The sequence below is a fragment of the Streptomyces sp. NPDC048277 genome (assembly GCF_040652235.1).
In the GTDB taxonomy this organism is placed as follows: Bacteria; Actinomycetota; Actinomycetes; order Streptomycetales; family Streptomycetaceae; genus Streptomyces.
The window spans coordinates 317,576-374,307 of the sequence record NZ_JBEZLQ010000007.1; the positions used below are offsets into that span (position 1 = coordinate 317,576).

Annotated in this window: 53 protein-coding genes (2 of these 53 running past the window's edge); 29 read left to right on the forward strand and 24 right to left on the reverse strand. The window is 69.6% G+C overall.

Going from position 1 to position 56,732, the window contains the following annotated elements; genetic code table 11:
- Positions 1-626: the 3' end of a hypothetical protein gene (locus AB0D85_RS18585; protein WP_362321182.1), read on the forward strand. Its footprint begins 667 nt before the window's first position; 626 of the gene's 1,293 nt are visible here — the last part of the coding sequence; its start codon lies beyond the left edge, outside the window; it ends in the stop codon at positions 624-626.
- 142 nt (positions 627-768) lie between these two features.
- Here the strand turns inward: AB0D85_RS18585 and AB0D85_RS18590 are convergent, their stop codons facing one another.
- Positions 769-2,265: an oligopeptide:H+ symporter gene (locus AB0D85_RS18590; RefSeq protein WP_362321185.1), complete on the reverse strand. Its 1,497-nt coding sequence runs from the start codon at positions 2,263-2,265 to the stop codon at positions 769-771.
- Between the two features lie 492 nt (positions 2,266-2,757).
- Between AB0D85_RS18590 and AB0D85_RS18595 the strand changes: the two genes are divergently transcribed.
- Positions 2,758-3,435 carry a response regulator transcription factor gene (locus AB0D85_RS18595; protein ID WP_058928367.1) on the forward strand — a complete coding sequence of 226 codons (678 nt, stop codon included), beginning with the start codon at positions 2,758-2,760 and terminating at the stop codon, positions 3,433-3,435.
- An 85-nt stretch (positions 3,436-3,520) separates the two neighbouring features.
- Entirely contained in the window at positions 3,521-4,792 is a 1,272-nt protein-coding gene (locus AB0D85_RS18600; RefSeq protein ID WP_362321189.1) for an ATP-binding protein, read from the forward strand.
- 6 nt (positions 4,793-4,798) lie between these two features.
- Here the strand turns inward: AB0D85_RS18600 and AB0D85_RS18605 are convergent, their stop codons facing one another.
- A complete protein-coding gene (locus AB0D85_RS18605) occupies positions 4,799-5,302 on the reverse strand; it encodes a GtrA family protein (RefSeq protein WP_362321192.1) in 504 nt (167 codons plus the stop codon).
- A gap of 219 nt (positions 5,303-5,521) precedes the next feature.
- Between AB0D85_RS18605 and AB0D85_RS18610 the strand changes: the two genes are divergently transcribed.
- The 4 genes from AB0D85_RS18610 to AB0D85_RS18625 all read left to right on the forward strand — a co-directional run bounded on the left by AB0D85_RS18610 (position 5,522) and on the right by AB0D85_RS18625 (position 9,645).
- Entirely contained in the window at positions 5,522-6,661 is a 1,140-nt protein-coding gene (locus AB0D85_RS18610) for a 5-(carboxyamino)imidazole ribonucleotide synthase (protein ID WP_362321194.1), read from the forward strand.
- Positions 6,658-7,191: a 5-(carboxyamino)imidazole ribonucleotide mutase gene (purE, locus tag AB0D85_RS18615; protein ID WP_362321197.1), complete on the forward strand. Its 534-nt coding sequence runs from the start codon at positions 6,658-6,660 to the stop codon at positions 7,189-7,191. The genes AB0D85_RS18610 and purE overlap by 4 nt, the downstream gene beginning before the upstream one ends.
- A gap of 21 nt (positions 7,192-7,212) precedes the next feature.
- A complete protein-coding gene (locus AB0D85_RS18620) occupies positions 7,213-8,400 on the forward strand; it encodes a dipeptidase (protein WP_362321200.1) in 1,188 nt (395 codons plus the stop codon).
- A gap of 147 nt (positions 8,401-8,547) precedes the next feature.
- On the forward strand, positions 8,548-9,645 hold the full coding sequence (locus AB0D85_RS18625; RefSeq protein ID WP_362321203.1) for a dipeptidase: 1,098 nt from the start codon (positions 8,548-8,550) through the stop codon (positions 9,643-9,645).
- Positions 9,646-9,675: 30 nt separating this feature from the next.
- Here AB0D85_RS18625 and AB0D85_RS18630 read toward each other — a convergent pair whose 3' ends face one another.
- A complete protein-coding gene (locus tag AB0D85_RS18630; protein ID WP_362321205.1) occupies positions 9,676-10,065 on the reverse strand; it encodes a VOC family protein in 390 nt (129 codons plus the stop codon).
- Positions 10,066-10,079: 14 nt separating this feature from the next.
- Entirely contained in the window at positions 10,080-10,439 is a 360-nt protein-coding gene (locus tag AB0D85_RS18635; RefSeq protein ID WP_362321208.1) for a VOC family protein, read from the reverse strand.
- A 114-nt stretch (positions 10,440-10,553) separates the two neighbouring features.
- On the opposite strand from AB0D85_RS18635, the gene AB0D85_RS18640 reads away from it, so the two are divergent.
- Positions 10,554-11,060, forward strand: a complete 507-nt coding sequence (locus tag AB0D85_RS18640) for a CGNR zinc finger domain-containing protein (protein WP_362321211.1) — start codon at positions 10,554-10,556, stop codon at positions 11,058-11,060.
- A gap of 206 nt (positions 11,061-11,266) precedes the next feature.
- Here AB0D85_RS18640 and AB0D85_RS18645 read toward each other — a convergent pair whose 3' ends face one another.
- Positions 11,267-12,610 (reverse strand): UDP-glucose/GDP-mannose dehydrogenase family protein, encoded by a 1,344-nt coding sequence (locus AB0D85_RS18645; RefSeq protein ID WP_362321214.1) that lies wholly within the window; start codon positions 12,608-12,610, stop codon positions 11,267-11,269.
- 177 nt (positions 12,611-12,787) lie between these two features.
- Between AB0D85_RS18645 and AB0D85_RS18650 the strand changes: the two genes are divergently transcribed.
- Complete coding sequence (locus tag AB0D85_RS18650) at positions 12,788-13,945, forward strand: acyl-CoA dehydrogenase (protein ID WP_362321217.1); 1,158 nt, start codon at positions 12,788-12,790, stop codon at positions 13,943-13,945.
- A gap of 199 nt (positions 13,946-14,144) precedes the next feature.
- Here the strand turns inward: AB0D85_RS18650 and AB0D85_RS18655 are convergent, their stop codons facing one another.
- Complete coding sequence (locus AB0D85_RS18655) at positions 14,145-15,320, reverse strand: site-specific integrase (protein ID WP_362321219.1); 1,176 nt, start codon at positions 15,318-15,320, stop codon at positions 14,145-14,147.
- A gap of 145 nt (positions 15,321-15,465) precedes the next feature.
- Here AB0D85_RS18655 and AB0D85_RS18660 point away from each other — a divergent pair, with 145 nt between their 5' ends.
- From AB0D85_RS18660 to AB0D85_RS18695, 8 genes are all read left to right on the forward strand, one after another.
- Positions 15,466-16,017 (forward strand): hypothetical protein, encoded by a 552-nt coding sequence (locus tag AB0D85_RS18660; RefSeq protein ID WP_362321222.1) that lies wholly within the window; start codon positions 15,466-15,468, stop codon positions 16,015-16,017.
- An 83-nt stretch (positions 16,018-16,100) separates the two neighbouring features.
- Complete coding sequence (locus tag AB0D85_RS18665; protein WP_362321364.1) at positions 16,101-16,253, forward strand: helix-turn-helix domain-containing protein; 153 nt, start codon at positions 16,101-16,103, stop codon at positions 16,251-16,253.
- 65 nt (positions 16,254-16,318) lie between these two features.
- Positions 16,319-16,948 (forward strand): hypothetical protein, encoded by a 630-nt coding sequence (locus AB0D85_RS18670; protein WP_362321225.1) that lies wholly within the window; start codon positions 16,319-16,321, stop codon positions 16,946-16,948.
- Positions 16,949-17,294: 346 nt separating this feature from the next.
- Positions 17,295-17,639: a hypothetical protein gene (locus AB0D85_RS18675; RefSeq protein WP_362321227.1), complete on the forward strand. Its 345-nt coding sequence runs from the start codon at positions 17,295-17,297 to the stop codon at positions 17,637-17,639.
- Between the two features lie 14 nt (positions 17,640-17,653).
- The gene (locus AB0D85_RS18680) at positions 17,654-18,562 is read left to right on the forward strand and encodes a hypothetical protein (RefSeq protein WP_362321230.1); all 909 of its coding nucleotides are present in this window, start codon (positions 17,654-17,656) and stop codon (positions 18,560-18,562) included.
- Between the two features lie 313 nt (positions 18,563-18,875).
- Complete coding sequence (locus tag AB0D85_RS18685) at positions 18,876-19,016, forward strand: hypothetical protein (RefSeq protein WP_189985806.1); 141 nt, start codon at positions 18,876-18,878, stop codon at positions 19,014-19,016.
- 430 nt (positions 19,017-19,446) lie between these two features.
- Complete coding sequence (locus AB0D85_RS18690; protein ID WP_362321233.1) at positions 19,447-20,175, forward strand: histone-like nucleoid-structuring protein Lsr2; 729 nt, start codon at positions 19,447-19,449, stop codon at positions 20,173-20,175.
- A gap of 500 nt (positions 20,176-20,675) precedes the next feature.
- The gene (locus AB0D85_RS18695) at positions 20,676-21,674 is read left to right on the forward strand and encodes a DUF3987 domain-containing protein (protein WP_362321367.1); all 999 of its coding nucleotides are present in this window, start codon (positions 20,676-20,678) and stop codon (positions 21,672-21,674) included.
- Between the two features lie 51 nt (positions 21,675-21,725).
- On the opposite strand, the gene AB0D85_RS18700 is transcribed toward AB0D85_RS18695, so the two are convergent.
- The 6 genes from AB0D85_RS18700 to AB0D85_RS18725 form a co-directional block, all read right to left on the reverse strand.
- Positions 21,726-22,193 carry a hypothetical protein gene (locus AB0D85_RS18700; RefSeq protein WP_362321236.1) on the reverse strand — a complete coding sequence of 156 codons (468 nt, stop codon included), beginning with the start codon at positions 22,191-22,193 and terminating at the stop codon, positions 21,726-21,728.
- An 85-nt stretch (positions 22,194-22,278) separates the two neighbouring features.
- Positions 22,279-22,503, reverse strand: coding sequence for a DUF397 domain-containing protein (locus AB0D85_RS18705; RefSeq protein WP_362321239.1), 225 nt, complete (start codon positions 22,501-22,503; stop codon positions 22,279-22,281).
- A 96-nt stretch (positions 22,504-22,599) separates the two neighbouring features.
- Positions 22,600-22,824: a hypothetical protein gene (locus AB0D85_RS18710; RefSeq protein WP_362321242.1), complete on the reverse strand. Its 225-nt coding sequence runs from the start codon at positions 22,822-22,824 to the stop codon at positions 22,600-22,602.
- 332 nt (positions 22,825-23,156) lie between these two features.
- Positions 23,157-23,987, reverse strand: coding sequence for a helix-turn-helix transcriptional regulator (locus AB0D85_RS18715; protein WP_362321245.1), 831 nt, complete (start codon positions 23,985-23,987; stop codon positions 23,157-23,159).
- On the reverse strand, positions 23,984-24,508 hold the full coding sequence (locus AB0D85_RS18720; RefSeq protein WP_362321248.1) for a DUF6879 family protein: 525 nt from the start codon (positions 24,506-24,508) through the stop codon (positions 23,984-23,986). Before AB0D85_RS18720 ends, AB0D85_RS18715 begins: the two co-directional genes overlap by 4 nt.
- The gene (locus AB0D85_RS18725; protein ID WP_030298065.1) at positions 24,492-24,683 is read right to left on the reverse strand and encodes a hypothetical protein; all 192 of its coding nucleotides are present in this window, start codon (positions 24,681-24,683) and stop codon (positions 24,492-24,494) included. The genes AB0D85_RS18720 and AB0D85_RS18725 overlap by 17 nt, the downstream gene beginning before the upstream one ends.
- 472 nt (positions 24,684-25,155) lie before the next feature.
- Between AB0D85_RS18725 and AB0D85_RS18730 the strand changes: the two genes are divergently transcribed.
- Positions 25,156-25,521, forward strand: a complete 366-nt coding sequence (locus AB0D85_RS18730) for a four-helix bundle copper-binding protein (protein WP_362321252.1) — start codon at positions 25,156-25,158, stop codon at positions 25,519-25,521.
- A 63-nt stretch (positions 25,522-25,584) separates the two neighbouring features.
- On the opposite strand, the gene AB0D85_RS18735 is transcribed toward AB0D85_RS18730, so the two are convergent.
- Complete coding sequence (locus AB0D85_RS18735; RefSeq protein WP_362321255.1) at positions 25,585-26,892, reverse strand: LCP family protein; 1,308 nt, start codon at positions 26,890-26,892, stop codon at positions 25,585-25,587.
- A gap of 119 nt (positions 26,893-27,011) precedes the next feature.
- Between AB0D85_RS18735 and AB0D85_RS18740 the strand changes: the two genes are divergently transcribed.
- Positions 27,012-27,560: an acyl-CoA thioesterase gene (locus tag AB0D85_RS18740; RefSeq protein WP_362321258.1), complete on the forward strand. Its 549-nt coding sequence runs from the start codon at positions 27,012-27,014 to the stop codon at positions 27,558-27,560.
- 70 nt (positions 27,561-27,630) lie between these two features.
- Here AB0D85_RS18740 and AB0D85_RS18745 read toward each other — a convergent pair whose 3' ends face one another.
- On the reverse strand, positions 27,631-29,061 hold the full coding sequence (locus AB0D85_RS18745) for an LCP family protein (protein ID WP_362321370.1): 1,431 nt from the start codon (positions 29,059-29,061) through the stop codon (positions 27,631-27,633).
- A 250-nt stretch (positions 29,062-29,311) separates the two neighbouring features.
- Here AB0D85_RS18745 and AB0D85_RS18750 point away from each other — a divergent pair, with 250 nt between their 5' ends.
- The gene (locus AB0D85_RS18750) at positions 29,312-30,346 is read left to right on the forward strand and encodes a glycosyltransferase family 2 protein (RefSeq protein WP_362321261.1); all 1,035 of its coding nucleotides are present in this window, start codon (positions 29,312-29,314) and stop codon (positions 30,344-30,346) included.
- 18 nt (positions 30,347-30,364) lie between these two features.
- Here the strand turns inward: AB0D85_RS18750 and AB0D85_RS18755 are convergent, their stop codons facing one another.
- The 5 genes from AB0D85_RS18755 to AB0D85_RS18775 all read right to left on the reverse strand — a co-directional run bounded on the left by AB0D85_RS18755 (position 30,365) and on the right by AB0D85_RS18775 (position 37,970).
- A complete protein-coding gene (locus tag AB0D85_RS18755; RefSeq protein ID WP_362321373.1) occupies positions 30,365-31,915 on the reverse strand; it encodes an LCP family protein in 1,551 nt (516 codons plus the stop codon).
- Positions 31,916-32,086: 171 nt separating this feature from the next.
- Positions 32,087-33,724, reverse strand: coding sequence for an LCP family protein (locus AB0D85_RS18760; protein WP_362321264.1), 1,638 nt, complete (start codon positions 33,722-33,724; stop codon positions 32,087-32,089).
- Positions 33,725-33,974: 250 nt separating this feature from the next.
- Positions 33,975-35,702: an LCP family protein gene (locus tag AB0D85_RS18765; protein WP_362321268.1), complete on the reverse strand. Its 1,728-nt coding sequence runs from the start codon at positions 35,700-35,702 to the stop codon at positions 33,975-33,977.
- Between the two features lie 242 nt (positions 35,703-35,944).
- On the reverse strand, positions 35,945-37,057 hold the full coding sequence (locus AB0D85_RS18770) for an LCP family protein (protein ID WP_362321271.1): 1,113 nt from the start codon (positions 37,055-37,057) through the stop codon (positions 35,945-35,947).
- A gap of 157 nt (positions 37,058-37,214) precedes the next feature.
- On the reverse strand, positions 37,215-37,970 hold the full coding sequence (locus AB0D85_RS18775; protein WP_362321274.1) for a TIGR03089 family protein: 756 nt from the start codon (positions 37,968-37,970) through the stop codon (positions 37,215-37,217).
- A gap of 110 nt (positions 37,971-38,080) precedes the next feature.
- On the opposite strand from AB0D85_RS18775, the gene AB0D85_RS18780 reads away from it, so the two are divergent.
- Together AB0D85_RS18780 and AB0D85_RS18785 are read left to right on the forward strand one after the other, a co-directional pair.
- Complete coding sequence (locus AB0D85_RS18780) at positions 38,081-39,553, forward strand: peptidoglycan recognition protein (protein ID WP_362321277.1); 1,473 nt, start codon at positions 38,081-38,083, stop codon at positions 39,551-39,553.
- Between the two features lie 163 nt (positions 39,554-39,716).
- Positions 39,717-40,799: an NDP-sugar synthase gene (locus AB0D85_RS18785; protein ID WP_362321280.1), complete on the forward strand. Its 1,083-nt coding sequence runs from the start codon at positions 39,717-39,719 to the stop codon at positions 40,797-40,799.
- Positions 40,800-40,933: 134 nt separating this feature from the next.
- Here the strand turns inward: AB0D85_RS18785 and AB0D85_RS18790 are convergent, their stop codons facing one another.
- From AB0D85_RS18790 to AB0D85_RS18805, 4 genes are all read right to left on the reverse strand, one after another.
- Positions 40,934-41,944 (reverse strand): DNA-3-methyladenine glycosylase 2 family protein, encoded by a 1,011-nt coding sequence (locus AB0D85_RS18790; RefSeq protein WP_362321284.1) that lies wholly within the window; start codon positions 41,942-41,944, stop codon positions 40,934-40,936.
- A 114-nt stretch (positions 41,945-42,058) separates the two neighbouring features.
- Positions 42,059-43,393, reverse strand: coding sequence for a coenzyme F420-0:L-glutamate ligase (locus AB0D85_RS18795; RefSeq protein ID WP_362321287.1), 1,335 nt, complete (start codon positions 43,391-43,393; stop codon positions 42,059-42,061).
- Positions 43,390-44,349, reverse strand: coding sequence for a 2-phospho-L-lactate transferase (gene cofD / locus AB0D85_RS18800; RefSeq protein ID WP_362321290.1), 960 nt, complete (start codon positions 44,347-44,349; stop codon positions 43,390-43,392). The genes AB0D85_RS18795 and cofD overlap by 4 nt, the downstream gene beginning before the upstream one ends.
- A gap of 54 nt (positions 44,350-44,403) precedes the next feature.
- On the reverse strand, positions 44,404-44,904 hold the full coding sequence (locus tag AB0D85_RS18805) for a cysteine dioxygenase family protein (RefSeq protein WP_362321293.1): 501 nt from the start codon (positions 44,902-44,904) through the stop codon (positions 44,404-44,406).
- Positions 44,905-45,525: 621 nt separating this feature from the next.
- Between AB0D85_RS18805 and AB0D85_RS18810 the strand changes: the two genes are divergently transcribed.
- The 3 genes from AB0D85_RS18810 (at position 45,526) to AB0D85_RS18820 (ending at position 51,140) form a co-directional block, all read left to right on the forward strand.
- Positions 45,526-45,789, forward strand: a complete 264-nt coding sequence (locus AB0D85_RS18810) for a WhiB family transcriptional regulator (protein ID WP_003975777.1) — start codon at positions 45,526-45,528, stop codon at positions 45,787-45,789.
- Between the two features lie 267 nt (positions 45,790-46,056).
- Positions 46,057-49,653, forward strand: a complete 3,597-nt coding sequence (locus tag AB0D85_RS18815) for a glycosyltransferase (protein ID WP_362321297.1) — start codon at positions 46,057-46,059, stop codon at positions 49,651-49,653.
- Positions 49,650-51,140, forward strand: a complete 1,491-nt coding sequence (locus AB0D85_RS18820; protein WP_362321300.1) for a DUF5719 family protein — start codon at positions 49,650-49,652, stop codon at positions 51,138-51,140. Before AB0D85_RS18815 ends, AB0D85_RS18820 begins: the two co-directional genes overlap by 4 nt.
- A gap of 99 nt (positions 51,141-51,239) precedes the next feature.
- On the opposite strand, the gene AB0D85_RS18825 is transcribed toward AB0D85_RS18820, so the two are convergent.
- Positions 51,240-51,692 (reverse strand): metallopeptidase family protein, encoded by a 453-nt coding sequence (locus AB0D85_RS18825; protein WP_362321376.1) that lies wholly within the window; start codon positions 51,690-51,692, stop codon positions 51,240-51,242.
- Positions 51,693-51,919: 227 nt separating this feature from the next.
- On the opposite strand from AB0D85_RS18825, the gene AB0D85_RS18830 reads away from it, so the two are divergent.
- The 4 genes from AB0D85_RS18830 to AB0D85_RS18845 all read left to right on the forward strand — a co-directional run.
- Positions 51,920-52,396, forward strand: a complete 477-nt coding sequence (locus AB0D85_RS18830) for a DUF3499 domain-containing protein (RefSeq protein ID WP_362321303.1) — start codon at positions 51,920-51,922, stop codon at positions 52,394-52,396.
- Positions 52,397-52,604: 208 nt separating this feature from the next.
- A complete protein-coding gene (locus tag AB0D85_RS18835; protein WP_362321378.1) occupies positions 52,605-54,221 on the forward strand; it encodes an L-lactate permease in 1,617 nt (538 codons plus the stop codon).
- 199 nt (positions 54,222-54,420) lie between these two features.
- Positions 54,421-55,785 carry a phosphomannomutase/phosphoglucomutase gene (locus AB0D85_RS18840; protein ID WP_362321306.1) on the forward strand — a complete coding sequence of 455 codons (1,365 nt, stop codon included), beginning with the start codon at positions 54,421-54,423 and terminating at the stop codon, positions 55,783-55,785.
- Between the two features lie 825 nt (positions 55,786-56,610).
- Positions 56,611-56,732 carry the 5' portion of a Trm112 family protein gene (locus AB0D85_RS18845; RefSeq protein ID WP_007382472.1) on the forward strand. It continues 49 nt past the right edge of the window, so 122 of the gene's 171 nt are visible here — the first part of the coding sequence; its start codon is at positions 56,611-56,613; the stop codon falls past the right edge of the window.

Consider the following 56,732-nt stretch of genomic DNA (forward strand, 5'->3'; position numbering starts at 1 on the left):
CCTCCGACGGCACCGGCCAGACCGACTTCACCGGCAAGGAGGTCGACGTGCCGTACGCGTGCGTGACCCCCATCGGCAACAAGAGCGCGACCTCGCCGGTGCAGATCAACGCGAAGAAGGACGGCGAGAGCTTCGACCTCACCGTGCAGTTCAAGAAGTCGGTGATGGACAGTCCGGTGGACATCCCGGCGGACTCGGTGAAGCCGTCGATGGACGTGGTCCTGGGCGGCGCCGACAAAGGCACGGTCCATGTGGAGGGCCCGACGAACTCCTCCGCGATCAAGTCCGGCGACCCGATCGAGATCCCGGACCTGACGGGCACGTACAAGCCGGGGGCGAGCGGTACGTCGACGCTGTCGCCGGGTGTCCTGACGGTCAAGGCGCTGGGTACGACGACGACTTGCACGCCGACGAAGACAGCGGTCTCCCTGACGCTGGACACGACGGAGCAGGCGAGCGGGGCATCGGGCAGCACCACATCGGGAAGCAGCAGTAGCAGCGGAGGCCTCGCCGAGACGGGCGACAGCAGCAACGGCGCACTGAAGGCGCTGGGCCTGGTGGCGGGAACGGCCATCTTGCTGGGCGGCGCGGTCTTCACCTTCATGCCCAAGCGAAGGACGAGGTGATCAACCGTCTTTAGGGGCGCGGGGCTGCATCTGATGTGCGGCTCCGCCGCGTGGGCGCGACCAGCCCCCACAAACCGTCGGTCGAAACACGACGAGGGCCACCCCATTCAAAAGAATGCGGTGGCCCTCTGTCAGAAGACGATCAGTGAACGTCGCCCATGAGCTCCCGGACCTTCTTCCGGTACAGCCACACAGCCACACCGGCGAGCACGGCGAGCACCGCCTGGAACGCCACGATCCCCGTCTTGTTGAGGTCGACGCCCGCGATGGACAGCAGACCCGTCGTCGCGTCACCCGCGGTGACCGCGAGGAACCACACACCCATCATCTGGGACGCGTACTTGGCCGGAGCCATCTTGGTCGTGACCGACAGACCCACCGGAGACAGCAGCAGCTCACCCACGGTCTGCACGAAGTAGATCCCGACCAGCCACATCGCCGCGGCCTTGTGACCACCGTCGGCGATCGACAGCGGCGCGAGGAACAGGAAGAACGACGCACCGATCAGCACCAGACCACCGGCGAACTTCACGGCAGTGCTCGGCTCCTTGCCCCGCCGGGCCATCGCCAGCCACGCCCAGGCGAAGACCGGCGCGAGCGCCATGATCATGACCGGGTTGACGGACTGGTACCAGGAGACCGGGAAGTTCCAGCCGAAGATCGTGTTCTTCGCGGAGGCGTCGGCGAACAGGGAGACGGTCGAGCCGCCCTGGTCGTAGATCATCCAGAAGACCGCGGCGGCGACGAAGAACCAGATGTACGCGCTCATCTTGGACTGCTCGGCGCGGTCCAGGTCCTTGTCCCGCTTGATGCGGGCGATGACCACGACCGGGATCAGCAGACCGGCGATGGTGATCGGGACCAGCAGCCAGTTCAGCGTGTAGTGGCCGGAGACCACGACGACGACGTAGAAGACCGCGGCGACGGCGGCCCACAGCCCGGCCTTCGTCAGCGTCGCCTTCTTCTCCGCGGCGGACAGCGGCGTGGGGACGATGTCCGAACGGGAGCTCAGGTGGCGCGTGCCGAGCAGGAACTGGGCGAGGCCCAGCGCCATGCCGACCGCGGCCAGCGCGAAGCCGAGGTGCCAGTTGTAGTTCTCACCGACGGTGCCGATGACCAGCGGCGCGGCGAACGCACCGAGGTTGATGCCGATGTAGAAGAGCGTGAAGCCACCGTCACGGCGCGGGTCGTCCGGACCGTCGTACAGGTGGCCGACCATCGTGGAGATGTTGGCCTTCAACAGGCCGGATCCTATGGCGACCAGGCCGAGGCCGGCGAAGAACGTACCGGAGCTGGGCAGCGCCAGCGTCAGGTGGCCGAGCATGATGACCGTGCCCGCGACGGCGACCGTCTTGCGGGGACCGAGGACGCGGTCGGCGAACCAGCCGCCCGGCAGGGCGAGCAGGTACACGAGCGACAGGTACACGGAGTAGATCGCCGTCGCCGTGGCCGCGCTCATGTGCAGGCCGCCGGGAGCGACCAGGTACAGCGGGAGCAGGGCCTTCATGCCGTAGTAGGAGAATCGCTCCCACATCTCGGTCATGAAGAGAGTGGCCAGTCCGCGGGGGTGGCCGAAGAAGGTCTTCTCGGAACCGGGGGTGCCCGGTCGGACCGAGTCCTTCGTCAGGCTGGACGCCATGGTCGTTCCTTGCTGGTCGGGACGCGCGGTGGGGCTCTGCGCGCCCGTGGGGGGAGCGGCCGGCACCGGCGGGTCGGACCGTCCACCCCACGCCCAGGGGGAGTCCGCCCCGGGTCGCGGGGCGGCGGACGGCGACCACCGGGATCCACGCACCGTGACGCTGTGTCGCGTCCGGAGCCCGGCCAGAGGTCATTCCTTTCAAGGCCGACCAGGGTCAGCCCGCACACAAAAGAGACCTTCAGCGTCAAGATGCCCACCAAAGGTCCCCGGGTGTACTACAGGCGTTCACGTCACTGTACGTCAGGACACTGCCGGATATGGAAGGACTTGAGACAGGGATCACAGGTGTCGGCGGAACCTCGCACCCGGTTTCGAAGGTCCCTCCTACGATCGCACCTTCCGCCCATAGGTTCGTACCACTGTGCCCCAAGGTAAGAATCCCTGGTGCCGATCACACTCCTGTACTGCGCGTGATCGGACTACCATCACCTCATGACCCGTGTACTGCTCGCCGAGGACGACGCGTCCATCTCGGAGCCGCTGGCCCGCGCACTGCGCCGGGAAGGTTACGAGGTCGAGGTGCGCGAGGACGGACCCACCGCGCTCGACGCCGGAATGCAGGGCGGCGTCGACCTGGTGGTGCTGGACCTCGGGCTGCCCGGCATGGACGGCCTCGAGGTCGCGCGCCGGCTGCGTGCCGAGGGCCACACCGTGCCGATCCTCATCCTGACCGCGCGGGCCGACGAGGTGGACACCGTCGTCGGTCTCGACGCGGGCGCCGACGACTACGTCACCAAGCCCTTCCGTCTCGCCGAACTGCTCGCCCGGGTACGGGCCCTGCTCCGGCGCGGTGCCGCGGAGCCCGCGCAGCCGCCGGCCACGCACGGTGTGCGGATCGACGTCGAGTCGCACCGGGCGTGGATGGGCGACGAGGAACTCCAGCTCACCGCGAAGGAGTTCGACCTGCTGCGGGTGCTGGTGCGGGACGCGGGGCGGGTCGTCACGCGGGACCAGTTGATGCGCGAGGTCTGGGACACGACGTGGTGGTCGTCGACCAAGACGCTGGACATGCACATCTCGTGGCTGCGCAAGAAGCTCGGTGACGACGCGGCCAATCCTCGGTACATCGCCACTGTGCGTGGTGTCGGGTTCCGGTTCGAGAAGAGCTGAGTGGTGGGTGGTACCGCTGAGTGCGCGACCGACCGTCGTAGGTGGCTGGTCGCGCAGTTCCCCGCGCCCCTGACGGGGCGCTGACGTGCGGCGTCGGCTGATTCAGTCCACGTTGGCTGTCGTGCTCGTCGTCATCGCCGTGTTCGGCGTGTCCCTCGTCATCGTCGAGTCACGGACCATCAGCAACAGCGCCCAGGAGCGCGTCGACTCCGAAGCCCTCCGGCTCGCCAGCATCGTCGACAGCCGCATCCTCGGGGACGAGGACGTCACCGCCGAGATACTGCGCAGCCAGGTCGGCAAGGACCAGTACGCCGTCATCCGGATTCCGGGCAAGCCGCCGATGGAGCTCGGGGCGAAGCCCGAGGGTGACGTCATCCACTACACCGCCGACGGCGAGGAAGGCGAGACGGTCACCGTCCAGGAGCCGCGCTCGACCGTGACCCGGGAGGTCGGCCGTACGCTGCTGATCATCGGTGCCGTCGCGCTGCTCGCCGTGATCGCCGCCGTGCTGCTCGCCATCCGGCAGGCCAACCGGCTCGCCTCCCCGCTCACCGACCTCGCGGAGACCGCCGAGCGGCTGGGCTCCGGCGATCCGCGCCCCCGGCACAAGCGCTACGGCGTCCCCGAGCTGGACCGGGTCGCCGATGTCCTGGACTCCTCCGCCGAGCGCATCGCGCGGATGCTCACGGCCGAGCGGCGGCTGGCCGCCGACGCCTCCCACCAGCTGCGCACGCCCCTCACCGCCCTGTCCATGCGCCTTGAGGAGATCACCCTCACCGACGACCCGGACATCGTGAAGGAGGAGGCGAACGTGGCGTTGACGCAGGTGGAGCGGCTGACGGACGTGGTGGAGCGGCTGCTGACCAACTCCCGCGACCCGCGTACCGGCTCCGCCGTCTCCTTCGACCTGGACGAGGTCATCCAGCAGCAGCTCGCCGAGTGGCGGCCCGCCTATCGCAGCGCGGGCCGGGCGATTGTCAGTTCCGGCAAGCGGCATCTGCGGGCGGTGGGCACGCCGGGCGCGGTGGCGCAGGTGCTGGCCGCGCTGATCGAGAACTCGCTGATGCACGGGGGCGGCACGGTCGCCCTGCGGACCAGGGTGACCGGCAACCAGGCCGTGGTCGAGGTGACCGACGAGGGCGCCGGGGTGCCGGCGGATCTCGGCAACCGGATCTTCGAGCGGACCATCAGCGGCCGCAACTCCACCGGGATCGGGCTCGCCGTCGCCCGCGACCTCGCGGAGGCCGACGGCGGCCGTCTGGAGCTGCTCCAGGCCCAGCCGCCGGTGTTCGGTCTGTTCCTGTCCCGGACCCCGCCGGCGCACAAGCGGAACGACGACCGGCCCATGGTCCGCTGAGGCGTCCTAGCGAACCTGCTGCCGGGGCTTCTCGGTGTCGGCGGCCCGCTCCAGGAGGGCCTCCGCGTCGGCGACCGTCTCGCGCGCCGGCAGTGCCTTGAACACCCAGGTGCGGTACGACCAGAAGCGGAACAGCGTCGCCACGCCGATGCCGACGAACTTGAAGACGTTGCTCTGCAGCGGGCTGTCCCAGCCGAAGCCGTAGGTCGCCAGGTACAGCAGACCGTTCTCGATCACCAGGCCGACCGCGCTGAACAGCAGGAACAGCGTGAGTTCCTTGGTGCGGCCGTGCTTGTCACGGTCCCGGTACGTCCAGTAGCGGAAGCCGACGTAGTTGAAGACGATGGCGACGACGGTCGCTATGACGCTCGCCCGCACCACCTGCAGGCCGGTGGCATGCCGGAGCAGGTTGAAGACGCCGAGATTGACGAGAATCCCGGCTCCGCCGACGGCGCCGAACTTGGCGACCTCGCGTACGAGCCGTTGCAGCCCCGAGGAACGATGTTCCATGGTCGTGCGGGCTCCCGTCCGTAGGTTTAGGCCAACTCCGCCATGCTAACGGCCCAGTATGGCGCCCGCCTGTGGATGGCGACACAGGTCGGAAACAGCTTGGAAAGAGCACCGGAAAACCGCGGGAAAAGCGGGGCAAGAGGCGCTGAAGCGGCAGGTAAGAGCCCTGGTCGTGGGCGCGGAATCCGGCCACTGCGGCGCTGCCGATACCCTGGGGGCGTGACGTTCCCGGTAGTCGGCATGGTCGGCGGGGGTCAGCTCGCGCGTATGACGCACGAGGCGGGCATCCCGCTGGGCATCAGGTTCAAGCTCCTCAGTGACACCCCTCAGGACTCCGCGGCCCAGGTGGTGAGCGATGTCGTCATCGGCGACTACCGCGACCTGGACACGCTGCGTGAGTTCGCGCGCGGCTGTGACGTGATCACCTTCGATCACGAGCACGTGCCCACCGAGCATCTGCGGGCCCTGGAGGCGGACGGCATCCCCGTGCGCCCCGGTCCCGACGCGCTGGTGCACGCCCAGGACAAGGGCGTGATGCGGGCGAAGCTCGACGCGATCGGCATCCCGTGCCCGCGGCACCGGATCGTGGCCGACCAGGAGGACGTGGTCCGGTTCGCGGCCGAGGGCGACGGTTTCCCCGTCGTCCTGAAGACCGTCCGCGGCGGCTACGACGGCAAGGGCGTGTGGGTCGTCGAGACCGCCGAGGAGGCCACCGACCCCTTCCGGGCCGGCGTGCCCGTCCTCGCCGAGGAGAAGGTCGACTACGTCCGCGAGCTCGCCGCCAACGTCGTCCGCTCCCCGCACGGTCAGGCCGTCGCCTACCCGGTGGTCGAGTCCCGGCAGGTCGACGGCGTCTGTGACACCGTGATCGCGCCCGCGCCCGACCTGGACGAGGACCTCGCCCTGCGGGCCGAGGAGATGGCCCTGCGGATCGCCAAGGAGCTGGGGGTCGTCGGCCACCTCGCCGTCGAGCTGTTCCAGACCCGCGACGGCCGCATCCTCGTCAACGAACTGGCGATGCGCCCGCACAACTCGGGCCACTGGACCCAGGACGGCGCGATCACGAGCCAGTTCGCGAACCACGTGCGGGCGGTCCTCGACCTGCCCCTGGGCGACCCGCGCCCGCGTGCCAGGTGGACGGTCATGGTCAACGTCCTGGGCGGCGACTACCCGGACATGTACTCCGCGTACCTGCACTGCATGGCCCGCGACCCCAAACTGAAGATCCACATGTACGGCAAGGACGTGAAGCCCGGCCGCAAGGTCGGTCACGTCAACACCTACGGCGACGACCTGGACGACGTTCTCGAGCGCGCACGTCACGCTGCCGGCTACCTGAGAGGCACGATCACCGAATGAGCACCGCCGTTGGCCCCGTCGTGGGCATCGTGATGGGATCCGACTCCGACTGGCCCGTCATGGAGGCCGCCGCCAAGGCCCTCGACGAGTTCGAGATCGAGTACGAGGTCGACGTCGTCTCCGCGCACCGCATGCCGCGCGAGATGGTGACGTACGGCGAGCGGGCCGCCGAGCGCGGGCTGAAGGTGATCATCGCGGGTGCCGGGGGAGCGGCCCACCTCCCGGGCATGCTCGCCTCCGTCACCCCGCTCCCGGTCATCGGCGTCCCGGTCCCGCTGAAGTACCTCGACGGCATGGATTCCCTGCTCTCCATCGTGCAGATGCCGGCCGGCGTCCCGGTCGCCACGGTCTCGGTCGCCGGCGCCCGCAACGCGGGTCTGCTGGCCGCCCGGATCCTCGCCGCGCACGACGAGGAACTGCTGCAGAAGATGCGCGACTTCCAGCAGGAACTCAACGACCAGGCCACCGAGAAGGGCAAGCGGCTGCGCGCCAAGGTCGAAGGCTCGGACGGCTTCGGCTTCGGCAAGTAGGGCTCCGGGAAGTAACACGCAATGACCTCTCTCGACGAAGCCCGGTCCCTGCTGCGCGAGTTCCCGGTCGTCGACGGCCACAACGACCTGCCGTACGCACTGCGCGAGCAGGTCCGCTACGACCTCGACGCACGCGACATCGCCACCCACCAGAACGCACACCTGCACACCGACATCCCGCGCCTGCGCGAGGGCGGGGTCGGGGCGCAGTACTGGTCGGTGTACGTCCGCTCGGACCTGCCGGGCGCGGTCCCGGCGACCCTCGAACAGATCGACTGCGTACGGCAGCTGATCGCCCGTCACCCGGACGCCCTGCGGGCCGCGCTGACCGCCGCGGACATGGAGGCGGCGCGCGCCGAGGGCCGTATCGCCTCCCTCATGGGAGCGGAGGGCGGCCACTCGATCGACAACTCGCTGGGCACCCTGCGCGGCCTGTACGCCCTCGGCGTCCGCTACATGACGCTCACCCACAACGACAACAACGACTGGGCGGACTCGGCGACCGACGAGCCGGGCGTCGGCGGCCTGTCCGCCTTCGGCCGCGAGGTCGTGCGGGAGATGAACCGCCTGGGCATGCTGGTCGACCTCTCCCATGTGGCGGCCACGACCATGCGGGCGGCCCTCGACACGTCCACCGCCCCGGTGATCTTCTCCCACTCCTCCTCCCGGGCCGTCTGCGACCACCCCCGCAACATCCCGGACGACGTCCTCGGACGCCTCGCGGCCAACGGCGGCATGGCGATGGTGACGTTCGTACCGAAGTTCGTCCTCCAGGCGGCCGTCGACTGGACGGCGGCGGCCGACGACAACATGCGCGCCCACGGCTTCCACCACCTCGACACGACCGAGGAGGCGATGAAGGTCCACCGGGCCTTCGAGGAGACCACACCGCGCCCGATCGCGACGGCGGCCACGGTCGCCGACCACCTCGACCACATGCGCGAGGCCGCCGGCATCGACCACCTCGGCATCGGCGGCGACTACGACGGCACGGCCTTCACCCCCGACGGCCTGAACGACGTCTCCGGCTACCCCAACCTCATCGCCGAACTCCTCGACCGCGGCTGGTCCAGGCCCGACCTGGCCAAGCTCACCTGGCAGAACGCGGTACGGGTGCTGGGCGCGGCGGAGGACGTGGCCCGCGACCTCCAGGGGACGCGGGGGCCCTCCAACGCCACGATCGAGTCGCTGGACGGCGACGGGGACTGATCGGCAGGGAGGCCGGGAGAGACGAGCGGGGCGTTCGGGGGACGTACCCCCGAACGCCCCGTCCACCAGGAACCCTCCCGGGCGGGCGTGCGACGGTGGGCTACAGCCCCTTCACGACGTAGCTCACGACGACGTACGGAGCCCGCCATGGCCGACCTCCAGGACCACATCCCGACCACGACCGAGGTCGGCGAGGTGGACTGCCTTCCGGACGACCCGTTCCCGGCGGAGTCCGGCACCGAGAGCCTGGAGCGTGCCCGTGCCCTGCTGACCGCGCATCCGGTCGCGGACGGCTACAGCGGGCTGCCCCGGGCGCTGGAACCGCTGCCCTGGTACGACCTGGAACTGGGCGAGACAGCCGTGGACACGGACGTGCCCCGGCTGCGCGAGGGGCATGTGGGCGCGCTGTTCTGGTCGCTGCATCTCCCGCGGGAGGCGCAGGCGGACCGGGCCGTGGGCGCCACGCTGGAGCAGCTGGACCTGGCCCGCCGGGTGGTCGAGGCACATCCGGAGGGGCTGCGGCTGGTACGCACCGCCGGACAGGTCATCGACGCCCGCCACTGTGGCCGGGTGGCCGTCGTGCTCGGCCCCGCCTCCGCCGCCGCCCTCGACGACTCCCTCGGCATCCTGCGCGTCCTGCACTCCCTCGGGCTGCGCGTGCTCAGCCTCGCCGGTGCCGCCTGGGCGGGGGAGGAGGGGCTGACCCGGTTCGGCGAGGAGGTGGTCCGCGAGATGAACCGGCTCGGCGTGCTCGCCGACCTGACCGGCGCCCCGGAGGCCACCCTGGCCCGGGTGCTCGCCCTCTCCAAGACGCCGGTCCTGTGCACCCGCTCCGCCGCCGCGGCCGTACGCAGCCACCCCGCCAACCTCTCCGACGAACTGCTCGCCCGGCTCGGCGAGCACAAGGGCCTGTGCATGGTGCCGCTGATCGCCGAGCAGACCGGGGCGACCGCCCGGGACGTCGCCGCCCACCTCGACCACGTCCGTACGGTCGCGGGACCCGAGTGCGTCGCCCTGTCCGGCACCTACGACTCCGGCGCCGCCCACCCCCGCGACCTCGCCGACACCTCCCGCTACCCCCATCTGATCGCCGAACTGCTCCGGCGCGGCTGGTCGGAGACCGAACTGTCCCTGCTGACCTGGGGAAACGTCCAGCGGGTGCTGCGCAGCGCCGACTTCACCGCCCGCGCGACCCAGCGCCGCAGAGAACCGACCCCACCCCGCCCGGCCGACGCGGAGGCCTGACCGGCCGAGGTTCGGTCGGTCAGGGCCCGGTCAGTCGATCCGGCAGAGGCAGAAGGGGTGCCCGGCCGGGTCGGCGAACACCCGGAAGTCCTCCGCCACCGGGTCCTCCTCCCGCCGCAGCAGCCGCGCCCCCAGCGCCAGCACCTTCTTCTCCGCCGCGTCGACGTCCTCCCACGTCGGGCCCGCGTCGAAGTCGAGATGGAACTGCTGCGAGCCGTGGTCGGCCCGCGGCCACTCGGGCGGCGTGTACCCCTCCGCCAGCTGGAAGCCCAGCCGCAGCCCGTCCGGCAGCCTCAGTACGACCCAGTCGTCCTCCTCGGCCACCAGGTCGCCGCCGACGACGGCCGCGTAGAAGGCGGCCAGCGCGTGCGGGTCGGGACAGTCGATCACTACGTTGCGCAAGCGGGCGACGGACGCCATGAGTCCTCCCTCTCTCAGCCGGCGCAGAGACAGAACGGGTGCCCCGCCGGGTCGGCGTACACACGGAAGCCGCGCGCCCGGTCCGCCGTGTCCAGCGGCTTCGCGCCCAGCTCCAGCACCCCCTTCTCGGCCACGTCCAGATCCTCCACCACCAGGTCCAGATGGAACTGCTGCGAGTCGTCCGGCGCGGGCCATGCCGGCGCCACGAAACCGGGCGCCCGCTGGAACGCCAGCGCCTGCCCGCCGGGCACGTCCAGATCCACCCAGTCACCGTCCCCCTCGACGCTGCCGCCCAGCACCCCGGCGTAGAAACCGGCGAGCGCGGACGGGTCGGGACAGTCCAGGACGACGACACCGAGCTTGGCGAGAGCCATGACTTCCTCCTCGAAGCCGGAGTTACCCTCAAAGGCGGGTAACCAGTAACCGTTACCGCATGGTCCCGTGCCGGAGGTAACGTCGCAACCGAATTCGGGAGGTAACTTGCAGGGATGAGTGAGAGATCGCCCGCGCCGGGCGGCCTGGCCCTGGTCGAGGCCCTGGTGAACACGCTGGACCTCGAATCGGGCGCCGACACGCTCGACACGGCGGACGGCAGGGCGCGCCTCGGCATCACGGAGGCCGGGCTCCCGCCCGCCAGGGACCTGCGCGAGTCCCTGCGCGCCGCGCTCCTCGCCCACGCAGGCCACCCGCCGCACCGCGAGGTGACCCCGCTGGGCGAGCTGCTGGCCGACGCCCCTCTCCTCGTCACCGTCGACCCGGCCGACGGCTCGGCGGCCCTGGCCCCCGCCGACCCCGCCCCCCTGCTCTCCCGGATCGCCGCGGCCGTCGCCGCCGCCCTGGTCGAGGGCACCTGGACGCGCCTCAAGGCCTGCGAGTCCGACACCTGCCACTGGGCGTACTACGACCGCAGCCCGGCGGGACGCGGCCGCTGGTGCTCGATGCAGGTGTGCGGGGCCCGCGCGAAGATGCGCCGTTACCGTTCCAAGGACCGGTAACACACAGACAGTTCACCGACCACGCCTGTGCCGCGTGGTGCAGAATGCAACAAGACACCGGTTCGGCCGACTGAGCCTCGGCCGAACCGGTGTCGTCCGGTTCTATAAAGCGCCCCGCACTGGAGCGCCCCGTCAGGGGCGCGGGGCTGTATTGAATATGCGGCTACCGCCGCGTGGGCGCGCTCAGCCCCCACCCACCCGCAGACTTACGCGGTCGGACGCCCCATGGCGCGATAGGTCCATCCAGCGCGTCGCCAGATCTCGGGCTCCAGCGCATTACGCCCGTCGAGGATCACCTTCTCCGCGGCCACCTCTCCCAGCGCCGCCGGATCCAGCTCCCGGAACTCCCGCCACTCCGTCAGATGCAGCACCACATCAGCGCCCCGCACACACTTCTCGGCGCTGACGGCGTAGCCGAGCGTCGGGAACAACCGCCGGGCGTTGTCCATCCCCTTCGGGTCGTACACCGTCACCTGCCCGCCCTGCAGATGGATCTGCCCCGCCACGTTCAGCGCAGGCGAGTCCCGCACGTCGTCGGAGTCCGGCTTGAACGTCGCGCCGAGCACCGCGACCCGCTTCCCGAGGAACGACCCCCCGCCCAGCGCCTCCCGGGCCATCTCGACCATCTGCCCCCGGCGCCGCATGTTGATGGAGTCGATCTCGCGCAGGAAGGTCAGCGCCTGGTCGGCGCCGAGCTCGCCGGCCCGTGCCATGAACGCCCGGATGTCCTTCGGCAGGCAGCCGCCGCCGAAGCCGATCCCGGCGCGCAGGAACTTCTTCCCGATCCGGTCGTCGTACCCGATCGCCTCCGCCAGCTTGACCACGTCACCGCCCGCGGCCTCGCACACCTCCGCCATCGCGTTGATGAACGAGATCTTCGTGGCGAGGAAGGAGTTCGCCGAGGTCTTCACCAGCTCGGCCGTCGGGAAGTCGGTCACCACGAACGGCGTGCCCTCGCCCAACGGCGTCGCGTACACCTCGCGCAGCAGCTTCTCGGCGCGCTCGCTGCGCACGCCGACCACGAGCCGGTCGGGGTGCAGGGTGTCCTGGACGGCGAGGCCCTCGCGCAGGAACTCCGGGTTCCAGGCCAGCTCGGCATCGGCCCCGGCGGGCGCGTTCTCCGCGAGGTACGCGGCCAGCCGCTCCGCCGAGCCGACCGGCACCGTCGACTTGCCGACGACCAGCGCGGGCCTGGTGAGATGCGGGGCCAGCGACGCGATCGCGGAGTCGACGTACGACATGTCGCACGCGTACTCCCCGTGTTTCTGCGGGGTGTTCACACAGACGAAGTGGACGTCGCCGAACGCGCCGACCTCGGCCCAGTCGGTGGTGAAGCGCAGCCGCCCGCTGGAGCCCTCGAAGCCGGCCACGTGCCTGCGCAGCAACTCGTCGAGCCCCGGCTCGTACATCGGGGTCTCGCCGCGCTCCAGCATCGCGATCTTCTCGGGCACGACATCGAGACCGAGCACCTCGAAGCCCAGCTCGGCCATGGCCGCGGCATGGGTGGCGCCGAGATAGCCGGTGCCGATCACGGTGATCTTGAGGCTCATGGATGCTCCAGCTCGGGGACGTGGGTGCGGGCTGCGGCCCGAGCATAACCGGGCCGTGTTCCGGGCAACTTTCCCGCTGTCGCCAAGCTCACGTGACCTATCCGTGGGCCGCGCTCTAAACTTTGAGTTACTTAACAGTAATTAGCGTCAGCACCACTGCGTCTGGAGTGAGAGACCTTGGCCGGATCGGCTGACTTCGACCTGTACCGCCCGTCCGAGGAGCACGACATGCTCCGTGACGTCGTCCGCGCGCTGGTCGAGGCGAAGATCGCCCCGTACGCCGCCGCGGTGGACGAGGAGGCCCGCTTCCCACAGGAGGCGCTCGACGCCCTGGTCGCCAACGACCTGCACGCGGTGCACGTGCCCGAGGAGTACGGCGGGGCCGGGGCCGACGCGCTCGCCACGGTCATCGTGATCGAGGAGGTCGCCCGCGCCTGTGTCTCCTCCTCCCTCATCCCGGCCGTGAACAAGCTGGGTTCGCTGCCGGTGATCCTCTCCGGTTCCGAGGACCTGAAGAAGAAGTACCTCGCGCCGCTGGCCAAGGGCGACGCGATGTTCTCGTACTGCCTCTCCGAGCCGGAGGCGGGCTCGGATGCGGGCGGCATGACGACGAAGGCGGTCCGCGACGGCGACCACTACGTCCTCAACGGCGTGAAGCGCTGGATCACCAACGCGGGCGTCTCCGACTACTACACGGTCATGGCGGTCACCGACCCGGCCAAGCGCACCAAGGGGATCTCCGCGTTCGTCGTCGAGAAGGCCGACGAGGGCGTCTCCTTCGGCGCCCCGGAGAAGAAGCTCGGCATCAAGGGCTCGCCGACCCGCGAGGTCTACCTCGACAACGTCCGCATCCCCGCCGACCGCATGATCGGCGACGAGGGCACCGGCTTCGCCACCGCGATGAAGACCCTGGACCACACCCGGATCACCATTGCCGCCCAGGCCCTCGGTGTCGCCCAGGGCGCCCTCGACTACGCCAAGGGCTACGTCCAGGAGCGCAAGCAGTTCGGCAAGCCGATCGGCGACTTCCAGGGCATCCAGTTCATGCTCGCCGACATGGCCATGAAGATCGCCGCCGCCCGCGCCCTCACCTACCAGGCCGCGGCCGCCTCCGAGCGCGGCGACGCCGACCTCACCTTCCAGGGCGCGGCGGCCAAGTGCTTCGCCTCCGACGTGGCGATGGAGGTCACCACGGACGCCGTCCAGCTGCTCGGCGGCTACGGCTACACCCGTGACTACCCGGTCGAACGCATGATGCGCGACGCGAAGATCACCCAGATTTATGAGGGCACGAACCAAGTTCAGCGGATCGTGATGGCAAGGAACCTTCCCTAGCAGGGTTTTTGCAGGTCAGGAGCTGTTTCGACGGTCCGGAGGGGCACCCTCGGGTTTCCGTCCGTTGCGGCCCGATCAGGGCCGTTCCTGGGCGTCATGCTGGGGGAATCCTGGGCAGACGTCGGGCTGAAAACGGCCACTGACCTGCACAAACAACACAGCCCCCGGCGTGACGCCGGGGGCTGTTGTCGTACGCGGATCAGGCGACCTCTGACGCCTCCGTCGGGTCGTCGGCGCCGGGCGTCAGCATCGTTGCCATGGCGGCCCGGCCACGCTGCTCGGCTCCTTCGAAGATGTAGTGGTAGTGCTCCCTCAGCACGTCCGTACTGCTGTGGCCCATCCAGTCGGCCACGTCGTTCTTAGGGACTCCGGCGTACAGCAGCCGCGACCCGTAGTAGTGCCGGAGCGAGTGCGCCTTGCAGTACTTCACCTGTCCCTTGCTCAGGGCCTCCATCCAGATCTTCGGGTAGAAGTACGACGCGTAGAGGTAGCCAGTCCGCGTCACGTTGGGGAAGAGAAGCCGCTCTGGCCCCCAAACGCCGTGGTTCCTGATGTGCCGCCGCAACTCGAATGCGACGTTCGGCGGGAGGGGGACGGAACGCCCTGGCTCGCCTTCGTCACGAGCCTTGATGTGCCGACGCTGGATCGCGCTGTTCTTCCCCGACTCGGTGTCTCCGTCCTCCGCAATCTGGAAGTCGACGCGAAGCGTTTCGGCCTTGAAGTCGATCTGATCGCGGGACACAGCCATGGCCTCGCCCAGCCGCAGACCGCACCCAGCCATGAGCCACAGCATCGCGCGGTATCGCGGAGGAGCGGCATCCAACATCGCCAGAACTTCCCGCGTCGTGAGCCGCCTTGCGGTGCTCTTCTGCTCCCGGATCTCCTTGGCGCGGCTCCCTGCGCCCTTGACCCTCTTGCACGGGTTCCGGCCGATGATCTCGTTGGCAACGGCCCAGTCCATCATCCCGGAGAAGAACGAGAACCGCTGACGCCGTGTGCGGGCGGACAGCTTGCGGTCCTGCTCCATCCACAAGAGCCACTGCTCAACATCTGCGACTTTCAGGGACACGATGGAACGGGCCTTGAAGAACGGCTCAAGGGTCGTTCTCTGGATGGACCGGTATTGCTTCTTGGTGCTGTTTTCCAGCTTCCTTTGATTCGTCCACTGCTCCCATACGGCCGTCACAGGCTGCTTGCCCAACCGGTCGTCCAGGTAGGTCCCAGCGTCCAGTTCCTGTTCCTTGCGCTTGCGGTGGTCGTCAGCTCGCGCCTTGGTACCGAAGGTCTTCTGACGCTGCTTGCCGTCGGGGTCGTACCAAAACGTCGTCCACTTCTTCGGGTCGTCCGTCGATCGTGCGACCCAGGCCCTTGCCACTGAGGCAGCCCCCCCACTTGCTGTTGCCGACCTGCGGGACCATCCCGCCGTCGCGCCGGTCAACCACCGGCATCTCAAGTCTGCTCACGGCCCACCCTAGGTTGTCAACACGGGGTGGCACACCCTGTGTGGTACCTTCGGAATCATGGAAGCGAATGAGAGCGGGTTCGAGATCACCCAAGGGCAAGGGGCCTGGGTGATCCGAATGTGGTGGCCGACTGGACCGATCACCGGGGGGCCGCAGCGGATCACGGTTGAGGCGGCAGAAGGCGCCGCAACTCGGGACGTGGCGCGCGGGATCTCCACGACCGTGCTGCGCAGGCTCGACCTGGCGGCGGCCATGAAGCTGGCGGAGACGGCACCTGAACTGCAACAGGGCATGGAGGAGGTGACAGCGAAGGTCGAGCAAGCGGGAGCGTCGGCGGGCCTACTGCTAGCCAATGAGGGTGTGTCAGAGCCCTACTTGGCCATGTTGGCCGTGACCTACAAGACCATGGCCGACTTGGGCGCTCCGGCGCCTGTTCCGTGGCTGGCGCGGCTCATCGGCCGCCGCCCCGAGACGGTGAAGGACCATCTCAAGCGCGCGAGGCGAGAGGGATATCTGACCACAGTTGCGGGCAAAGCTGGCGGTGAGCTGACAGAGAAAGCCACGAAGGCGCTGGCGGCCTTCACTGAATCTGATGACGGTCAGAACTGAATTCGCCACTACGGAAAGTGCACACAACTACCCCCCAGGGAACTGGGGGTTTTTCTTTTAGGGGATCAATGCGCGCAAAGCTGATGACGGTAGACGATGTGGCCGACTACCTGAACAAGCCCCGGTCGTGGATATACGGAAACTGGAAGGCCGAGCAGATTCCTTTTCGAAAGGTCGGCCAGTCGCTCCGGTGCCGACCGGCTGAATTGGAAAAGTGGCTGGACGACCAGAACTGAAGAACTGAGACAAGCGTCCGCGCCCCCGAGGTAATTCGGGGGTTTTTATTTGCTGAGAGGACTTCATGACTCGGACCATCCCGCCTCCGGATGAACCCGGACAGGTCGAACTGGAACAGTGTGCGGATGCACTGTTGGAAGCGGCGGGAGACGAGGCCCGGGAGACATGGCCGGGCCTCTGGCCGGAGCGAGAGGAGTCGGAGTTCGAGCGAATAGCAGCGGCGCACACTGGGATGGTTCCTTTGAGTTGGGTCCCCATCGTGGCGGCACTTCCTGCCTTCGATCCGGAGTTGGCTCATCGCGACTTGCAATCCCTCATGAGGGAACGCCCCGGCGCAGAGGAACCCGACCACTACGGCGAATTGCTCGCCCTGCTTTCTGAAGCAGAGGAAGCGGGGGAAAAGCACGGTTCCGGCTTCATGGTGGAGCGTCGGAACTATCCACCGGATTCATGCCAGTGGTCCGGATGCCGTGAGCCTCTGTACGCCTCGCAGGCGCCACGGAAGCCCGGGCGCCCCCGTAAGCGCTGCCAGGAACACCAGAAGGCAGCCAAGGCCCGCACACGGCGATTGCGGTATGCCGGAATCCAAGTGGGGCGGAACAGGAACCTCGTGTACGACTTCGACGGCCTTAAGGAACAGGACCTCTCTGGCTACCGCGAGTTGTGGGGCCGGATCAACACCACAGGGACGTGACAGACGTGGGGTCGTTTCAAGGCGACCCCCGCTGTGTCGCATTAATTCAGAACGGTGGAGGGTCATACCTCTGGGGCCATGCACACTCGGCGGTGTGCCTCTGGCACGGTCTAGCGGCCGGGCAGTTCCTAAGTCGTTATGAGGCTCTGCGGACACCTCCCTGTGAGAGGGGCAGCGTAGAGAAACACTCCTCCCCTTGCTTCCTGCTTGCATCGTTCAAAGTGGGGGGTAAGGGGGGCAGTGTCTTCTCTTACGTTGTCCTCTTGTGAGGTATAGGGCCGCTCTTAGGCGGCCCTTCTCTCCACTTCTTCCTTTCACGTTAATTAGTTCTCTAGGAGGTGCCGCCATGAGCGACACGGAACAGATTTCCGAGGCCACGCCGGCCGATCCCTCCCATTCTGTTCGGGCTGAGGTCGAGCGGGAGTATGCGGCGAAGTTGGCGCGGGCGGAACTTAAGGGCCATGCCGCCCAGGCTGGAATCAATCTCCCCGATGGTTTCGCCGATTACCTAGATGCCTCAAAATTGCTAAGCGAAGACGGCAAGCCATCGGCTGAAGCCATGGATAAGGCCCTGGCGCCTTTCAAGCCCAAGGACCCGACGTTTCCCCAACTTGTCGGGGCCGGGCACAATCGCGACGGCAGCCCGATTCTGGAGCGTCGCCGTGTTTCTCTCGACGTTCGTAAGCGATAACTAGGAGTACTCATATGACCCTTGGCTACCAGAACCCCGGCTCCACCACTTTTATCCCTGAGATTTGGGATGCTGACCTACTCGCCCAGTTTGACCCTCTACTGGTCTGGGCCTCTCCGATTTGCAGCAACAACAAGTATGAAGGGGAGATCCGGCAGAAGGGTGATGTCGTCCACATCAATAGCCTTCTTCGGCCGACTGTAGGTGATTACACGATCGCTGACGGCATGACTGCCCAGCGGCCGGAAACCGTGGACCAGGCGCTGACGATTACTGAGGCGAAGTACCTTCAGGTTCTCATCGAAGATGCAGAACGGGTGCAGTTGGCTGGGGGCCTTGGCTCGCCGATCAATCAGCAGATGATTCGAGCGCTGGCCCGCGAGGCTGACACCTTCATGGGCAACATCATCGCGACCGGAGCGACGGCGCTTCCGGCCATCGTGCCGACCGCTGGCAACATCCCCCAGAGCCTTTACAGCGCGACCCTGGACATGATGCTTGCCTTGGACGACAACGACATTCCGGCAGGCCGCTACGTGGTCGTTTCGCCGAAGGTGAAGCGGTATCTCATCGAACACCCCTCGGTCGCTAACGCTGCCGCGTACGGCGAAGGCGGTGTCACTGCCAATGGTGTAGTTGCTCGGCTTGCCGGGTTCACCATTCTGACAACTACGGCCATGCCTGTCGGTGTGGACATCGTGGCGGGTCACTCTGAATTCGCCACTTACGCAAGCCAGTTCACGGGATTCCGTGAGGGACAGTCTGAGAAGTACCGGGCCGACTACATCGACACCCTGCACCTGTACGGCGGGAAGATCGTGCGGTATCCGGAACTGGACACCAAGAAGACAGACAACACCTTTGACGAGTCCAAGCCGACCAAGGGAATCGTCAAGGAGGCTGTCACCTGGCCCACTTCCTGATCATTCATTTGTTCGGGCCTCTGCTGACCAGTGGGGGCCCGTTCTTCTCACTGTCCGTCGACCAGAAGCCTCCGCCGGCCGTCGACGGCGCGTAACGGAAACCGGAGAGTCCATGCCAAAAATGCGTAACCCTAACTCGCCGCACTCCCGATACAAGGGCCTGGATGTGCTACCGAACGGCCACGGCCTTCCCGTTCCGGATCTGCCTTCCGTGAGGGATTGGTCGAATGCCGAATCTGAGCAATGGCAGCAATGGTGGAATAGTCCGCAGGCTGCACGATGGGATGAGTCCTACGTCCCGACTGTGGCAGTCATGCTCACCTATTACGGGAAAATCCTCGACGGAACCGCCACCCGAGATCACCTGACGGAATACCGACAGCTGGCTACCGCCCTGGGCCTGACCGCCGATGGCATGAAGCGGCTGGGATGGACCTTCGAAGGAGACGAGTGAGCAGGAGAGCAGCCAAGGCCGGGGCGGCAGGAACGCATGACGGCACACACCGGGCGGGATATGAGTGCCCATGGGGTGAGCCCCAGTGCTCGGAATGTGTCGAGGAATTTGCTATTCACATCGGGTGGCGACTGAACGCCAACTCTAAACCGTGGGGCGACGAATTGAAGCACTAGCCGAAGAAGTGTCATGTGTGCCGTTCCGAGGATTTGGGGATTTGATTGGCGAACGCGGTCGAAGGGAGGCACCCCCGGTGGGTCCTATTCTTTATCTAATTACCATTACCCCCATATTGAGTAATGTGTCAGTTATTCGTTAGTTATCGTTCCGTGATAGGGGTGCGGAAGAATAGAAGTCAAGCGGGGAGGCCGTCAGAGCAGCGCTCCGGACACTCGCTGACACTTTCGCCCCATCAAAGGAATGCAGCGCTATGCGTAAGACGGTGCTTGTGCCGGTTGAGTACACCTTTTGCGATGCGCACATTGCGCGTGACGGCTCTGAGGTTGAGGCCACTTCAGCGCTGACACTGGGCAAGGAAACGTGGCATCTCTGCCTTGAACACGATGTGTCGTTCGGCCGGTACCTCTGTGACGCGCTGGGCGCACCGGCTGGCAACGAGGTCACGCCGACTGAGCCTGCGTCCCTGCCTGTTGTTGAGCCTGTCTCGGAGCCGGAGCCGGAGCCGGAGCCGGAAGCGGCACCCATGGGGGAGCCTGGCCCATCCGTGATGATCGCTGGTGAGGTGCCCGGGTACGAGTGGGACGACGCGCGGGAAGCGGTGCGCAACCTGGGCTATCAGGTGGTCGGTCGTGCCGATGACAGCACGGTCCTGCTAGTCCTGGGTGAGGGTGGCGACCGGAACGCCACCAAGCTCCGTGACGCTTCCGAGCGTGGCATCCCTGTGATGGACGTGCGGGTGCCGGGGCGTTTCAAGTCGGCTGTTCGCTCGGGTGAGTTGGTCGGTGGTGACCCGCTTCCGGAGCCTGCCAAGGTCGACCGCTCGGGGATGAGTGAGCGGGAGCGTAACCGTGCCGTCCGGGCGTGGGCGCGAGAGAACGGCTACGCCGTACCTGCCAAGGGTCGAATTCCGATGCACGTGAGGCACGGATACGAGCTGGCACACCGAGACGCATCCGAGGGAAAAGCGGCAGCGGCGTAACCGTCGCCCCCGCAGTGCCGGGCGCCGAGTGCGCCCGGCTTCCCCGGCCAGAGGCCACCCAACTAACCCTTCTTGAGATAGAGGCATTGTGAGCACCCCCGTTCTGTACGGTCCCATCGGTCGCTCGGTCCGCAGAATCGCCCCCTTCCTGGAAGCGGACCCCTTGGGGGTGTACGTGGCGGCGCTGCCGTTTTGGTCGGCTGCCATCGGTGGCACAGTCAAGGTGTCATCCCGTGGAAACGCCCGTCCCGTGCTGCTGTGGTCCGCTCTGGTGGCCGGGACGGGCAGGGGCAAGGGGACTGCGCTCCGTGCCGCTCATCACGTCCTGGACAAGGCATTGGGCCGTTTCCTGGCCACGCACACCACGTCCGGGATCACTTCCGGGGCAAGCATGGTCAACCACTTGTGGGAGCAGCAGGAAGCGACGGCAGAGACCGAGCACGGGCGGGACGTGCGGGACTCTGGTGGTCGAAGAAGAGTGGTCGGAAGTGCTCCGCAGGGTGAAGCGGGACGCATCGTTCACGACCAAGCTGCGGACGGCATGGGACGGTGCGACGCTGCGGAACACCACCAAGGATGAGGCACAAGAGATCCGCGACCCCGCCATGGTCCTGCACTGTCACGTCACCCCGTCTGACTGGTCGAAGTACGTAGGAGAGTCGGAAGCGGCCGGTGGCTCGTACAACCGCATCCTTCCCTTCCTGCTCGGGTCGGTCCCGCTCTTGGACGACGACCGGGTGAGCCTGCCCGAGGTGGACGGGCGAGAGTTGGCCGACGCTTACGGGTGGGCCACGGCCCGGCCGCGAGTGATCACGCTCGGGGAGGACGCCCGGCCGTTGTGGCGGATCGTGCGCCGGTACGCCCGCATCCTGGGTGAGACCCTGCCCGAGGGGCAGGCAGTGTTCATCGAGCGCACGGCAGAACAGACGCTCAGGGTTGCGGCCTGCCTGGCAGCGTCGGAGTGCTCGGAGGCGATCACGGAAGAGATGCTGTCCGCCGCCTTCACCCTGGTTCGCCGGTCGGTCCAGGACGCCGTGCGCATCACCAAGGGGGCCACCTCCCCGAAGGTGAAGCGACAGCCGCTCAGTCTTGAGGACAAGGTCCGGGCCCGGATCGAAATGCACGGAGGACGCGCTACGTCCTCTCAGGTGCTCCCGTATGTGGGAGCGACGGCGGCTGAGGTCAAGGAACTGTCCGGAATCGTGGTGACCGTGGAACGGGCCGGAAAGACCGGTCGACCTGCCACCGTTTTCTCACTCCGCGGTGACAGTCCCGGTGACTCTGTGCCGCAGCTGGCCAGCACGGACAGCGACAGGAAGCGGGACGGTTCCCGTCACGCAGAGGCGCAGCCGGCCAGCGCGGAGCGTGAACAGAACCGCGCCACCGTTGTCCGGCTGGACGCTTACCGCCCGGTGCCCAAGCAGACCCCCGAGCACGCGCCGGAACCGGAGCGGCCAGAACCGCTCGCAGACTTCAACCCCTTCCGAGCACTGCTCTGATCAACCGAATGAGCCCCGGCCTCTGTGGCCGGGGCCTCTTTGTTCCTTTGGCTATGCGACTGGGCAGGCCAGATCGGCGTTCGCGCGATTCGGAGAGCACGTCACCAATGCCAGGGACAGATACGAGGGGCGCTCCAGGTAGAAGCCGTACGACACATCGGTACCGGAGTGCAGTTGCTCGGCCGCAGCGTTCACCAGTCTGCCCAGGCGCGAGGGATCACGGTTCCTGTCCGACGCGAACCGGGGCGCGTACTCGGCCAGCCGCTCACCGAGCCATGACGCGGCCTCCTTCTCTTCCTCCCACGTGCCACGAACTAAGGAACGGGGCTTGATCAGCCAGTACGCCGTTTCCAGTGGCGGCAGATCGGAAGTGGGGAACTCTGCGGCTACCTCGCGGTACCGCTGAATCAGTTCCGGTCTGCTTCCGGCTGGGGGCGGCTCAGGGTGTGGGGGCCGACGTAGTGCTTCCTGGTCGAAGCGCTCTTTCGGGCCGGTCCATAGGTAGCCGTGGTGGTGCACGAGTCGTTCCCGTTCGAGAGGTGCCAGCCGGGCCGGACCCAGGGACGGGGGATGGACCCGGCCCGACTGACGGGAGGGGGGAGGATCAGGCGTTCAGGCCGAAGCGCGCCGGGTCGATTCCGGCCGCGTCCAGTTCCTCCGTGGTGAAGCGCAGCGGCTGCGCCTCCGGCCGCTTGCTGTCGCCGACCGCCCAGGCGTCGTCGCCGATCCGGGCCAGGGTCACGCACCCCTCGGTGCACGGGCCGCCGCATGCCTTCACGAACGACGCCCCGTTGATGTCGAGCGCGTACAGATCACTTCCGTCCAGCATCACTGCACCTTCCTGCTCAACTGATCACGGCCATGACTGACCGTCGCCGCCCATACCGGGCGGGAGTTCAGGGATTCCACCGCAGGGGGCGGTGTCTCACTCGGCGCGGACGACCATGGCGAACGAGGTCCGGATGCGCCGGAAACCGGCGTGCCCGGACCGGCCCGTGTGGCTCATGCACGCCACGTCGACGGATGCCGAGTCGTCGGCGGGAGTCGCTTTCCAACCGCAGTGCAGGCACTCGGCCTCGAACGTCACGTCCGTGTCGGGATGCTCGGTGATCCGGTGCATCACGTACCGCATGGCCGCTCTGACGCTCACAGTCCGCCCCTGCGGCTGCGCGCGTTGGCTGCGGCGACTCTGTCGCTCAGTCCCGCTGACGGGCTATTCGGCGGGGGCCTGTAGTCAGGACACTTCGGGCTCCCGCACTCACACCGAGGCCAGTGCAAAGCCGAACTCGGCGCCAGGTCCGCGCCTTCGGGGCCAGGGTCGCTCTTCTGCACCATGAGCACGACGCCAACGCCGAACGCTCCGGAGAGACGGGAAAGAAACTGTCGGGCCTCGCTGCTGCCCAGATGATCAGCCGCTTCGGTCCCATGTGCCCTGCTGTCGCTCACCATGGCCCCCATCTTCGGCGGCCTACGATCGCGCCTCTAGCCTGTTTCCTGTTCCCGCAAAAAGTCGTTGCGGATACCTTCGATCAGATCCCGCATTTCGTCACCGGCCAGCGCGGATCGCTCGAATCCTTCGAACTTATCAACGTAGAGACTCACATCTCGCGGGTCCGTAACAACGACTTCGGCATGGACGGTTTCAACGGTCACCATGCGGTCGTCACGGATGACGAAGGCATGATTTGCGATGTCGTGTTGCTGAACCCGCAGCGGGACTATCCGGATGTCCACGTGTGAGAGTCGTGAAATAGAGACGATGCGATCAAGCTGAGCAGCCATCATCTGCGGTCGCACGATGCGCCAGCGCAGAACAGGTTCGGTGATGACGAAGCGAAGCGACTTTGCGTTGTCGTAGAGAACCGCTTGCCGTTCGAGTCTCCCATTGATCGTTCGCGTGAGTGCGTCTTCACTCAGGTTGTGGCGTTGCAGAATGGCCCGGATGTACTCGGGAGTCTGGAGCAGGCCCGGAACGAGTGCGGGTTGAAACAGTCGCAGTACAGACATCTGGGCTTCCAGAGCCTTGGCCGCCTGCTGGCCCTTGTGGACCCCGATCCGCTTGAGCAGGCGCCACGCCGTCGCCTCCGTCGCTGACGCGCGTGCGGCTTCCGCGTACTCCGCCTTGACCTCGTCCGAGACGCCGATGGCGGTCAGGATGCGCTCTACGTCCGTCGCGCTGGGGGCCAGCTTCGCATTCTCGATCTTGGACAGCTTGGACGGAGACATGAGGGCGCTGCGGGCCACCGCTTTGGCTTCCTTGCCGGATGCCACTCGCAGCGCCCGCAGCGCGGCTCCAAGCTGTGCTCTGTTCACGTCCCGTACTTGGCCCACCATTCGGTGAACGGTTCCGCGTGTGCGAGAGCCGCATCACGGTACTGCGTGAATTCCGCTGTTCGTTCCGGCGGTAGCACTTCCGAACCCAGGTACTTTCCGCTTCCGTCGTAGTTCATCACGGCCACGGATTCGGAGTCGAAGAACCAGAAATCCGGAACGTTCTCCAAGAGGTTGGGTTTGTCGGTGATGTCGAGGATGAAGAACTCTTCGCCCCCGCTCGCATTCTTGTGGTAGCCCCAGCCGAGTTCGAACCTGAGATAGTCCGTGAGCGGACGGGACAGGATATGGACCCGGTATACCCGCTTCCCCTTCTCGGTGTGCGAGCGTAGTTCTTCGACCCATCCCGCGTTGTAGTCGTCCGGCTGTGGCTCCCCGGCCAGGAAAGCCTGATAGGCGTCGACGCTCCCGGACTTGCTGTAGTCGTCCAGGGTTTCCAGCCGGAATGCCTCGCGCTCGAACGCGTCGAAGAGGTCGCCGAGGCTCCTAGATGAGGTTGTCACGGATGGCCTTCTGGATCAGTTCCATCGGGATCTCGACCAGGGTTTCGTGCGCGGGAATCTGAAGCCCGTGGTCGGTCGGTGTCTCGCCCTGTACCAGGAGGGTGCCGCGATCCGTGGCGTAGATCGTCGGGCAGTCCTTGATGTCGCACGTGCTGACCAGCTTGGTGACCTTCATAGTCTGGGTTCCCCTCTCCCGTCCGCTGCCAGTACCCCGCATGTGGGTTGATGCTCCCGAGGGCCGGGCGCACCGGTCAAGCGATCACGGTTGACGGAACGGGAAACCGCGTAACCTGCGTCGGGTCTGCTCGTATACCGCACGACTGACAGAGGTGCCTCCAGCGCACCTCCTGCCTGCGGAGACCCTTGACGATCATGGGGAAATGCTGGGGAGACCCCCTCTCGGAGGGGTGTTCGCACAGGTCAGAGCCGTATGGCCTATAAAGCACCCAGATCTACGAGGGCACCAACCAGGTCCAGCGGATCGTCATGGCCCGCAACCTGCCGTAGCCGCACCGGCATCCGGCGAAGGGGCGCCCCTCGGGGCGCCTTTTCCATGGCCGCCCCGAATGGCACTACCGGCCGGTCGGGCTTAGGAACGAAAGCGAACGGGGCCCGCCCCGGGCCCTCCCCCCTCCCCTGGAGGAGCCATGACCCAGACCGGACCCATGACGGCCATGTCCAAGCAGATGCAGGAATGCGTCAACATGTGCATGGCCACCCACACGATGTGCGAGGAGACCATGAGCTCCTGCATGTCCATGGAGGGCGGCCCCGCCCACATGCGGATCATGCGCGCGCTGATGGACTGCTCCGAGATGACCCGGATGTGCGCCGACGTGATGATGCGGCGCTCGCCGCTCTCGCCCGAGATGTGCGCGATGTGCGCGAAAGCCTGTGACATGTGCGCCGAGGCGTGTATGACCATGCCGGACGACCCACAGATGAAGCGCTGCGCGGAGGCGTGTCGCCGCTGCGCCGAGATGTGCCGCTCGATGGCCGGCGTGGCCATGTGACACCGGCCCGAAACGCCTCAGGGGCACCCCGCCGGGGTGCCCCTGAGGCGCCTGCGACCGGCGCTAGTTGCCGCTGACGGTGACCGTCTGGTCGTTCTTCAGCTCGTCCACCAGGGTCTTGACCTTCGCCTTGTCCCAGACGAGGTTGCCGCCCGTGGAGCCGGAGATCGGCATGTTCATGGACTTGCCGTTGCCGCTGTTGACGTTCTTCATCGCGAAGAACATCGAGCCCAGGTCCCACAGGCTCATGTCCTTGTCGACGGTGAGCGAGTCCAGGCCCGCGCCGAGCGTGGGGTAGAGCTTGAAGGGGTTGAGGATCGTCCCCGGAGTGGCCACCTGGTGGGCCAGCGCCGCCAGGAACTTCTGCTGGTTCTTGGTGCGCTGCAGGTCGGACGTGGCGAACGCGTGCCGGGTACGGACGAAGGCCAGGGCCTCCTCGCCGTTCAGGGTCTGCTTGCCCGCCTTGAAGTCGGCGCCCGAGTACTTGTCCTTGAAGCCCTTGTCGATGTCGATCGTGACCCCGCCGACCGCGTCCACGATGTTCGCGAAACCGGCGAAGCCGATCTCCACGTAGTGGTCGATGTGCAGGCCGGTGTTGTACTCGACCGTGCGGACGAGGAGCGTCGGGCCGTCCTCGGCGTAGGCCGCGTTCAGCTTCGTGGTCCGGCCGGTGGCCGGATAGACCTTGCCGGACGTCGACCCCTTGTACGACGGGATCACCACGTTCGAGTCACGCGGCAGCGAGACCAGCGTGTCGCCGTTGTCGCCGACGTGCAGGATCATCATCGAGTCCGTGCGCTTGCCCTCGGCCGAACCCGTGTGCAGTTCCTTCTTCTGCGCGTCGGACAGGCCCTGGCGGCTGTCGGAGCCGACGATCAGGTAGTTGGTGCCCGAGCCGGCCGCGGGGCGGTCGATGACCTTGGACAGGTCGACGTCCCGGTGCAGCTTGGAGTCGGCCCAGAAGTAGGTCGAGACGGACGTGACGATCACCACACCGAGGACGACGATCGCCGTCCACTTGATCCGCTTGCGCCAGTTCGGAGCCCGCCGCGGTCCACGCTCGTACTCGCCGCCGGGTCCCCCGCCCCCGGGGCCGCCGCCGTAGACCTGGCCGGTGTTGTAGCCGCTGTCGTAGCTGTCGTACCCGGCACCGCCGTCGTACCCGTTGCCGTTGCCGTTGCCGTACGACGGCTGCTGCGGGACCCCGCCGTAGCCGCCGCCCTGCTGCGGGCTGCCGTACGGCGGCGCCGACGGTTCTCCGCGCCGCACCTGGCGCATCACGCGCGCGCCCTCAGGCTGCGCGTCCGCGCTACCGCGTCCGTACCGGTTGCCGCGGTTGTCGTTCGACGATCCCTGGGGCCATTCGTTCATGGGCCCCAGTGTGCAGGCAGCGGCCGTGCCGGTGACAAGGGTCGTCGGAAAATCAGGTCACCGCTGTTGCGAACCCGACACAAATTCCGCGAATGTCGCTTCGGCATAAGGTGGGGGCCATGACAGAACAGGCCCCCGAGGCGGAACTCGACATACCCGGCAAGCCGACGTCCGCCTCGCGGACCACGCTGAGCCACATCATGACCCACGCCGACACCAACCTCCTCGGGACGGTGCACGGCGGTGTGATCATGAAGCTCGTCGACGACGCGGCGGGCGCGGTCGCCGGCCGTCACTCGGGCGGTCCCGCGGTCACCGCGTCCATGGACGAGATGGCGTTCCTGGAGCCGGTCCGCGTCGGCGACCTGGTCCATGTCAAGGCGCAGGTCAACTGGACCGGCCGCACCTCGATGGAGGTCGGCGTCCGGGTCCTCGCCGAGCGCTGGAACGAGTCGACGCCCGCGACCCAGGTCGGCTCGGCGTACCTGGTCTTCGCGGCGGTCGACGCGGACGGCAAGCCCCGCAGGGTGCCGCAGGTGATACCGGAGACGGACCGGGACCGCCGCCGCAATCAGGAGGCCCAGATCAGACGGACACACCGGCTGGCCCGGCGCCGGGAGATCAGGGAACTGCGCGAGCGGAGGGCGGCGGAGGGCTTCGAGGACTGAGGGGGCGCCCCTTCAGGGGGCGGGGAACTGTGCGACCAGTCCCCACCGGCCCGCAGCCGAAACGCAACCCTCAGCAAACCCTCTCGTCTCCGCGCATCAGGGAGGCCTCCCCCTGCGGCGCCGGATCATCAGCCCGCACCTTCCGTACGTCCCCCTTGAAGTCCGCCCCGACGGTCACCCGCAGCACCGGCCCCATGCCCCGCACCGCCCGCAGCTCGCTCCCCGGCAGAGCCGCCGCAAGCGACCGTGCCGAGCGGTCCCACCGCGGGTCGTAGGAGACCACCGTCCGGGTCACGTCATGACGTACCGCCGTCACCGGCCGGTGGTTCGTCGCGAATCCGGTCCCCGCCAGCGCCGCGTCCATCTTCCGTGCCAGCCCGGCCGTACCCGTACCGTTCTCCACCTGCACATGGACCTGGTCCGGCGCCACCTCCACGGTGGCCGGCGGCGGCCCGGCGGGCCGCTTCGGCGCCGGTGCGGCCGGCGAGGCCGGTGACGCCGAGGGAGCCGACGAAGCCGGCGAAGCGGGCGGAGCCAGTTGCTTGTCGTCGCGCAGGGACTGGAACAGCCGGGCCGACCCGGCCGGGTCCCACTTCAGCGTCGAGCCGATGCCCTTCACGGGGTAGGCCATCTGCCCGATGGGCACGGTGGTGAACTCCGACGAGGACGGGGAGAAGTTCCGCATCGCCCGGCCGAGGTCCAGCAACTCGTCCGTGCCGAAGCCCATGTCGGCCCGCACGGAGCCCAGCACCGCCCGCGTCACGTCCCGGAACCTGATCGGGTTGAGCAGCACCCCGGACGACGCCGCCCGTTCGATCAGCGCGGCCAGGAACCGCTGCTGCCGCTTCATCCGGCCCAGGTCGCTCGCCCCGTCGACGTGCCGGGAGCGGACGTACTGCAGGGCCTGGCCGCCGTCGAGGGTGTGCGTCCCGGGGGAGAGGTCCAGGCCCGTGTAGGAGTCCTTCAGGGGCTGGGCCGTGCAGATCCGGACCCCGCCGAGCACGTCGACGGTCCGCATGAAGCTGATGAAGTCGACCTCCAGATAGTGGTCGATCTTCAGATGGGTCATGTCCTCGACCGTGCGGACGGTCAGCTGCGGGCCGCCCTCCGCGTAGGCCGCGTTCAGCTTGATGGGGTGGGCGCCGTGCTGCTGCCCGGTCGTCTGGTCGACGTGCGGCGGGATCTCGGCGTAGGAGTCGCGCGGCAGGCTGACCACGGTCGCCCGCTCCCGGTCCTCCGAGATGTGCACGATCATGATCGTGTCGGTGCAGTGGCAGGGCGCCCCGCCCAGCCGGTACTTGCGCCGCTCGTGCTCGGTGATCTGGTCGCGGCCGTCGGTGCCGACCAGCAGGACGTTCATGCCGTGGCCCGCGGCGGGACGGTTCTTCATGTCCTTGAACGGGTCGACCCGGGCGATGTCCGCGTCCAGGCCGGCCATCACCGCGTGCCCGATCCCGGCCGACGCCAGCACCACCACCGAGAGCGTGGTCACCGCCCGCATGGCCCAGCGCGGCCGCCGGGGCCTCACGGGTCGTACCGGCGGCCGCGGGGCCTGACGGGTGGGCTGCGGTCGCCGCTGCGGCCGGGCGGGCCGAGCGGGGGACCGGGGCGGGCTGGCGGCCAAAGGGACACCTCCGGACGAGGCCGTACGTGGGATCCGTAAGGACGGTAGGCCGATACGACCTTCAGCCCGCGTCTTGGCCCCGGCGGCGCGCACCGGTGTCCCCCGTTCGCGGTAACGTGAGCCCCCTATGAACGCCAAGTCCGACGTGCGGCACCCCGCAGTTTCCGTGATCATGCCCGTCCTCGATGAGGAGCGGCACCTGCGCGGAGCCGTCCAAGCGATCCTCGCGCAGGAGTACGCCGGCGAGCTGGAGGTCGTGATCGCCCTCGGTCCGTCCAGGGACCGCACGGACGAGATCGCCGCTCAGCTCGTGGCCGAAGACCCCCGCGTGCACACCGTCCCGAACCCCACCGGCCGCACGCCGGCCGCGCTGAACGCGGCGATCAAGGCCTCCCGGCACCCGATCGTGGTCCGCGTCGACGGCCACGGGATGCTCTCGCCCAACTACATCGCCACCGCGGTACGGCTCCTGGAGGAGACCGGCGCGCAGAACGTCGGCGGCATCATGCACGCCGAGGGCGAGAACGCCTGGGAGCACGCGGTCGCGGCGGCCATGACCTCGAAGATCGGCGTCGGGAACGCGGCCTTCCACACGGGTGGCGAGGCCGGCCGGGCCGAGACGGTCTACCTCGGGGTCTTCCGGCGCGAGGCGCTGGAGCAGCAGGGCGGCTACAACGAGGAGTTCATCCGCGCCCAGGACTGGGAGCTGAACTTCCGGATCCGCGAGGCCGGCGGGCTGATCTGGTTCTCGCCGGAGCTGAAGGTGTCGTACCGCCCGAGGCCGTCGGTGAAGGCGCTCGCCAAGCAGTACAAGGACTACGGCCGCTGGCGGCACGTCGTCGCCCGCTACCACGAGGGCTCCATCAACCTGCGCTACCTCGCCCCGCCGACCGCGGTGTGCGCGATAGCCGCCGGGATCCTCGTCGGGGCCCTGGTGACCCCGCTCGGCTTCGTGATCCCCGGCGGTTACCTCGCGGCGATCGCCGCCGGGTCCGTACCGGCCGGCAAGGGGCTGCCGCTCAGGGCGCGGCTGCAGATCCCGGTCGCCCTCGCCACCATGCACATGGCGTGGGGGTACGGCTTCCTGACCAGCCCCAGGTCGCTGGCGAAGCGGGTCATCGCGTCCCGTCGCCCCGCGGTGCTCAGCCCCTCTTCCCGCTGAGCACCGCCCCTCGCGGGGTCACCAGGTGTAGTTAGGGTCCACGTGCATGCACGCCTTCGTGTCCGAGGCGTTGAGGGCGCTCGCGGACGCCGGAGTGGTGTCATCGTCGTCGGCCGTGTACTTGGTGCCCGAGCGCCAGTCGGCGCCCACCACCAGCGTGACCCCGGAGACGTCCGCGGACTTCTTCACCTGGCTGCTCGGGATGCCCAGCACCTTGGCGACCCGCTGGGCGTCGCCCGCCAGGTCCGCGCTCGGATAGCGCACCAGCGTCTGCTCCTCGCTCAGCAGCGCCGAGGTGTCGGCGGCGGCCTTGGTGAAGCCCTTGCCGGTCAGCAGCGCGGTGACCGCGGCGGCCCGGCCGGTGACGGCGCTCTCGCTGCCGCTCTTCGTGCCGTTCTGCACCTGTACGGCGATCTTGTCGTCGGCCGCCGCCTTGTCGGTGACCTTCGTCGTCGCCGTCGTTTTCTTCTTCTTGTCCTTGCCGTCCAGCGCGATGTCCTCGCGGACCAGGCGCCACAGCTTGGCCGCGTCGGTGGGCTTGGGCAGGACGCGGTTGCCGTCCGAGGAGTACACCCACGGCATCGTCGTCATGGTGATGCGGTTCGTGGGGACCTTCTTCAGCTCCTTGCTCAGGTCGTAGAGCTTGGTGACCGAGCCGAGGCCGGTGTCGACCGTGAGCGCCTTGGTGGCCGTCTCGGCGAGCCCCAGGAGCTTGTCGGGGTTGCTGAGGGTCGCGCTGGAGCGCAGCTGGCGGACCATCGAGTTCATGTACATGTGCTGGGCCTTGGTACGGGCGATGTCGCTGCCGTCCTCGAAGCCGTAGCGGGTGCGCAGCCACTGCAGGGCCTGCTTGCCCTTGACGGACGTGGTGCCCTTCTTCAGCTTCAGGCCCGAGCCGTGGCCGGAGGAGGTGTGCGAGTAGATGTTGGCGTCCACGCACACCGGCACCCCGCCGATCGCGTCCGCCATGGACACCACGCCCGAGAAGTCGACCATCATGAAGTGGTCGATGTGGATGTCGGTGAGCTTCTCCCAGGTGGCCACCGTGCAGCCGGGCCCGCCGCGTTCCAGGGAGGCGTTGGCCATCGTGTCGGTGGTGGCCGCGTAGACCTTGCCGGTCTTGGAGTCGGTGCACTTCGGAATGGAGACCAGGGTGTCGCGCGGCATGGACACCACCGACATGTTGGTGCGGTCGGCCGACACGTGCAGCAGCATCTGCACGTCGGCGCGGGCGGCGGTGCCGATGTCCTTGGCGCCGCCCAGCTTCTGGTTCTCGGCGGTGTCCCGGGCGTCGGAGCCGATGAGGAGGATGTTCAGCGCGGTCTGGCCGGCCGCGTTCGCCTTGGTCTTGGCGGCGCGGTCCTTGGAGTCCCCGATGGTCAGGGGCGCCTGCTTGATGTTGCTGTTGAGGTGCTCGTAGTACAGGTAACCGGCGGTGGCGGTGCCGGTCACCGCCAGGGCGACGACCGAGGCCGACCAGCGCAGGACCCTGCGTCTGCGGCGCTTCCGGTCGCCGTCCGCGCCGCCTCCGCGCCGTCTGCCGCCACCCGACTGGGCCGTGAGGGGCATCGTGTCCTCGACCACCGACACGTCGGACACCTCCCCCCGCACACTGCTGCGCACCACCTTGCCCGCCCTCCCGCTCGCACCTGCCACCACGCCCGGAACTCCCGAGCACCCGAGCACGGCGGCAGTGTCATGCAGGCGTTTAGGAGTTGCCTGTGCGTACCTGTGCGGGGGCTACCACCGATAGGGCCCGTACACGTCCATGCACTGCTTGGCGTCCGAGCCGTTGATGGCGTCGGTGTTGCCGGGCAGGTCACCGGCCTTCGGCGCGGACTGCTTCGGGTACGACGTCCCCTCGCGCCAGTCGGCGCCGACGACGAGCGTGACGCCTGACACATCGGTGGTCTGCCGCACCTGGTCCGTAGGGATCCCCAGCGCCTTGGCGACCGCCTGGGCGTCGCCCTGCAGGTCCGCGCTCGGGTACTCCACCACCGTCCGGTCCACGGACTCCGCGCCCGCCGAGGTGTCCGCCACGGCCCTGCCGTAGCCCTTCGCGGCCAGTGCCTGCGCGAGCGTCCGCGCCCGGCCGCCGACCGGGGCCTCGGTGGCGCTCCGGGTGGCGTTCTGCACCAGCACGCCGAGGCTGCCGGCGGCGACGGACGCCTCCTTGACGGGCGCGGCGCTCGCCGTGGTCTTCTTCTTGCTCTTCTCGGCGCCGCCGTTCTTGTCGAACGCCACGTCGTCGCGGAGCATCTGCCACGTCTTGTCGGCGTTGGCGCCGTCCGGCACGAGGTGATCCCTGTTCTGCGGGTCCTCGACGTTCGGCATCGTGAGCGAGGTGATGCGGTCCGTCGGCACCGACTTGAGCTGCATGGCCAGGTCGTAGAGCTTCTTCGGGCTGCCGATCTCCTCGGAGACCGTCAGCGACTTGGTGGCCGCCTCGGCCAGGTCCATCAGCCTGCCGGTGTCCGTGAAGACGTTCTGGCCCTTCAGCGTGCGGATCATCGAGTTGAGGTACATGTGCTGGGCCTTGGCCCGCAGCGGGTCGCTGCCCCAGGCGTGCCGGGTGCGCAGCCACTGCAGGGCCTGCTCGCCCTTCACCTTGTGCGTGCCGGCCGTCATCTTCAGCCCGGAGCCGCCGGGCACCGCGGCCGTCGGCCGGTCCCACACGTTCTGGTTCACACAGACGTCGACGCCGCCGATGGCGTCCGCCATGTTCACCACGCCCGCGAAGTCGATCGTGATCCAGTGGTCGATGTAGACCCCGGTGAGGTTCTCCCAGGTGGCCAGCGTGCAGCCGGCGCCGCCGCGGGCCAGCGACTCGTTGATGATGGTGTTGGTCGCCGGGTACACCTTGCCGGTCTTCGGGTCCGTGCACTTGGGGATGTCGACGCGGGTGTCCCGGGGGATGCTCACCATCGCCGCGCTCTTGCGGTCCGCCGACAGGTGGATCAGCATCTGCACATCGCCGAGCGGCGGGCTGCCCCGGTCGTACTTGGCGCCGCCGAGCTTCACGTTCTCGTCGGAGTTACGGCTGTCGGAGCCGATCAGCAGGATGTTCAGCGGCGTCTGACCGGCCGAGTTGGCCGCGGACTTCCGCGCCTTGGCGTCGCCGCTGTCGCGCTGGCCCTTGTGGATGTTGCCGTTCAGGTGCTGGTAGTAGAGGTAACCGGCACCGGCCGTGCCGAGAACCACCACCGCCAGTACCGTCGCCGACAGGCGCAGCGCCCGCCGTCCGCGCTTCCCCCGGCCGTCGGCCGAGCCGCCCGTACGACGCCCGCCGCCGGTGCCGCCCGGTGTGCCGGGCGCTCTCGGTGGCTGTGGTGCCTTCGGTGCCTTCGGTGCCTTCAGTGCCTTCGGTTCGAGGGACATCGTGTCCCCGTCCGCAGGCACCTCCCCCCGTACATCGCTCTGCGTCAACTCCCTGCCCTCCCCACCCTGCGCCCTGCGCGCACAGGCCCGCCGTCACGCCCCCCGTCGGACGCCCCACGGACCACACGGGTCCGCCCCGCGCCCGGTTAGACGCTTGACGGACCCATAGGGTTACCTGCTTATTCGGGGTGACTTGGTGTCGCCGGAGGACAACTCCCCGCTACCGCACGCCACTTGTCGCCACTTGTCGCTACTTGGCGCACGTCACCTTGTCCGCCGTGGTCTTGCTGTCCACATCCGGCGCCTTCGTCGGAGTGGTCAGGGACACCCCCGCCCCCTGGAAGTCCTTGCCCAGCGTCAGCGTGATCGTGGGCAGTCCCTGGGAGTTGGTGACGCTCTTGCCCGGCTTCATCGCCGAGCCGGACAGCCCCATGAGGCTGGCCAGTTCACGGGCCTGGGCGGCCTGGGCGGGGCCGTACTCCAGCGTGGTCCTGGCGAGTTCGGCGGGCGCGTTGCCGTCGTTCTCCGACTTGAGGACGCCCTTGTCGTTCTGCAGCCAGCTGAGGGTCTCCTGGGCGCTGCCGGGCGGCGCCCCGCCGTTGAGGATGCGCACCCGCACCTCGGAGGCCGCGGACTTGCTGCCTTCGAGGCGTGCGGCCGCCGCGTCCTTGCTGGCCTGCGCCTGCTTCTTCTTGACCGCGGTGAAGGAGACGTCGTCCTTGATCGCCTGGAAGACCGCGGGGGCCTTCGACTCGTTGACGACGACGGTGACCGGGACCTTCTCGGCCGGGTTGTCCAGCACCGGGATGGTGGTGAAGGTCAGGTTCTTCGGGTTGAGCTTGCCGAGCTCCAGACCCAGGTCCTTCAGCTTGTAGATGCTGTCCAGCTTGGAGTCGACGGTCAGCGCCTTGGTGCCGACATCGGCCAGCTTCAGCAGCTTGGACGGGCTGGTGAGCGTCGAGTTGGAGCTGAGCTTGCGCATCAGCGCGCTCAGGAACTGCTGTTGGAGCTGGATCCGGCTCAGGTCACCGCCGAAGCCGACCGAGTGCCGGGTGCGCACGAACGCCAGCGCGGTCTCGCCGGAGATGTTGTGGGTGCCCTTGGACAGCTTCAGGTGCGACTGCTTGTCGTCGATGTCCTTGGCGAGACACACCTCGACCCCGCCGACCGCGTCGGTCAGCGTCTTGACCGCGTTGAAGTCGGCGACCATGAAGTTGTCCGGGGTGATCCCGGTCAGCTCCGTCACCGTGCGCACGGTGCAGCTGGCCGTGCGGCCGTCCTGCCCGAGGCTGGTGTTGAAGCGGACGTCGGTCGTGCCCGGGATGACCTTCGTGCTGCCGTCGGCCTGCTGGGTCGGGCAGTCCGGGACGTCCACGATCAGGTCGCGCGGGATGCTCAACGCGGTCGCGTTGGAACGGTCCTTGGAGATGTGCAGCAGGATGTTGGTGTCGGCGTGCCCGACGCTGCCCGCGTCGCCGTACCCCTCGTTGCCCTTGCCGGTGCGCTTGTCGGTGCCGATGATCAGCAGGTTGATCGCCTTGTCCTTGCTGAAGCCACCGGTGCTCGCGCCGTCGTCGGAGACGGACGTGATGTTGTCGTTGAGGTGCTTGATGTAGAGATAGCCGGCGGCCGAGACGGCGACCAGCACGAAGGCCATCGAACCGCCGGTCCACAGCAGCGCCTTCTTGGCCTTCGACTTCTTCTTCACCGGCCGTCGCGAGCGCCGCCCGGCCGGTGGCTCGGGCTCGCTGCGGCGCCGGCGCTGCCCCGGAAGCTCCGGGCTCGCCGTCTCCCGCGCCCCGTCCGGGGCGGTGTGCGACGACGTCGCTCTGCGCGGTCCGGGCACCGCCGACGACTGCGGTGACGACTGCGGTGCGGAAGGCGTCAGTCGCAGTTCGTATTCACCGGTGTTCGGATTGAGCACCCATTGGTCTGCGGGATCGATGTTGTCCGCCCGCCCACGGCCTTGCGCGTCCACGGTTGTCCGAATCCTCCGTCGGGGCCACGCGGCGCCTTCCCCCCACCAAGGCGCTCGGTCACGTTTCGCGGTGCGCGACCCCAGGACGGACCTCGCGGCCGGGTGCACCGGAGCGCTCACACTATCCGCCCACTTCAGCGTCAAGTGACGCCAGTGACAAATTAGTCCTCCCTACAAGTGGGCAATCCGCCTCATTTAACTGACATCGAACCGCGCGGAACTTCGCCGCCTTGGCGAGTGCTTTACTCGCAACTGTCCTCGGCGGCGGTGTTCCCGCGAAACGCGGACGTCGCCGAGTTTCCCGACTTCTTGGTCACGGGCACCGGCCGGTCGGCCCGCAGCAGCGAGAAAAGCTTGTCCGCCCGGCCCGCCACGAGCTGGTCGCGATTGGAGTCGTACACATACGGTTCCCTCGGCACGGTGAGGAACTGCACATGTTCCGTGGGGATGTCCCGTACTCCGCGTACCAGTTGGTACAAACCGCGCAGACTGGCCAGTTCCGGATCGGTGGTGAGCGCGGAGGTCGCCGCGTTCAGCAGCGGATACAGCTTCGCCGGGTTCAGCAGTACGTCACCGCTCTGCACCTTGTTGACGAGCGCCCCCAGGAACTGCTGCTGCCGGTCCATCCGCGCGGTGTCACTGCCGTCCCCCAGCGACTTGCGCGCCCGTACGTACCCCAGCGCCTGCTCCCCGTCGAGGGTGACCCGCCCGGCGGGCAGCCGCAGCTTGGCGGCCTTGTCGTCGATGGGCTTCTTCAGGCACACCTGCACCCCGTCGACCGCGTCGACCATGTCCTTGAACCCGCTGAAGTCGACGACGACGTAATGGTCGATGCGGATGTCCGTGAGCTTCTCCACGGTCCGGACGGTGCAGGCCGAGCCCCCCACCTCGAAGGCCGAGTTGAACAGCGTGAACGACGGCTCGCTACGGCGTCCGTCCCTGCGCAGGCACCCGGGCACGTGCACCATCAGGTCCCGGGGCAGGGACACGGCGGTGGCGCTGCCCCGGCCGGCGGCGAGATGCAGCAGGATCGTGGTGTCGGACCGCTCGGTTCCCGAGTCCTTGCCGTAGCGGCGGTTCCCGTCCCCGGCGCGCGAGTCCGACCCGATGACCAGGATGTTCTGCGCGCCCCGCACCAGCGCGGTGGGGCGCTCCCGCTCGTACCGGGCGAGTTCGGCGGCGGCCGCGTCGTCGGCGGTGATGTTGTCACTGAGCTTGGTGTAGAGGACCCAGCCGCTGCCGACGGTTCCGACGAGCAGCACCCCGACCCCGAGGGCCGCCCCCCGTATCCAACGCCGCCGACACCGCCGGGCAAGCCCGTGCCCGGTGGCGGATGCCCCTACGACGTCGGTCACTACTCAACAGTGCCTGGGGGGTGGGAGGGGAGGCGGCGGTAACTACTCCACGCGGGTGAGCGGTCCCACCTTCTTGGGGGCGCGGGGCTGTATCTGATGTGCGGCTACCGCCGCGTGGGCGCGAAACCCTCCACGCACCCGCACCCGACGAACAACCTCACCGCGCCGAAGCAGTAACCCGCTCACTCTCGATCCGCTTGGCGATCCCTTCCTCGCCCAGTTCGTCCAGATGCCGGCACAGCACCACGGACCCCCCGACCGCGAGCGGCGCGAACAGCCCCGCACTCAGCCCGTCCCACGTGTCGTACCCCAGCCCCGACAGCAGCCGTGACCCGGGCCCGGTCAGATCCAGCCCCGCCGCGTCCCCGAGCGCCCGCTCCACGACCTCGGCCCCGCTCAGCTCCGCACCGGCCACGATCAGCGCGGGCTCGTCGGGATCGACGGGCGAGAACGGAACGAACCGGTCTCCCTGACTCGGCACCTCGACGGCGTAGTCGACGAAACCCTCCGGCGCCTGCGGGAACCGCCCGCCCAGCGGCCGTAGCGCGAGAGCGACCCGCTCCCCGCGGCAGGCCCGGGCCGCCTCCAGCGAGTCCGGCCCGCTGACGACGATGTCGGCCGCCGCCGGGTCCCCGGCCACGTCGGCGATCGCACCCACCGACGAACAGGCCAGCAACCACACCGCGGTCTGCCAGTGCGCGGGAAGCAGCAGTGCCACCCGGCCGCCCGGCTCCGCGCCGAGGTCGGACTGCAGCAGGTTCGCCGTCTTGGCCACCCAATTGGCGAAGGTGGCCACGGACAGTTCGACGCGTTCGCCCGTGGCGTCGTCGTAGAAGGTCACCAGGGGGCGTCCGGGATCCGCGGCGAGCGCGGAACGCAGCAGGTCGGCAGGGGTGCGATCGGTGGCGTTCACCCGCGCAAGCGTACGCCGGGTCCGACGTCCCCACGGCCGGCGGGCCCACCGGTTCGGCGCAACCGTTTCCGACGGGCCATCAGATTCCGTATGGACATATTTGTCTGACTATGTTCAAGATCGGGACCATGCGTGGACTCCTGACTTCCTCGATCGGTGTCACCTGCGCGGCGACCCTCACCCTCGCGCCGGCCGTGCTGAACGTGCCGTCCGCGGCCGCCGCACCGGCGGAGCGGGCCACGACGACCACCGGCCGGCCCGCCGAGGCGGCGGCCCTCCCCGGCGGCACCCAGTCGCTGCCCCTCGCCCCCCGCACCCGCGAGCGCGCCCTCGGCCGGGCCTCCGAACAGGGCGTGTACAGCACCGGCGTACGCCGCTTCTCGCTCGTCGGCGTCATCTGGGACAACCCCGGAACCGAACTGCACGGCCGGGTCCAGGTCCGCACCCGGACCGCCGCCACCGGCCGCTGGACGGGCTGGCAGGACGTCGAGACCCACAGCGCCGACCACGGCGCCGACCCGGGCACCGCGGAGGCCGCCTCGGGCCGGGTGCACGGCGCCACCGCACCTCTCTGGGTGGGCGACTCGGACGGAGTGGACGTACGCGTGCGTGCCGAGTCCGACGACGACGCCGTCCCGCCCGGCAACCCTCCCGCCGGCGGCCGCGACCTGCTCCCCGCGGGTCTGCGCCTGGAACTCGTCGACCCTGGCGACCCTGGTGACCCCGGCGATCCCGGTGACCCCGGCGGCTCTGCCGGTCCCGGCGACCTCGGCGATCCCGGCGATCCCGGCGGTGAGGCCCCGTCCGAGGGCTCGCCGGACGACGGCCCCCGCACCGGCACCGAGGCCGACGCGTCGTCGGCCGTCAACACCGACCTCGCGCCCTTCGGCGCCACCGAGATCCCCGCGCTGAACCGGGCGGACACCGAACGCGAACTGCTCGATCTGACCGGCGTCGACGCCCCGCGCGGGAAGCCGTACATCGGACCGCGCCCGAGAATCGTCACCCGGCGCGGCTGGGGCGCCGACGAGTCGCTGCGCGAGAAGGGGTTCGTCTACACCGGCAAGGTCAAGGCGGCCTTCGTCCACCACACCGCCTCGGGCAACGGGTACAAGTGCTCCCAGACCCCGTCCGTCATCCGCAGTATCTACCGCTACCACGTGGTGAGCATGGGCTGGCGGGACATCGGCTACAACTTCCTCGTCGACAAGTGCGGAACCATCTACGAGGGCCGCGCCGGGGGAGCGGCGAAGGCCGTCAGGGGCGCCCACACCATGGGCTTCAACAACAACAGCATGGGCATCGCGGTGATCGGCACCTACGGCTCGCACCAGCCGTCCGCCGCCGCCGTGACGGCCGTCGCCAGGCTCACCGCATGGAAACTCGGCCTCTTCGGGGCCAATCCGAAGGGAAAGACATATCTGAAGTCCGGGGGTGGCAATCTCTACCCAAAGGGGAAGAACGTACGACTGAACGTGATCTCCGGTCATAGGGACGGGTACGCCACCGAGTGTCCAGGCGCCAAGCTCTACGCCAAGCTCGGCTCGGCCCGGACCAGCTCCGCGCACCTGCAAGGACGCTGAGCACGGGGCCAGCGTTCAACGCCGTCGGGACAGCCGGGGGAAAACCGCACGCCGATACCGCGCGCCTCCGCGCGGCCGTCGAGGGCGCCGTCGCACGGTCTGCATACACTGGCCGGCCGAGACAGAGAGTTCGGCCGGTCCCGGCAGGAAGCAGAGACGACAGGTGACAGAAGCGATTCTCCTGGTCGGCGGCAAAGGCACCCGGCTGCGCCCGCTCACGGTCCACACGCCCAAGCCGATGGTCCCGGCGGCGGGCGTGCCGTTCCTGACGCACCAGCTGGCCAGGGCCAGAGCGGCGGGCGTGGACCACATCGTCCTCGCGACGAGCTACCTGGCGGAGGTCTTCGAACCGTACTTCGGCGACGGTGCGGCACTCGGCCTGCACATCGAGTACGTCACCGAGGAGGAACCGCTCGGCACGGGCGGCGCCATCCGCAACGTGGCGTCCCGTCTGCACTCGGGGCCCGACGACCCGGTCCTCGTCTTCAACGGCGACATCCTGACGGGCCTGGACATCCGCGCCCTGGTGACCACGCACGAGTCGACGTCCGCGGATGTCTCCCTCCACCTCACGAAGGTCACGGACCCGCGCGCCTACGGTCTCGTCCCCACCGACGGGACGGGCAGGGTCCTGGCCTTCCTGGAGAAGCCGCAGACCCCCGAGGAGATCGTCACCGACCAGATCAACGCCGGGGCGTACGTCTTCCGCCGCTCGGTCATCGACACGATCCCGCCGGGCCGCCCGGTGTCGGTGGAACGGGAGACCTTCCCGGAACTCCTGTCCGCCGGCGCCCACCTGCAGGGCATGGTCGACTCGACCTACTGGCTGGACCTCGGCACGCCCGCGGCCTTCGTCCGCGGCTCCGCGGACCTCGTCCTGGGCCGCGCCCCGTCCCCGGCGGTCCCCGGCCGCTGCGGCGACCGCCTGATCCTCCCCACGGCCCGCGTGGCGGCGGACGCGAAGCTGGCGGGCGGCACGGTGGTGGGCGAGGGCGCGTTCGTGGCGGAGGGGGTGCGGGTGTTCGGCTCGACGATCCTCCCGGGCGCCGTGATCGAACCCGGCGCGGTCATCACCGACTCGCTGATCGGCAAGAGCGCCCGCGTGGGCGAACGGTCGGTCCTCACGGGCACGGTGATCGGCGACGGCGCGGTGGTCGGCGCCGACAACGAGCTGCGGGAGGGCGCGCGGGTGTGGTGCGACGCGACGATCCCGGCGGGGGCGGTGCGGTTCTCCTCGGACCAGTAGGGGTGGTGCGGTAGCCGTTCGACCGCGGGCGCGTGGGGGCTGGTCGCGCAGCTCCCCGCGCCCCTTACGGGGCTTACGGCACCCTGCAAGCGCCGGTAAGCGAAACCCGCCCCCAGCCCCCACCGACCCGCACTTCACAACCGCCCGATATCCCCACGCGGCATCTTCGGCGCCCGCCTCTTCGGCACGTTCCCGCTCAGCAGGATCAACCGGGCCGCCCGATGCCGCTGCCCCGCATACGGCTCCAGCAACCGCAGCATCGCCTCGTCATCGGCATGCCGGTCCCCGGCCAACGCCCACCCCACGATCCCCGGCAGATGCAGGTCCCCGACCGTCACCGCGTCCGCCGCCCCATGACTCCGCTGCACGGTCTCCGCGGACGTCCAGGGCCCGATCCCGGGCACGACCTCCAACCGCGCCTGCGCGTCCGCCGCCTCCATCCCCACCGCCTGCTCAAGCCGCGCCGCGACCCGCACCGCCCGCAGGATCGTCGAGGCCCGCTTGTCGTCCACCCCGGCCTTGTGCCACTCCCAGGACGGGATCAGCGCCCAGGTCCGAGGCGCCGGCATCACCCACATCGGCCGCTCGCTCACCCCCGCGGGGCCGGGCGCGCGCTCCCCGAACCGCCGTACCAGCAACCGCCAGGCCCGGTACGCCTCGTCGGTCGTGACCTTCTGCTCCAGCACCGACGGGATCAACGACTCCAGCACCAGCCCGGTCCGCGTCAGCCGCAACCCCGGCCGCCGATGCCTGGCAGCGGCCACGACCCGGTGCCGGGGCACGAAGAGAGACGGATCGTCGGCCGAGCCGAGCATCTCCGGCAACCGCTCCAGCAGCCACTCGGCCCCGGGCCCCCAGGCTTCACCGCGCACCTCGTCGCCGTACGCGGCGACCCGCAGGGTCCCCGGCCCGGCGGGCGTCAGACTGGCCCGCCACACGGACCCGTCTCGGGTGGCCCGGAAGGTGGGATCCCCCGGCCCGCGCCGCAGCGGCCCCAGCACGAGCCCCAGATCAAGAGCCCCGCCCGGTTTCCACACCCGAACCCGCCCCGGCGCGACAGCCTGCCGGGGCACCCCGGCAGGCACGACAACCTGCCCACCCCGCACAGTCGCACGAGTGGACCGAGGAGCAAACCGACCAGCCACTCAAAAGATCCTAGGCCTCAAGCGCCCCTTCAGGGGCGCGGGGAACTGCGCGACCAGCCACAAACAACCCGCGGTCGCGCACTCACAACACCCCCACCCCATGAGGCGCAAAACTCACCGCACCTCGATAAAGTCCCCGACCTCCCGCGCCGGCCTCTCCCGCGGAGCCTCCGCAGCCCTCCCCACCGCAACCGCCCCCATCGGCTCCCACTCGGCCGGAAGCGCGAGCGCATCCCGCACCACATCCCGGCAGAACATCGTCGACGAAACCCACGCCGACCCCAGCCCCTCCCCGGCCAGCGCCACGAGCAGGTTCTGCACCCCGGCCCCCGCCGCGACCACGAACATCTCCCGCTCCGCGGCGTCCCGCCGCGCGTCCCCGTACGTGTGCGCCCCGTCCATCACCAGACAGGGCACGACCAGATACGGCGCGTTCCGCAGTACGTCCCCCCGCCGTACCCGCTTCGCGATGGACTCCGCCGACTTCCCGTCCTTCGTCAGGTCGGCGATCCACGCGTCCCGCATCGCGTCCAGCAGCCGGACGCGCGCCTCCTCCGACTCCAGCAGCACGAACCGCCACGGCGTCGTGTGATGCGGCGCCGGCGCGGTCACGGCCGCGGCGACCGCCCGTCGTACCGCCCCGGGGTCGACCGCTTCACTGGTGAACGCGCGGACCGTCCGCCGTAGCGTCACCGCCTCCCGCACGGCCTCGGACGTGCCGAGCCGGAACATGTCGCTGCCCGCGTCCCGGACCAGTGCGCGCGCGCCCTCGCCCTCGTCCCCCTCCTCGGCCACGACGTGTGCGAGCCCCCGCACCACGGCGACCGGCATCCCCGTCGCCTTGCCCTTCACCAGGTCACCGGCGGCGGCCAGTTCGTCGGCCGTGGCGACGACCGTCGCGACCAGCGGATTGCCGTAGGCGTCCACGCCCCCGCGCAGATCGTCCAGCACCCGCACCCCGGCCGCGCCGATGGTCACATCCGTGAGCCCCGCGCGCCAGGGTCGTCCGAACGTGTCCGTGACGATCACCCCGACGTTGACGCCCAGCGCGTCCCGAAGCCCCGCGCGGACGGCACGCGCCGAGGCGTCGGGGTCCTCCGGCAGCAACAGCACCGTCCCGGCGGGGGTGTTGGAGGCGTCCACGCCTGCCGCCGCCATGACCAGCCCCTGCCGGTTCTCCACGATCCGCAGGGTGCCGCGCCGGGCCACCAGCCGCACGGTCTCCGCGTCGATCGCCGCCTCCCGGTCGGCCGCCTCGACGATCCGGCCCTCGGCCTTGGACACGATCTTGGACGTGACGATCACCACGTCCCCGTCGGCCAGCCCCGGCCCGGCCGCGGCGATCAGCTTCGCCAGGTCGTCGCCCTGCCGGACCTCGGGGATACCGACCAGCGCCCACACCCGGTACTCCGGCACCGCGTCGCCGGTCGTGTCGGTCACGTCGGTCATACCCCCCGCACCTCCTCGGCCAGGGCCAGCGCCTCCCGCGCCATCTGCGCGGCCGCGTCCAGGTCGGTCATCATCAGCGGTACGGCCCGGCAGCGGATGCCGGCCGTCTCGATCCGCGCCACGCTGCCCGCGTCCACGGTGTCGACGAGCCAGCCGTCCAGCAGTCCCGAGCCGTAGTGCTCGGCGACCGCCGCCGCCGTCGACTCCACGCCCACCGCCGCGAGCACCTTGTCGGCCATCCCGCGCACCGGCGCGTCCCCGACGATGGGGGACAGGCCCACCACCGGCACCCCGGCGCCCGCGATCGCCTCCCGGATGCCGGGCACCGCGAGGATCGTGCCGACGGAGACCACCGGGTTGGACGGAGGGAAGAGGATCACGTCCGCTTCGGCGATGGCCTCCAGGACGCCCGGCGCGGGCTTGGACTGCTCGGCGCCGACCGGGACGACCGCCTCGGCGGGTACGGCCGCCCGCAGCCGTACCCAGTACTCCTGGAAGTGGACCGCCCTGCGCTCGCCGTCGACCTCGACGGCCACATGGGTCTCGACCCGGTCGTCGGTCATCGGGATGAGCCGCACGCCCGGCTTCCAGCGGTCGCACAGCGCCTCGGTCACCGCGCTCAGCGGATAGCCGGCGCCCAGCATCTGCGTGCGCACGATGTGCGTCGCGAAGTCCCGGTCGCCGAGCCCGAACCAGTCCGGGCCCACCCCGTAGGCGGCGAGTTCCTCCTTGAGGTGGAACGTCTCGTCGGCCCGCCCCCAGCCCTGCTCCTCGTTGATACCGCCGCCGAGGGTGTACATCACCGTGTCGAGGTCCGGGCAGACCTTCAGCCCGAAGAGGTGGATGTCGTCCCCGGTGTTGCCGATGACGGTCACGTCGGCGTCCGGCACGGCCTGCTTCAGACCGCGCAGGAACCGGGCACCGCCGATGCCGCCTGCCAGAACCACAATGCGCATGCGCCAAGTCTTGCAGGCGGGTCCGACAACGCGGCACGCGTCCCGCGTGATGCGTCACGCAGTGACGGGGCGCGCCTCGCAGGCGGCAGCGGCAGCCGTGTGCATCGGCATCTCGGTCAGGCCCGGGGAGTAGATGTGCAGGCTCACCGCCGGCTCCAGGGCGTCGTTCACCACCTCGTGCACGTACCCCGGCGCGAACACCCTCTGCGCGCCGGCGCTCAACGCGCGCGTGCCCCGCTCGGTGCGCTCGGTCAGGGTGCCCTCCAGGACGGTCAGCACGCCGGAGGAGCGGCCGTGGTCGTGCAGCCCGCTGCCCTGCCCGGGCACCCAGGACAGCAGCCACACCTCGTAGCCGGGGCCGGTGCGCAGCCGGTGGTACCAGCGGCTGGTCGCGTCGTACTCGACGAGGTGCTCCCACTGCGCGCGGTCGGCGGCGATCGCGCGGGCGAGGCCGACGAACTCGGCCACGGTGACCGGGTGCTCGCGCGGGGGCTGCAGCAGGTGCGGGACCTCGAGGATGTCGCCGGCGATCTGGAGGTCGTTGTCGCTGTTCATGGGGGTGCGTGGTTCCTCAGTGAAGAAGGTCAGAGGGGAACGGAAAGCGAAAACCGAGCCCGGGGGACTCGGTCAGCAGCTGGAGCGGCCGGGATACGGCTGTGGCTCAACAGCTGGAACAACAGCAACAGCTACAGCGAGCGTGGGCAGCACCGTGGGACCCGGCGGGGCGGGTCGAGGTGAGTGCCAAGTTCGCGAGCATGCCCACTAGGACATCGGTTCACACCGGCACTGTCAACTCGGCGCCCGGTATGTGGGACATGTTTCACCTCATCCGGTTCACCTCCGTGCCGAAAGGTTTGTTCAGTGGGCACCCGGGACACATGGCGCACAACCGGGCGCGCGAGCCACTTCGGAACGCGATCGAACATCTGGGCGTCCTTCTTCGTACAACCCCTGTATGGGGTCGGAGGCCCTCCCGGGGCCTCGTCTGCATGTCAAGGTTTATGGCGATTTGAACACTTTCCGCACGGCCTTGGTTCCGCAGAGTGAATAACGGGCCCAATAGCAGATCTCGGCTTGACTCGCCCGGAGCAGCACACTTGTAATTTCACTCGTGTCGTTCAGCCGAAATCGGTAACGGCCAGGCACGGGGACGTGAAAGACAGACGAGGGGCGCACATGACCGAGCTGGTGCAGCAACTGCTGGTCGACGACGCGGACGAGGAACTCGGCTGGCAGGAGCGCGCGCTGTGCGCCCAGACCGACCCCGAGTCCTTCTTCCCCGAGAAGGGCGGCTCCACCAGAGAGGCCAAGAAGGTCTGCCTCGCCTGCGAGGTGCGCTCCGAGTGCCTTGAGTACGCCCTCGCCAACGACGAGCGGTTCGGCATCTGGGGCGGACTGTCCGAGCGGGAGCGCCGCCGCCTCAAGAAGGCCGCCGTCTGACCCGGGAGGGCTGCCGCCCGAAGCGGACGTCCACACAACGCACACATCTGAGCTGCGCGAACGGCCCGTCGCCGGTGGGTTATCCACAGGCGGCGGGCCGTCGACATGCCCAGCCGATAGTGTGGTCGCTCGTCCGAGACGCCTCGCCGCCACCAGCGGGCGCAGGAGTCCACCGCAGTCCATCGAACCGGGGCCCGTACCTCGATGTCCGTGCACAGCCACACGGCAGCCCAAGCACCGGCTGCCACACCAGAGTTCCCGCGTCATGTGGTGACCGCGGTCCTCGTCTCCCACGACGGCGCCCGCTGGCTGCCCGACGCGCTCGCCGGGCTGCTCGGCCAGGAGCGCCCCGTCCAGTACGCGGTGGCGGCCGACACCGGCAGCGCGGACGACTCCGCCCAGCTGCTCACCGAGTCCCTCGGCGACGCCAACGTCCTGCACCTCGCCCGCCGCACCGGCTTCGGCCAGGCCGTCGAGGAGGCGGGCCGCTCCGCGCCCGTCCTCACCCCGGACGACCTGCCGTACCTGAAGCGGCCCAGCGGCTGGGACCCGGTCACCCGCCAGTGGCGCGACGACGCGTACGACATGCCCGAACTGCCGCACGGCGAACCCGTCCAGTGGCTGTGGCTGCTGCACGACGACTGCGCCCCCGAACCCGACGCCCTGGCCCAGCTGCTGCGGGTCGTCGACAACGAGATGGAGCTGGGCCGCGACGACGTGGCGGTCGTCGGCCCCAAGCTGCGCGGCTGGTACGACCGCCGGCAGCTGCTCGAGGTCGGCGTCACCATCGCCCACTCCGGCCGCCGCTGGACCGGCCTGGACCGCCGGGAACAGGACCAGGGGCAGCACGACCACGTACGGCCCGTGCTGTCCGTCTCCACCGCGGGCATGCTGATCCGCCGCGACGTCTTCGAGGAGCTGGGCGGCTTCGACCGCCGGCTGCCGCTGATGCGCGACGACGTCGACCTGTGCTGGCGCGCGCACAACGCCGGCCACCGCGTCCTGATCGCCCCCGAGGCCGTCGTACGGCACGCCGAGGCCGCCTCCCGCGAGCGCCGCACCGTCGACTGCGCGGGCCGCACCACCGCGTCCCCGCACAAGGTCGACAAGGCCGGCGCCGTCTACACCCTGCTCGTCAACACTCGTACGGGCACGCTGCCCTGGGTGCTGGTGCGGCTGGTGCTCGGCACCGTGCTGCGCACGTTCGCCTACCTCGTCGGCAAGGTCCCCGGACAGGCCCTCGACGAGATCCGCGGACTTCTGGGCACCCTGCTGCGCCCCGAGCGGATCATCGCCGGGCGGCGCAGGCGCGGGGCGTCCCACCTCGACAAGGACGAGCTGCGCCCGCTGTTCCCGCCGCCCGGCGCCACCGTCCGGGCCACCGTCGAGCAGGTCGCGGGCAACTTCTTCGGCGGCGACGACGAGATCTCCGCGGCCGGCCGGCACGGCGGCGCGGTCGAGTCCGGGCCCGGCGGCGACGACGCCGACTTCCTGGAGATCGAGCAGTTCGCCCGCCTCAAGCGCATCGCCCGCAAACCGGGCCCGGTGCTCTTCCTGGCGCTGCTGCTGGTGTCCCTGGCCGCCTGCCGCGCACTGCTCGGCTCCGGCGCGCTCGCGGGCGGCGCCCTGCTGCCCGCCCCGGGCTCCTCCGGCGAGCTGTGGTCGCGCTATCTGGACGCCTGGCACGCGGTCGGCGCCGGCGGCACCCCGGCCGCCCCGCCGTATCTCGCGATCGTCGCCTCGCTGGCCTCCCTGCTCTTCGGCTCGACCGGCCTCGCGGTCACCGTGCTGCTGGTCGCCTCGGTGCCGCTGGCCGGGTTCACCGCCTACTTCGCCTCCCGGCCGCTGGTCACCTCGCGGCTGCTGCGCGCCTGGGCGGCCATCGCCTACGCCTTCCTGCCCGCCGCCACCGGCGCCCTCGCGGGCGGCCGCATCGGCACCGCCGTCCTCGCGATCCTGCTGCCGCTGATCGCCCGCGCGGGCGTCGCGGCCAGCGGCCTCGCGAACTCCTCGGGGGCCCGCGGCAGCTGGCGCGCCACCTGGGCGTACGCGCTGCTGCTCACCATCACGACCGCGTTCACGCCGATCGTCTGGCCGATCGCCGTGATCCTCGGCATCGCCGTACTGGCCGTCCGCCGCACCGACCTGGTCGCCTCCGGCCTGCGGCTGGTGGCCCAGCTCGGCACCCCGCTGCTGGTCCTCGCCCCCTGGTCGCTGACCCTGCTGCCGTTCGGCTTCTTCAAGGAGGCCGGGCTGGAGTACGGCGCCTCGGCCGCCTCCGCCCTCGACCTGCTCGGCGCCAGCCCCGGCGGCCCCGGCACACTCGACGGGCTGATGCTCGTCGGCGTCGTCCTGGCCGCGCTCGCCGCCCTGCTCCGCTCCGAGCGCCAGTCGGCGATCCGCACCGCCTGGGCGGTCGCCGTGGTCGGCCTGGTCTTCGCGGTCCTCTCCAACAGCTCCGCCTGGGCGGGCCCGGCGACCCTCGTCTACGGCATCGCGATCCTGGCCGCCGCCGCGCTCGGCGCCGACGGGGCACGCTCGCGTGTCGCCGAGCAGAGCTTCGGCTGGCGCCAGCCGGTCGCCGCCCTGATCGCCTTCGCCTCCGCCGCGGGCCCGCTGCTCCTCGCCGCCGGCTGGATGATCGCGGGCGCCGACGGACCGGTCGAGCGCCGCGACCCCACCCAGGTGCCCGCGTTCGTCGCCGAGGACACCACCACCAGCGACCAGGTCCGCACCCTCGTCCTCGACAGCGACAGCACCGCGCGCGTGGACTACATGCTGGTGCGCGGCTCCGGCGCCCGCATGGGAGACGCCGAGGCGGCCGCCGCCGACGGCGAGAACGCCAAGCTCGACAAGGTCGTCGCCAACCTGGTCGCCGGCTCCGGCGCCGACCAGGCCGACCAGCTCGGCGGGTTCGCGGTGCGCTACGTCCTCGTCCACAAGGGCGCCCCGCGCGACATCACGCGCGTGCTGGACGCCACGCCCGGCCTGAGCCGGCTCAGCCAGCAGGACGGCAGCGCCCTGTGGCGCGTCGACCAGCAGGTCTCCCGCGCGACGATCGTCTCCGCGAACGGCTCCGGCACCCCCGGCTCCGTCGCCGCGGGCCCCGTCGACATCCACACCACCATCCCGAGCGGCGCCGACGGCCGCATCCTGCGCCTGGCCGACTCCGTCGCCCCCGGCTGGACGGCCACCCTGGACGGCAAGCCGCTCACCCGCACCACGGTCGACGGCTGGGCGCAGGGCTTCGAACTCCCCTCCTCGGGCGGGAAACTCGACGTCACCTACGACACCCCGTTCACCCACACCGCCTGGCTGTGGGCCCAGGGCGCGCTCGCCGTCGTCCTGGTCGTCCTCGCCCTGCCCGGCCGCCGCCGCGACGTCGACGACGACCTCCCCGAGGAACAGCCGATCCCCGCCCAGGCCGTCGAGGGCGAGGGCCGCCGCGCCCGCCGCCTGCGCGCCCAGGCGGAGGCCGAGGAGGAGACGCCCGCGGAGGACGGCGGCGACTTCCCGCAGCCCGCTCCGGAGCCTTCGGGCGAGGAGCCGGTCGCCGTCCCGCAACAGCAGCCGTACGACGAGTGGGACCCGGCGTCGTACGCGGCGGCCGACGGCTACAACGCCGCCTACGCGGCCGAGTACCAGGACACGGGCACCGGCCAGTACCAGACCGGCGGCTACGACCAGCAGACCTACGACCCGTACCAGACCGGCCAGTACGACCCGTACGCCTACGGCGGGCAGCAGGGGCAGGCGGCGTACGACCCGACGTACCAGCAGGGCTACGACCCCGCCTATGACCCGGCCGCCCAGCAGCACCACGGCACCGGCGGCGAGCACCACGACGGGAGCCAGCAGCAGTGAACCGCACCACCCTGTCCCTGTTCGCCGGTACGGCCGCCCTCGCGGCGATCACCGGGTTCGCCGCGCTCAACCCGCCGGCCACGTCCTCCGCGCACACCGCCGAGGCGGCCGCCCAGCTGCCCGTGGAGCGCACCACCCTGCTGTGCCCGGCGCCGAGCCTCTCCGACATCGCCGAGACCTCGTACACGTCGTTCACGCCCGTCACCAAGGGCACCACGAGCGACGGCAAGGCCGAACTCCAGGCGGCCACCGAGCAGTCGGCGGACGGCACGGGCAGCGGCAAGAAGAAGGCGTCCAAGCCGGTCCTGACCCCGAAGGCGCCCGGCACCCCGGCCACCGGTGACACCTCCGGCGCCGACGCGCCCGCCTACGTCGGCACCGCCGAGGGCAAGTACGCGTCCGGCTGGACCGTCCAGGAGACCACCGTGGTCGCCGCCGGCACCGGGCGCGGCCTCCAGGGCGTCAACTGCACCGCGGCCGACACCGACTTCTGGTTCCCCGGCGCCAGCACCGCCTCCGGCCGCACCGACTATGTGCACCTCACCAACCCCGACGACAGCGCCGCCGTCGTCGACATCGAGCTGTACGGCAAGGACGGCCAGCTCAAGTCCACGGTGGGGGAGGGCATCACGGTCCAGCCGCACGCCAGCGAACCGGTCCTGCTCTCCACGCTCACCGACGAGCAGCAGACCGACCTGACCGTGCACGTGAACGTGCGCAGCGGCCGGGTCGCCGCCAGTGTGCAGGCACTGGACGACAAGACCGGCGGCGACTGGCTGGCCGCCTCCGCCGACCCCGCGGGCAGCCTGGTGCTGCCCGGCATCCCCAAGGACGCCACCGACGTCCGGCTGATCGCCTTCACCCCCGGCGACTCCGACGCGGACCTGAAGGTGCGCCTCGCCTCCCCGGACGGCACGATCACCCCGGCCGGCAACGAGACGCTGCACGTGAAGTCGGGCATGACCACCGCGGCCGACCTCGGTGACGTCACGCGCGGCGAGGCGGGCTCACTGATCCTCACGCCCACCGACCAGTCGGTCCCGGTGGTGGCCGCCCTGCGTGTCACCCGCGGCAAGCCCGGCAAGCAGGAGACCGCGTACATCCCGGCGACCGCGCCGATCGGCACGCGCGCGACGTCCGCCGACAACAGCGGCAAGGGCACCACCCTCTCCCTGACCGCCCCCACCGGCACCGCGCAGGTCAAGGTGACGGCGTCGGCGGGCAGCGAGGGCGGTACGGCGGTGTCCAAGACGTTCACGATCAAGTCCGGCACCACCCAGGACGTCGACGCCCCGGTCCCGTCCGGCCTGAAGGGCACCTACGCCCTGACCGTGGAACCCGTCTCCGGGGGCCCGGTCTACGGCGCCCGCACCCTGGCGGCCACCGAGGAGGGCGTCCCGGGCTTCACGATCCAGACCCTCCCGGACGACCGCGGCACGGTGGCCGTACCGCAGACCGACCAGAACGTGTCGGTGCTGCAGAAGTAGAAAGCAGAAGCAGAAGCGACTGCAGAAGTAGCAGCAGAAGCAGGAGCGGAGCGTCGGGGGCCGCCGGAAGGACAACCACCCTGCCGGACGGCCCCCCGCTCAGTCTTCGCCGTAGCGGGGGTCCACCGTCTCCGGGGTGAGCCCCAGCAACTCGGCGACCTGCTCGACCACGACCTCGTGCACCAGCGCGCCCCGCTCGTCACGCCCCTTGGTGCGGATCTCGACCGGCCGCCGGTAGACGACCACCCGCGCCCGGCGTCCCTCGCGTGCGGGAATGATGCCGCCCAGCGGCACCGCCTCGTCGCTCCAGGTCTCGCCGTGCCGGTCCTGGAGCCGGGGCACTTCCAGCACCAGAAAGTCGATGTCGGCGAGCTGCGGCCAGCGCCGCTCCAGCCGCTCCACGGAGTCCTGCACCAGGTCCGCGAACACGTCGGCGCGACTCGCGGCCAGCGGCACCTGAGGTGGTGCGATCGGTCCGCGCATGCCCCGACCGTGGCGATCGCGTCGACGAGGCCCGGGGCCGGCGGCACGGGGCGGTACACCGTTCTCCATCACTGGTGAAGCGTAGTCCTCGCGGGCTCCGGCCGCGCCGTCCCGCGCACCGACGGCGCCCGGGACGGCATGTCGCAGGATGACCAATCCAGCCAAGGTACGGCTCGTTTCCGTATCCCTACGAGACCGACGAGCTCAAGGCAATTGACGTTGTTTGTACCTACTGATGACCAGATGCGGTGCTGTCCGGAATCCCGGACGACCCCGTCCGCCCAGGTCAACGAGGCATGTCCGGAGGGGTGTGTGGGGCGTTTCACAGTACGACACGGTGGGGTGACCTGGGGGAGAGTCGTCGCGGCCCGCTCAAGAGTGCGGTACCGTCCAACGTCGTGAGCCCTGTACGTCGCTGTTCGCGAACCGCCTGCGGCCGACCCGCCGTCGCGACGCTGACGTACGTCTACGCCGACTCGACCGCGGTCCTCGGCCCGCTCGCCACCTACGCCGAACCCCACTGCTACGACCTGTGCGCCGAGCACTCCGAGCGACTCACCGCCCCGCGCGGCTGGGAGGTCGTACGGCTGCTCGACGCCTCCGCGCCCGCGCGGCCGAGCGGGGACGACCTGGAAGCGCTTGCCAACGCGGTGCGCGAGGCGGCCCGCCCCCAGGAGCGGGCGGCCGGAGCGGGCGGCGGCGGACGCGGTGCGGACCCGATGGAGGTCGCGCGCCGCGGCCATCTGCGGGTGCTGCGGTCGCCGGACAACTGACGTCTTCTCGGGCCGACTGACGTCCGCTCGGTCAACTGACCTTCCCTCCCGCGTGATTGTCCTCCGCTCGCGTTCCTCCGATCTCCTTCCGTGCGCGTTCCGTTCAGTGATGCACGCCCATTGACGCGCGCTTGTCGCGGACACGACCATTCCGGGTAACCGTCGGCGGGAAATCGCTTTCCGCATGCCGGAACCCGGGGAGGCGCCCGTGTACGTCCAGGAACTGGAACCCGTCGCCGACTCGCTCGGTCTGTCCGCCCTGGTGGCCGCCCTGCCGCTGCTGATCGTCCTGGTCCTGCTCGGCGGCGTCCGCATGAAAGCCCACCTGGCAGGCCTGTGCGGCCTTCTCGCGGCCGTACTCGTCGCCCGGCTCGCCTACCGCATGCCGCTGGACCAGACGCTCTCCAGCGCCGCCCAGGGTGCCGCGTTCGGCCTGTTCCCCATCCTGTGGATCGTCGTCAACGCCCTGTGGGTGTACCGGATGACGGTCCGCACCCGGCACTTCGACGTCCTGCGCCGCTCGTTCGGGCGACTGTCCGACGACCCGCGCATCCAGGCCCTGGTGATCGCCTTCTGCTTCGGCGCCCTCCTCGAGGCGCTGGCCGGATTCGGCGCCCCGGTCGCGATCTGCTCGGTGATGCTCGTCGCCCTCGGCTTCGACCCGGTCCGCGCGGCCGTGGTCTCCCTGGTCGCCAACACCGCCCCGGTCGCCTTCGGCGCGATGGGCACCCCGGTCGTCACACTCGCCCAGGTGACCGGGCTGCCGTTGGACTCGGTGGCCTCCGTGGTGGGCCGCCAGACCCCGCTGCTCGCCCTCGTGGTCCCCCTGGTGCTGGTCGGCCTGGTCGACGGCGCACGCGGGCTGCGCGAGACCTGGGTGCCGGCCCTGGTGTGCGGAGTCGCCTTCGCCGCCGCCCAGTTCGCCGCCTCCAACCACGTCTCCGCCCAACTCGCCGACATCTGCGCCGCGCTGGCCGGCGCGGCCGCCCTGGTCGCCGTACCGCACGCGCGCGTGCCCGCCACGGAGGAGGTCCGTGCCGCCGTGCTCACGGGCGCCCGCAGCACGGACCTCGACGAACGCGACCCGCGCCCCGAAGTCCTGCGCGCCTACGCCCCGTACGCCCTGATCATCACGGTCTTCTCGATCGCCCAGATCCCGCCCGTCAAGGACTGGCTGACGAAGGCCAACCGGATCTACGACTGGCCCTTCCTGGACGTCGTCAACCCGAAGGGCGAACCGGTCGGTGGAAATCTCTTCACCTGGCCGATCGTCGCCACGGGCGGCACGCTCGTGCTGTTCGCCGGCATCGCCACGGCGGCCGTCCTGCGCGTGCACGCGCGCGTGGCGGTCACGGAATGGACGGCGACGGTACGGGAGTTGCGGTTCGCGATCCTCACCGTGACGTCCGTACTCGCCCTCGCCTACGTCATGAACCTCTCCGGACAGGCCGCGACGATCGGCCACTTCGTGGCGGCGGCCGGCGCGGGCCTCGCCTTCCTGTCACCCGTCCTGGGCTGGTTCGGCGTCGCCGTCTCCGGCTCCGACACCTCGGCCAACGCGCTCTTCGGAGCCCTTCAGGTGAGTGCCGCGCACGAGTCGGGACTCTCGCCGGAACTGCTCGCCGCGGCCAACAGCTCCGGCGGCGTGCTCGGCAAGATGATCTCCCCGCAGAACCTCACCATCGCCTGCGCGGCGGTCGGCCTGGCGGGCCGCGAGGGCGACCTGCTGCGCAAGGTGCTGCCGTGGAGCCTCGGGCTGCTGCTGGTGATGTGCGTGATCGTGGTGGGGCAGAGCTCGCCGGTGCTGGACTGGATGCTGCCGTGAGGGGGTGGCGGGGCGGGCCGCACCGGCGCTGACCGTTCGGGCCACTGTTTCGAGCACCGCGGACCGTTGCGGATCGCCGCAGATCACGACTGTGGGTCCACTGGAAGTCCACCGGAAGTCGGCTGGGGGATCCCACGTCCGCCCCTTACCCGGGGCAGGTAGTTTGGGGCGACCGATAGGACTTCAGGAGGGTTGGCCTGTGACTGCTGATCTGTCGCAGATCGTGAAGGCGTACGACGTACGCGGGGTGGTCCCGGACCAGTGGGACGAGGCGCTCGCCGAGCTGTTCGGCGCCGCGTTCGTCCAGGTGACCGACGCCGCCGCGATCGTCGTCGGACACGACATGCGGCCCTCCTCGCCCGGCCTGTCCCGCGCCTTCGCGCGCGGTGCGGCGGCCCGGGGCGTCGACGTCACCGAGATCGGCCTGTGCTCGACCGACCAGCTGTACTACGCCTCGGGCGCCCTCGGCCTGCCCGGCGCGATGTTCACGGCCTCGCACAACCCGGCGCAGTACAACGGCATCAAGATGTGCCGCGCGGGAGCCGCGCCGGTGGGCCAGGACACGGGCCTGACGGAGATCCGCGAGCTGGCGGAGCGCTGGTCGGAGGAGGGCGCCCCGGAGCCGGCCGCCACGCCGGGAACGATCACCTCCCGGGAGACGTTGTCGGACTACGCGGACCACCTGCGCTCACTCGTGGACCTGACCTCCATCCGCCCCCTGAAGGTCGTGGTCGACGCGGGCAACGGCATGGGCGGCCACACGGTCCCGACGGTCTTCGAGGGCCTGCCGCTGACCCTGGTCCCGATGTACTTCGAGCTGGACGGCACGTTTCCCAACCACGAGGCCAACCCTCTCGACCCCGCCAACCTGGTGGACCTCCAGCAGCGGGTCCGCGACGAGTCCGCCGACCTCGGCCTGGCCTTCGACGGCGACGCGGACCGCTGCTTCGCCGTGGACGAGAACGGCGACCCGGTCTCCCCCTCGGCGATCACCGCCCTCGTCGCCGCACGCGAACTCGCCCGCAACGGCGGCAAGGGCACGGTCATCCACAACCTGATCACGTCCTGGACCGTCCCCGAGGTGGTGCGGGAGAACGGCGGCACACCGGTCCGCACCCGCGTCGGCCACTCCTTCATCAAGGCCGAGATGGCGAGGTCCGGCGCGATCTTCGGCGGCGAGCACTCGGCCCACTACTACTTCAAGGACTTCTGGAACGCCGACACGGGCATGCTGGCCGCCCTGCACGTCCTCGCGGCCCTCGGCGGCCAGAGCGGCCCCCTGTCCGCCCTGGTGGCCCAGTACGACCGCTACGTCGGCTCCGGCGAGATCAACTCCACGGTCGCCGACCAGAAGGCCAGCCTCGCCGAGATCCGCGCGACGTACGGGGACCGCGACGACGTCACCCTGGACGACCTCGACGGCCTCACCGTGACCGCCGCCGACTGGTGGTTCAACGTCCGCCCGTCCAACACGGAACCGCTGCTGCGGCTGAACGCGGAGGCGAGGGACGAGGCGACGATGACGAAGGTACGCGACGAGGTACTGGCGATCATCAGAGCGTGACCAGGCTCGCTCCTCACCCACCACACCCACCGGCGAACCGCCCCGCCCCGGCCCACCCGTCATCTCCCGACTGACCGGGCGGCTTCGCCCCCGTACGCCTCTCTCGACCGACCGAGCCCCGCGGCGCCGCGGCTACGCGGTTCTCGGTCGGCCGAACCCGGTGGGCCTGCGGTGCTTCTTGGCGGACCGAGCCCTGCGGCCTTGCGGCTGCGCGGTATTTCGTGACCGAGCGAGCCTTGCGGCCTGCGGCGCTTCTCGGCCGATTGAGCCCGGTGGGCCTGCGGTGCTTCTTGGCGGTCCGAGCCCTGCGGCCTTGCGGCTGCGCGGTATTTCGTGACCGAGCGAGCCTTGCAGCCTGCGGCGCTTCTCTGCCGACTGAGCCCGGTGGGCCTGCGGTGCTTCTTGGCGGACCGAGCCCTGCGGCTCTGCGGTACTTCGTGATCGAGCGAGCCCCGCGGCCTGCGGCGCTTCTCGGCCGATTGAGCCTCGTGGGCCTGCGGTGCTTCTTGGCGGTCCGAGCCCTGCGGCCTTGCGGCTGCGCGGTATTTCGTGACCGAGCGAGCCCCGCGGCCTGCGGCACTTCTCGCCCGACCGAGCCCCGCGGCCCCCCGTGCTTCGTGACCGGCCGAGCCGTCTCGCCCCGCCCTCGCTTTTCGATCGACCGAGTCGGGTGGTGGGTGGGCGAAGGTTCGGGGGTCCAGGGGGCGGAGCCCCCTGGGCGGTCACCCCGGCGGACGGCCGCCAGGCACCCGCGGCCAGCCCAACCCACCCCACCGGCGGTAACCTGACCGCACGCGAACATCCCGCCCCCCGAAGGGAAACCCCATGCCGCTCGAAGCCGGCCTCCTGGAGATCCTCGCCTGCCCGGCCTGCCACGCCCCCCTCAAGGAGCAGGACACGGAGCTGATCTGCACCGGCCAGGACTGCGGCCTGGCGTACCCCGTCCG

Bases quoted from the DNA above. Each gene is read 5' to 3' on its own strand.
- AB0D85_RS18640 (WP_362321211.1), top strand. From the start codon at position 10,554: ATGAGTGAGAGATCGCCCGCGCCGGGCGGCCTGGCCCTGGTCGAGGCC.
- AB0D85_RS18670 (WP_362321225.1), top strand. From the start codon at position 16,319: ATGACTCGGACCATCCCGCCTCCGGATGAACCCGGACAGGTCGAACTG.
- AB0D85_RS18675 (WP_362321227.1), top strand. From the start codon at position 17,295: ATGAGCGACACGGAACAGATTTCCGAGGCCACGCCGGCCGATCCCTCC.
- cofD (WP_362321290.1), bottom strand. From the start codon at position 44,349: ATGCGCATTGTGGTTCTGGCAGGCGGCATCGGCGGTGCCCGGTTCCTG.
- AB0D85_RS18760 (WP_362321264.1), bottom strand. From the start codon at position 33,724: ATGTCCCTCGAACCGAAGGCACTGAAGGCACCGAAGGCACCGAAGGCA.
- AB0D85_RS18595 (WP_058928367.1), top strand. From the start codon at position 2,758: ATGACCCGTGTACTGCTCGCCGAGGACGACGCGTCCATCTCGGAGCCG.
- AB0D85_RS18680 (WP_362321230.1), top strand. From the start codon at position 17,654: ATGACCCTTGGCTACCAGAACCCCGGCTCCACCACTTTTATCCCTGAG.
- AB0D85_RS18630 (WP_362321205.1), bottom strand. From the start codon at position 10,065: ATGGCGTCCGTCGCCCGCTTGCGCAACGTAGTGATCGACTGTCCCGAC.
- AB0D85_RS18665 (WP_362321364.1), top strand. From the start codon at position 16,101: ATGACGGTAGACGATGTGGCCGACTACCTGAACAAGCCCCGGTCGTGG.
- AB0D85_RS18745 (WP_362321370.1), bottom strand. From the start codon at position 29,061: ATGCGGGCGGTGACCACGCTCTCGGTGGTGGTGCTGGCGTCGGCCGGG.
- AB0D85_RS18690 (WP_362321233.1), top strand. From the start codon at position 19,447: ATGCGTAAGACGGTGCTTGTGCCGGTTGAGTACACCTTTTGCGATGCG.
- AB0D85_RS18780 (WP_362321277.1), top strand. From the start codon at position 38,081: ATGTTCAAGATCGGGACCATGCGTGGACTCCTGACTTCCTCGATCGGT.
- AB0D85_RS18805 (WP_362321293.1), bottom strand. From the start codon at position 44,904: ATGAACAGCGACAACGACCTCCAGATCGCCGGCGACATCCTCGAGGTC.
- AB0D85_RS18635 (WP_362321208.1), bottom strand. From the start codon at position 10,439: ATGGCTCTCGCCAAGCTCGGTGTCGTCGTCCTGGACTGTCCCGACCCG.
- AB0D85_RS18605 (WP_362321192.1), bottom strand. From the start codon at position 5,302: ATGGAACATCGTTCCTCGGGGCTGCAACGGCTCGTACGCGAGGTCGCC.
- AB0D85_RS18830 (WP_362321303.1), top strand. From the start codon at position 51,920: ATGTCCGGAGGGGTGTGTGGGGCGTTTCACAGTACGACACGGTGGGGT.
- AB0D85_RS18660 (WP_362321222.1), top strand. From the start codon at position 15,466: ATGGAAGCGAATGAGAGCGGGTTCGAGATCACCCAAGGGCAAGGGGCC.
- AB0D85_RS18705 (WP_362321239.1), bottom strand. From the start codon at position 22,503: ATGCTGGACGGAAGTGATCTGTACGCGCTCGACATCAACGGGGCGTCG.
- AB0D85_RS18810 (WP_003975777.1), top strand. From the start codon at position 45,526: ATGACCGAGCTGGTGCAGCAACTGCTGGTCGACGACGCGGACGAGGAA.
- AB0D85_RS18625 (WP_362321203.1), top strand. From the start codon at position 8,548: ATGGCCGACCTCCAGGACCACATCCCGACCACGACCGAGGTCGGCGAG.
- AB0D85_RS18645 (WP_362321214.1), bottom strand. From the start codon at position 12,610: ATGAGCCTCAAGATCACCGTGATCGGCACCGGCTATCTCGGCGCCACC.
- AB0D85_RS18735 (WP_362321255.1), bottom strand. From the start codon at position 26,892: ATGAACGAATGGCCCCAGGGATCGTCGAACGACAACCGCGGCAACCGG.
- AB0D85_RS18755 (WP_362321373.1), bottom strand. From the start codon at position 31,915: ATGCCCCTCACGGCCCAGTCGGGTGGCGGCAGACGGCGCGGAGGCGGC.
- AB0D85_RS18730 (WP_362321252.1), top strand. From the start codon at position 25,156: ATGACCCAGACCGGACCCATGACGGCCATGTCCAAGCAGATGCAGGAA.
- AB0D85_RS18795 (WP_362321287.1), bottom strand. From the start codon at position 43,393: ATGACCGACGTGACCGACACGACCGGCGACGCGGTGCCGGAGTACCGG.
- AB0D85_RS18685 (WP_189985806.1), top strand. From the start codon at position 18,876: ATGCTCACCTATTACGGGAAAATCCTCGACGGAACCGCCACCCGAGAT.
- purE (WP_362321197.1), top strand. From the start codon at position 6,658: ATGAGCACCGCCGTTGGCCCCGTCGTGGGCATCGTGATGGGATCCGAC.
- AB0D85_RS18725 (WP_030298065.1), bottom strand. From the start codon at position 24,683: ATGAAGGTCACCAAGCTGGTCAGCACGTGCGACATCAAGGACTGCCCG.
- AB0D85_RS18620 (WP_362321200.1), top strand. From the start codon at position 7,213: ATGACCTCTCTCGACGAAGCCCGGTCCCTGCTGCGCGAGTTCCCGGTC.
- AB0D85_RS18740 (WP_362321258.1), top strand. From the start codon at position 27,012: ATGACAGAACAGGCCCCCGAGGCGGAACTCGACATACCCGGCAAGCCG.
- AB0D85_RS18825 (WP_362321376.1), bottom strand. From the start codon at position 51,692: ATGGAGAACGGTGTACCGCCCCGTGCCGCCGGCCCCGGGCCTCGTCGA.
- AB0D85_RS18750 (WP_362321261.1), top strand. From the start codon at position 29,312: ATGAACGCCAAGTCCGACGTGCGGCACCCCGCAGTTTCCGTGATCATG.
- AB0D85_RS18590 (WP_362321185.1), bottom strand. From the start codon at position 2,265: ATGGCGTCCAGCCTGACGAAGGACTCGGTCCGACCGGGCACCCCCGGT.